The organism is Sphingobium bisphenolivorans (genome assembly GCF_000412635.1).
In the GTDB taxonomy this organism is placed as follows: domain Bacteria; phylum Pseudomonadota; class Alphaproteobacteria; order Sphingomonadales; family Sphingomonadaceae; genus Sphingobium; species Sphingobium bisphenolivorans.
The window spans coordinates 1-56,312 of the sequence record NZ_ASTG01000010.1 but is presented as its reverse complement, the minus strand read 5'-3'; the positions used below and the strand labels follow the sequence as shown (position 1 = coordinate 56,312).

Annotated in this window: 55 protein-coding genes, 1 tRNA gene and 1 riboswitch (1 of these 57 running past the window's edge); of the genes, 45 read left to right on the top strand and 11 right to left on the bottom strand. The window is 63.9% G+C overall.

Annotated features, from left to right (window positions below; translation table 11 throughout):
* A protein-coding gene (locus L858_RS0109060) for an efflux transporter outer membrane subunit (RefSeq protein ID WP_022682831.1) crosses the window boundary here: on the bottom strand, window positions 1–823 show its 5' portion. The gene continues 620 nt to the left of window position 1, outside the view; the window shows 823 of its 1,443 coding nt (coding positions 1–823); it begins with the start codon at window positions 821–823; the stop codon falls past the left edge of the window.
* Window positions 824–995: 172 nt separating this feature from the next.
* Between L858_RS0109060 and fabD the strand changes: the two genes are divergently transcribed.
* The 6 genes from fabD to L858_RS0109030 all read left to right on the top strand — a co-directional run bounded on the left by fabD (window position 996) and on the right by L858_RS0109030 (window position 7,077).
* Entirely contained in the window at window positions 996–1,931 is a 936-nt protein-coding gene (gene fabD, locus L858_RS0109055; RefSeq protein ID WP_028055969.1) for an ACP S-malonyltransferase, read from the top strand.
* Window positions 1,932–1,950: 19 nt separating this feature from the next.
* The gene (fabG, locus tag L858_RS0109050; RefSeq protein WP_022682829.1) at window positions 1,951–2,691 is read left to right on the top strand and encodes a 3-oxoacyl-[acyl-carrier-protein] reductase; all 741 of its coding nucleotides are present in this window, start codon (window positions 1,951–1,953) and stop codon (window positions 2,689–2,691) included.
* 217 nt (window positions 2,692–2,908) lie between these two features.
* Window positions 2,909–3,142 (top strand): acyl carrier protein, encoded by a 234-nt coding sequence (locus tag L858_RS0109045; protein WP_007689016.1) that lies wholly within the window; start codon window positions 2,909–2,911, stop codon window positions 3,140–3,142.
* A 173-nt stretch (window positions 3,143–3,315) separates the two neighbouring features.
* Entirely contained in the window at window positions 3,316–4,575 is a 1,260-nt protein-coding gene (fabF, locus tag L858_RS0109040) for a beta-ketoacyl-ACP synthase II (RefSeq protein ID WP_022682828.1), read from the top strand.
* 10 nt (window positions 4,576–4,585) lie between these two features.
* Window positions 4,586–5,557 (top strand): endolytic transglycosylase MltG, encoded by a 972-nt coding sequence (gene mltG / locus L858_RS0109035; RefSeq protein ID WP_022682827.1) that lies wholly within the window; start codon window positions 4,586–4,588, stop codon window positions 5,555–5,557.
* A 440-nt stretch (window positions 5,558–5,997) separates the two neighbouring features.
* A riboswitch (SAM-I-IV-variant riboswitch) is annotated at window positions 5,998–6,104 on the top strand.
* Between the two features lie 43 nt (window positions 6,105–6,147).
* Window positions 6,148–7,077, top strand: a complete 930-nt coding sequence (locus L858_RS0109030) for a homoserine O-succinyltransferase (RefSeq protein ID WP_022682826.1) — start codon at window positions 6,148–6,150, stop codon at window positions 7,075–7,077.
* 9 nt (window positions 7,078–7,086) lie between these two features.
* On the opposite strand, the gene L858_RS0109025 is transcribed toward L858_RS0109030, so the two are convergent.
* Window positions 7,087–7,506, bottom strand: coding sequence for a hypothetical protein (locus L858_RS0109025; RefSeq protein WP_022682825.1), 420 nt, complete (start codon window positions 7,504–7,506; stop codon window positions 7,087–7,089).
* A gap of 131 nt (window positions 7,507–7,637) precedes the next feature.
* Here L858_RS0109025 and L858_RS0109020 point away from each other — a divergent pair, with 131 nt between their 5' ends.
* Window positions 7,638–8,111 (top strand): 2'-5' RNA ligase family protein, encoded by a 474-nt coding sequence (locus tag L858_RS0109020; protein ID WP_037504549.1) that lies wholly within the window; start codon window positions 7,638–7,640, stop codon window positions 8,109–8,111.
* 9 nt (window positions 8,112–8,120) lie between these two features.
* Here the strand turns inward: L858_RS0109020 and L858_RS0109015 are convergent, their stop codons facing one another.
* Window positions 8,121–9,347 carry an NAD(P)/FAD-dependent oxidoreductase gene (locus tag L858_RS0109015; RefSeq protein WP_022682823.1) on the bottom strand — a complete coding sequence of 409 codons (1,227 nt, stop codon included), beginning with the start codon at window positions 9,345–9,347 and terminating at the stop codon, window positions 8,121–8,123.
* A gap of 149 nt (window positions 9,348–9,496) precedes the next feature.
* Between L858_RS0109015 and L858_RS0109010 the strand changes: the two genes are divergently transcribed.
* Window positions 9,497–9,946 carry a type 2 periplasmic-binding domain-containing protein gene (locus L858_RS0109010; protein ID WP_022682822.1) on the top strand — a complete coding sequence of 150 codons (450 nt, stop codon included), beginning with the start codon at window positions 9,497–9,499 and terminating at the stop codon, window positions 9,944–9,946.
* Window positions 9,943–10,914 (top strand): cation efflux transmembrane domain-containing protein, encoded by a 972-nt coding sequence (locus tag L858_RS19900; RefSeq protein WP_022682821.1) that lies wholly within the window; start codon window positions 9,943–9,945, stop codon window positions 10,912–10,914. Before L858_RS0109010 ends, L858_RS19900 begins: the two co-directional genes overlap by 4 nt.
* 20 nt (window positions 10,915–10,934) lie before the next feature.
* On the opposite strand, the gene htpG is transcribed toward L858_RS19900, so the two are convergent.
* The 4 genes from htpG to L858_RS0108985 all read right to left on the bottom strand — a co-directional run bounded on the left by htpG (window position 10,935) and on the right by L858_RS0108985 (window position 15,665).
* The gene (gene htpG, locus L858_RS0109000; RefSeq protein WP_037504545.1) at window positions 10,935–12,815 is read right to left on the bottom strand and encodes a molecular chaperone HtpG; all 1,881 of its coding nucleotides are present in this window, start codon (window positions 12,813–12,815) and stop codon (window positions 10,935–10,937) included.
* 123 nt (window positions 12,816–12,938) lie between these two features.
* Window positions 12,939–13,013: transfer RNA gene (locus L858_RS0108995), tRNA-Glu, on the bottom strand.
* 290 nt (window positions 13,014–13,303) lie between these two features.
* Window positions 13,304–14,092 (bottom strand): SapC family protein, encoded by a 789-nt coding sequence (locus L858_RS0108990; protein ID WP_022682819.1) that lies wholly within the window; start codon window positions 14,090–14,092, stop codon window positions 13,304–13,306.
* A gap of 133 nt (window positions 14,093–14,225) precedes the next feature.
* Window positions 14,226–15,665, bottom strand: coding sequence for an FAD-binding oxidoreductase (locus L858_RS0108985; protein WP_022682818.1), 1,440 nt, complete (start codon window positions 15,663–15,665; stop codon window positions 14,226–14,228).
* A 78-nt stretch (window positions 15,666–15,743) separates the two neighbouring features.
* On the opposite strand from L858_RS0108985, the gene L858_RS0108980 reads away from it, so the two are divergent.
* Complete coding sequence (locus tag L858_RS0108980; RefSeq protein ID WP_022682817.1) at window positions 15,744–16,190, top strand: hypothetical protein; 447 nt, start codon at window positions 15,744–15,746, stop codon at window positions 16,188–16,190.
* A 117-nt stretch (window positions 16,191–16,307) separates the two neighbouring features.
* Window positions 16,308–17,642 carry a DEAD/DEAH box helicase gene (locus L858_RS0108975; RefSeq protein WP_022682816.1) on the top strand — a complete coding sequence of 445 codons (1,335 nt, stop codon included), beginning with the start codon at window positions 16,308–16,310 and terminating at the stop codon, window positions 17,640–17,642.
* Window positions 17,643–17,685: 43 nt separating this feature from the next.
* On the opposite strand, the gene radC is transcribed toward L858_RS0108975, so the two are convergent.
* A complete protein-coding gene (gene radC / locus L858_RS0108970) occupies window positions 17,686–18,381 on the bottom strand; it encodes a RadC family protein (RefSeq protein WP_022682815.1) in 696 nt (231 codons plus the stop codon).
* Window positions 18,382–18,518: 137 nt separating this feature from the next.
* On the opposite strand from radC, the gene L858_RS0108965 reads away from it, so the two are divergent.
* The 8 genes from L858_RS0108965 to L858_RS0108930 all read left to right on the top strand — a co-directional run bounded on the left by L858_RS0108965 (window position 18,519) and on the right by L858_RS0108930 (window position 25,139).
* Complete coding sequence (locus L858_RS0108965; protein ID WP_022682814.1) at window positions 18,519–21,755, top strand: intermembrane phospholipid transport protein YdbH family protein; 3,237 nt, start codon at window positions 18,519–18,521, stop codon at window positions 21,753–21,755.
* Window positions 21,752–21,940, top strand: coding sequence for a YnbE family lipoprotein (locus L858_RS0108960; protein WP_022682813.1), 189 nt, complete (start codon window positions 21,752–21,754; stop codon window positions 21,938–21,940). Before L858_RS0108965 ends, L858_RS0108960 begins: the two co-directional genes overlap by 4 nt.
* Window positions 21,937–22,338: a YdbL family probable chaperone protein gene (locus tag L858_RS0108955; protein ID WP_022682812.1), complete on the top strand. Its 402-nt coding sequence runs from the start codon at window positions 21,937–21,939 to the stop codon at window positions 22,336–22,338. The genes L858_RS0108960 and L858_RS0108955 overlap by 4 nt, the downstream gene beginning before the upstream one ends.
* A gap of 174 nt (window positions 22,339–22,512) precedes the next feature.
* Complete coding sequence (locus L858_RS0108950; protein WP_022682811.1) at window positions 22,513–22,839, top strand: AtpZ/AtpI family protein; 327 nt, start codon at window positions 22,513–22,515, stop codon at window positions 22,837–22,839.
* 48 nt (window positions 22,840–22,887) lie between these two features.
* Window positions 22,888–23,673 (top strand): F0F1 ATP synthase subunit A, encoded by a 786-nt coding sequence (locus tag L858_RS0108945; protein WP_022682810.1) that lies wholly within the window; start codon window positions 22,888–22,890, stop codon window positions 23,671–23,673.
* Window positions 23,674–23,725: 52 nt separating this feature from the next.
* Window positions 23,726–23,953 (top strand): F0F1 ATP synthase subunit C, encoded by a 228-nt coding sequence (locus tag L858_RS0108940; protein WP_021240110.1) that lies wholly within the window; start codon window positions 23,726–23,728, stop codon window positions 23,951–23,953.
* An 84-nt stretch (window positions 23,954–24,037) separates the two neighbouring features.
* Window positions 24,038–24,532 (top strand): F0F1 ATP synthase subunit B family protein, encoded by a 495-nt coding sequence (locus L858_RS0108935; protein WP_022682809.1) that lies wholly within the window; start codon window positions 24,038–24,040, stop codon window positions 24,530–24,532.
* A complete protein-coding gene (locus L858_RS0108930; protein ID WP_022682808.1) occupies window positions 24,525–25,139 on the top strand; it encodes a F0F1 ATP synthase subunit B family protein in 615 nt (204 codons plus the stop codon). Before L858_RS0108935 ends, L858_RS0108930 begins: the two co-directional genes overlap by 8 nt.
* 107 nt (window positions 25,140–25,246) lie before the next feature.
* Here the strand turns inward: L858_RS0108930 and L858_RS0108925 are convergent, their stop codons facing one another.
* Window positions 25,247–26,302, bottom strand: coding sequence for an NAD(P)-dependent alcohol dehydrogenase (locus L858_RS0108925; RefSeq protein ID WP_022682807.1), 1,056 nt, complete (start codon window positions 26,300–26,302; stop codon window positions 25,247–25,249).
* A gap of 175 nt (window positions 26,303–26,477) precedes the next feature.
* Between L858_RS0108925 and uvrC the strand changes: the two genes are divergently transcribed.
* The 18 genes from uvrC (at window position 26,478) to L858_RS0108835 (ending at window position 45,432) form a co-directional block, all read left to right on the top strand.
* The gene (uvrC, locus tag L858_RS0108920) at window positions 26,478–28,388 is read left to right on the top strand and encodes an excinuclease ABC subunit UvrC (protein WP_022682806.1); all 1,911 of its coding nucleotides are present in this window, start codon (window positions 26,478–26,480) and stop codon (window positions 28,386–28,388) included.
* A 105-nt stretch (window positions 28,389–28,493) separates the two neighbouring features.
* Entirely contained in the window at window positions 28,494–30,149 is a 1,656-nt protein-coding gene (locus L858_RS0108915) for a sensor histidine kinase (protein ID WP_022682805.1), read from the top strand.
* Window positions 30,150–30,533: 384 nt separating this feature from the next.
* Window positions 30,534–30,833 (top strand): GIY-YIG nuclease family protein, encoded by a 300-nt coding sequence (locus tag L858_RS0108910; RefSeq protein WP_022682804.1) that lies wholly within the window; start codon window positions 30,534–30,536, stop codon window positions 30,831–30,833.
* A gap of 212 nt (window positions 30,834–31,045) precedes the next feature.
* Window positions 31,046–31,828, top strand: coding sequence for a DUF2569 family protein (locus L858_RS0108905; protein WP_022682803.1), 783 nt, complete (start codon window positions 31,046–31,048; stop codon window positions 31,826–31,828).
* Window positions 31,829–32,846: 1,018 nt separating this feature from the next.
* Complete coding sequence (locus tag L858_RS0108900) at window positions 32,847–33,029, top strand: Flp family type IVb pilin (RefSeq protein ID WP_022682802.1); 183 nt, start codon at window positions 32,847–32,849, stop codon at window positions 33,027–33,029.
* A gap of 26 nt (window positions 33,030–33,055) precedes the next feature.
* The gene (gene cpaB, locus L858_RS0108895; protein ID WP_081643331.1) at window positions 33,056–34,027 is read left to right on the top strand and encodes a Flp pilus assembly protein CpaB; all 972 of its coding nucleotides are present in this window, start codon (window positions 33,056–33,058) and stop codon (window positions 34,025–34,027) included.
* Window positions 34,014–35,534 (top strand): type II and III secretion system protein family protein, encoded by a 1,521-nt coding sequence (locus tag L858_RS0108890; RefSeq protein ID WP_022682800.1) that lies wholly within the window; start codon window positions 34,014–34,016, stop codon window positions 35,532–35,534. Before cpaB ends, L858_RS0108890 begins: the two co-directional genes overlap by 14 nt.
* Before the next feature lie 14 nt (window positions 35,535–35,548).
* Window positions 35,549–35,827 carry a hypothetical protein gene (locus L858_RS0108885; protein ID WP_022682799.1) on the top strand — a complete coding sequence of 93 codons (279 nt, stop codon included), beginning with the start codon at window positions 35,549–35,551 and terminating at the stop codon, window positions 35,825–35,827.
* A 21-nt stretch (window positions 35,828–35,848) separates the two neighbouring features.
* Window positions 35,849–37,459, top strand: coding sequence for a pilus assembly protein TadG-related protein (locus L858_RS19895; protein ID WP_022682798.1), 1,611 nt, complete (start codon window positions 35,849–35,851; stop codon window positions 37,457–37,459).
* Window positions 37,460–37,465: 6 nt separating this feature from the next.
* A complete protein-coding gene (locus tag L858_RS21260) occupies window positions 37,466–37,987 on the top strand; it encodes a TadE/TadG family type IV pilus assembly protein (RefSeq protein ID WP_338010738.1) in 522 nt (173 codons plus the stop codon).
* Window positions 37,984–38,619, top strand: coding sequence for a TadE/TadG family type IV pilus assembly protein (locus L858_RS0108870; RefSeq protein WP_022682797.1), 636 nt, complete (start codon window positions 37,984–37,986; stop codon window positions 38,617–38,619). The genes L858_RS21260 and L858_RS0108870 overlap by 4 nt, the downstream gene beginning before the upstream one ends.
* Before the next feature lie 20 nt (window positions 38,620–38,639).
* The gene (locus L858_RS0108865; protein WP_238564948.1) at window positions 38,640–39,851 is read left to right on the top strand and encodes a CpaE/TadZ family protein; all 1,212 of its coding nucleotides are present in this window, start codon (window positions 38,640–38,642) and stop codon (window positions 39,849–39,851) included.
* Window positions 39,851–41,212, top strand: a complete 1,362-nt coding sequence (locus tag L858_RS0108860; protein ID WP_022682795.1) for a TadA family conjugal transfer-associated ATPase — start codon at window positions 39,851–39,853, stop codon at window positions 41,210–41,212. The genes L858_RS0108865 and L858_RS0108860 overlap by 1 nt, the downstream gene beginning before the upstream one ends.
* Window positions 41,212–42,213 carry a type II secretion system F family protein gene (locus L858_RS0108855; protein ID WP_022682794.1) on the top strand — a complete coding sequence of 334 codons (1,002 nt, stop codon included), beginning with the start codon at window positions 41,212–41,214 and terminating at the stop codon, window positions 42,211–42,213. The genes L858_RS0108860 and L858_RS0108855 overlap by 1 nt, the downstream gene beginning before the upstream one ends.
* A gap of 4 nt (window positions 42,214–42,217) precedes the next feature.
* The gene (locus L858_RS0108850; protein ID WP_022682793.1) at window positions 42,218–43,189 is read left to right on the top strand and encodes a type II secretion system F family protein; all 972 of its coding nucleotides are present in this window, start codon (window positions 42,218–42,220) and stop codon (window positions 43,187–43,189) included.
* A 31-nt stretch (window positions 43,190–43,220) separates the two neighbouring features.
* Complete coding sequence (locus tag L858_RS21665) at window positions 43,221–44,084, top strand: tetratricopeptide repeat protein (protein ID WP_051132621.1); 864 nt, start codon at window positions 43,221–43,223, stop codon at window positions 44,082–44,084.
* Window positions 44,081–44,914, top strand: a complete 834-nt coding sequence (locus tag L858_RS0108840) for a tetratricopeptide repeat protein (RefSeq protein WP_022682791.1) — start codon at window positions 44,081–44,083, stop codon at window positions 44,912–44,914. Before L858_RS21665 ends, L858_RS0108840 begins: the two co-directional genes overlap by 4 nt.
* Complete coding sequence (locus L858_RS0108835) at window positions 44,911–45,432, top strand: A24 family peptidase (RefSeq protein WP_022682790.1); 522 nt, start codon at window positions 44,911–44,913, stop codon at window positions 45,430–45,432. Before L858_RS0108840 ends, L858_RS0108835 begins: the two co-directional genes overlap by 4 nt.
* Before the next feature lie 115 nt (window positions 45,433–45,547).
* On the opposite strand, the gene L858_RS0108830 is transcribed toward L858_RS0108835, so the two are convergent.
* Window positions 45,548–46,207 (bottom strand): response regulator, encoded by a 660-nt coding sequence (locus tag L858_RS0108830; RefSeq protein WP_022682789.1) that lies wholly within the window; start codon window positions 46,205–46,207, stop codon window positions 45,548–45,550.
* Window positions 46,204–47,913, bottom strand: a complete 1,710-nt coding sequence (locus L858_RS0108825) for a sensor histidine kinase (protein WP_022682788.1) — start codon at window positions 47,911–47,913, stop codon at window positions 46,204–46,206. Before L858_RS0108825 ends, L858_RS0108830 begins: the two co-directional genes overlap by 4 nt.
* Before the next feature lie 168 nt (window positions 47,914–48,081).
* On the opposite strand from L858_RS0108825, the gene recO reads away from it, so the two are divergent.
* The 8 genes from recO to L858_RS19880 form a co-directional block, all read left to right on the top strand.
* A complete protein-coding gene (recO, locus tag L858_RS0108820; RefSeq protein ID WP_022682787.1) occupies window positions 48,082–48,816 on the top strand; it encodes a DNA repair protein RecO in 735 nt (244 codons plus the stop codon).
* Between the two features lie 61 nt (window positions 48,817–48,877).
* Window positions 48,878–49,924, top strand: a complete 1,047-nt coding sequence (gene leuB / locus L858_RS0108815; RefSeq protein WP_022682786.1) for a 3-isopropylmalate dehydrogenase — start codon at window positions 48,878–48,880, stop codon at window positions 49,922–49,924.
* Between the two features lie 10 nt (window positions 49,925–49,934).
* Window positions 49,935–51,143: a trans-sulfuration enzyme family protein gene (locus tag L858_RS0108810; RefSeq protein ID WP_022682785.1), complete on the top strand. Its 1,209-nt coding sequence runs from the start codon at window positions 49,935–49,937 to the stop codon at window positions 51,141–51,143.
* Between the two features lie 33 nt (window positions 51,144–51,176).
* Complete coding sequence (apaG, locus tag L858_RS0108805) at window positions 51,177–51,575, top strand: Co2+/Mg2+ efflux protein ApaG (RefSeq protein WP_022682784.1); 399 nt, start codon at window positions 51,177–51,179, stop codon at window positions 51,573–51,575.
* Entirely contained in the window at window positions 51,572–52,363 is a 792-nt protein-coding gene (locus tag L858_RS0108800; RefSeq protein WP_022682783.1) for a LysR family transcriptional regulator, read from the top strand. Before apaG ends, L858_RS0108800 begins: the two co-directional genes overlap by 4 nt.
* A gap of 54 nt (window positions 52,364–52,417) precedes the next feature.
* Complete coding sequence (locus L858_RS19885) at window positions 52,418–53,062, top strand: tetratricopeptide repeat protein (protein WP_022682782.1); 645 nt, start codon at window positions 52,418–52,420, stop codon at window positions 53,060–53,062.
* A 371-nt stretch (window positions 53,063–53,433) separates the two neighbouring features.
* Complete coding sequence (locus L858_RS22415) at window positions 53,434–53,562, top strand: hypothetical protein (RefSeq protein ID WP_022682781.1); 129 nt, start codon at window positions 53,434–53,436, stop codon at window positions 53,560–53,562.
* Window positions 53,563–53,914: 352 nt separating this feature from the next.
* Window positions 53,915–56,312, top strand: a 2,398-nt coding sequence (locus L858_RS19880) for an Ig-like domain-containing protein (RefSeq protein WP_193742858.1), incomplete at its 3' end; no start/stop codon positions are given.

Genomic DNA, 56,312 nt, shown 5'->3' with positions numbered 1-56,312 from the left:
CGGGCGTTTCGAGCATAAGGGTGGCCTCACCGGGCGCCTGTCCGGTCAGGACGGCGATGCGGTTCAGGCTGCCGCGCAGGCTCGCCTCCAGCTGCGGGATGGCGGCATTGGTCTGAGCCAATTGCGCCTTCGCCTGCTGCTCGTCCAGGGAGGAGACGAGGCCGGCCTGTAGCCGCCAGTTGGCGATATTGTAATTGTCCCGCTGAACCGCCTGGGTTTCGCGGGCAACGCGCAATTGTTCCTGCGCCAGGCGCGCCTGAACATAGTTGGTGACAAGTTCGGAAATGATCGTCGCGCGGACATTGGCGAGATCATAGCCCGATGCCGCAAGATCGGCGCGGGCGGCCTCGGCCGATCGGGAAAGTTCGCCGAACAGGTCCAGCTGCCAGCTGGCGTTGGCGGCGAGGGAATAGCTGTTGGACCAGTTGCTGCCGCCGGTGGGAACCACAACGCCATTCTCGACGCGGCTGCCGCCGGCCTGGCTGCGATAATTTTTGCCGGCGTTCGCCGAGCCGCTGAGTTGCGGCAGGAACGCCGCATTGGCCTGGCGCAGAGACTCCCGTGCCTGCCGCAGCCGCGCCTGCGCCTGGACGATGTCGAGATTGTTGGCGACCGCTCGCTCGACAAGGCCGCTGAGCGTCGGGTCGTTAAGGCGCGTCCACCAGCTGGCAAGCTCGGCTTCGCTGATCGGTGCGCCGCTGCCCTGGCTGTAGGCGGCAGGGACGCCGAGAGCCGCCGATGCTGGAGGACGATAATCCGGGCCGGCCGCGCAGGCGGACAGGGCCAGCGTCGTTCCCGTGATCCATGCCAGACGATATCGCACCTTTTCCTTGCACTCCGTCGTCGTTAAAGGAGCCGCCACTGTTCAGGCGGGCTGGTCCAGTGGGGGAGAACTGCCGGAACAGCCCGGATGCCTCAACGGCATTTGTGTCTCAAAGTGTAACGGCTTTGATAAATTGCGCTTTCCTGAGCGCGCATGGGTCAGAAGGTGGATGATGAGGGCATTTCTTTTTCCGGGTCAGGGCAGCCAGTCGGTCGGCATGGGGAAGGCGCTGGCCGAGGCGAGCCCCGCAGCGAAGGAACTGTTTCAGGAGGTCGATGACGCTCTGTCGCAGCATTTGTTCCGCATCATGGTGGAAGGCCCCGAGAGCGACCTTACCCTGACGGAGAATGCCCAACCCGCGATCATGGCGAATGCGCTCGCGACGCTGCGCGTGATGCAGAGGGAGGGCGGCTTCTCGCTCGCGGAAAAGGGCGATTTCGTCGCCGGGCACAGCCTTGGCGAATATAGCGCGCTTTGTGCGGCGGAGGCGTTCGACATCGGCACCACCGCGCGGCTGCTGAAGCTGCGCGGCCAGGCGATGCAGGCGGCGGTCCCGGTGGGCGAGGGCGCGATGGCGGCTTTGCTGGGCGCGGACATCGAGAAGGCGCAGGCGCTGGCCGATGCGGCGGCGCAGGGTGAAGTCTGCACCGTGGCCAACGACAATGATCCGACCCAGGTGGTGATTTCGGGCCATCGCGGCGCGATCGAACGGGCGGTGGCGCTGGTGAAGGAGCATGGCATCAAGCGCGGCGTGCTGCTGCCGGTGTCGGCGCCCTTCCATTGCCCCCTGATGCAGCCCGCGGCGGAGGCGATGGAAGAAGCGCTGGGCAAGGCGGCGATCAACACGCCGCTGCTGCCGGTCTATGCCAATGTACTGGCGAGCGCGATCGCTGATCCGGAAGAGATCAAGCAGCGTCTGGTCGAGCAGGTGACGGGCCGTGTCCGCTGGCGCGAATCCGTCTCCGCCATGTGGGATGCCGGCGTGACGGAATTTGTCGAATTGGGCGGCAAGGTGCTGGGCCCGATGGTCAGGCGCATCGCACCCGATGCGACCGTGCGCAGCATCGTGACGATGGACGATATCGAGGCGGCTCTGGCGGCTTTTTGATCAAATAAGGATAAGAGACATGTTCGATCTGACAGGCATGACGGCACTGGTCACGGGCGCCTCGGGGGGTATCGGCTCAGCTATTGCGAAGGGGCTGGCCGCGCAGGGGGCGACGCTTGCCCTTTCGGGGAGCAATGAGGAGAAGCTGAAGGCCTTTGCGGCCGAACTGGGCGGCGGTCACAAGACACTGGTCTGCAACCTCAGCGATCCGGTCGCTGTCGATGCGCTGGTGCCGCAGGCGGTGGAAGCGCTTGGCGGCAAGCTCGACATTCTGGTCAACAATGCCGGCATCACCCGCGACAATCTGATCCTGCGGATGAAGGATGATGAGTGGGCCGATGTCATCTCCGTCAATCTGGAGGCGGCGTTCCGGCTGGCTCGCGCTGCGGCCAAGCCGATGATGAAGGCGCGGTTCGGCCGCATCATCTCCATCACATCCGTGGTGGGCGTGACCGGCAATCCGGGTCAGGCCAATTACGCCGCGTCCAAGGCGGGCATCATCGGCATGTCGAAGTCGCTGGGCCAGGAACTGGCGAGCCGCGGTATCACCGTCAATTGCGTGGCGCCCGGCTTCATCCGCTCGGCCATGACCGATGCCCTCAACGATGCGCAGAAGGGGGCGATCCTGACCAAGATTCCGGCTGGCGACCTGGGCGCTGGCGAGGATATCGGGGCGGCCGTCGTCTATCTGGCGAGCAAGGAGGCGGGCTATGTCACCGGCCAGACGCTGCACGTCAATGGCGGCATGGCGATGATCTGATCCCGGTGGGCGCGCGGGCGTAATCCTACGCGCCCGCGCATTTTGGGCATTTGCAAAGCCGTTGCCTTGTGCCATCGAGGCGCGGCAGGCGAATGCGGGCGCCGGGAATGTGTTTCCCGAATGTCTCTTGCCTCTTGCCTCGCTGAAAGCTTGCCACTAGGGCATGCCTTAACAAATATTCAGACCTATCAACGATACCCAGTAAAAAGGACCACTCATGAGTGAGACCGCGGATCGCGTAAAGAAAATCGTCGTCGAGCATCTGGGCGTCGAAGCCGAAAAGGTGACCGAGGATGCGAGCTTCATCGACGATCTGGGCGCTGACAGCCTGGACATCGTTGAGCTGGTGATGGCGTTCGAGGAAGAATTCGGCGTTGAAATCCCCGACGACGCGGCTGAGAAGATCGCGACCGTCAAGGATGCCATCGATTATATCGACAGCAAGCAGTAAGAGCGTTTGACGGCCTTCCTTGTGACGAGGGCCGAAGCGTTTGAATGAAATGGCTCCTCCTGTCCGGGCAGACCGGGTCTTGGGGAGCCTTTTCGTATCTGGCGACCGTTCACAAGCGCTTTTGAAGCGGTTAAGGGACGGCACAAGCCAAAGAAGTTTTTCGGAGCAGATATATGCGTCGCGTCGTCGTAACCGGCCTCGGCATGGTGAGCCCTCTGGGCGGAGATGTCGAAACCACGTGGAAGAATATCCTCGCGTCCAAGTCCGGCGCGGCGACGATCGCGCGCTTCGACGCCAGCGAATATAAGTGCCGCATCGCTTGCGAGGTGAAGCCGGCTGACCATGAATATGGCTATGATCCGGGGCTGGACGTCGATCACAAGATCCAGCGGCAGGTCGATCCGTTTATCGTCTATGGCATTTCCGCCGCCAGCCAGGCGCTGCGTGACGCGGGCCTCGACAATATGAGCGAGGAGGAGCGGCTGCGCGCCGGCTGCTCGATCGGTTCGGGCATTGGCGGCCTGCCAGGCATCGAAAGCGAATCGCTGGTGCTGGCGAACAAGGGACCGGGTCGCGTCTCGCCCCACTTCGTCCACGGCCGGCTCATCAACCTGATCTCGGGTCAGGTTTCGATCAAATATGGCCTGATGGGACCCAATCATGCGGTGGTGACCGCCTGCTCGACCGGTGCCCACTCGATCGGCGACGCTGCGCGCATGATCGCGATGGATGATGCCGACGTGATGCTGGCGGGCGGCGCGGAAAGTGCGATCTGCCCGATCGGTATCGCCGGCTTCGCTCAGGCGCGCGCGCTGTCCACCGCCTTCAACGATCAGCCGGAAAAGGCGTCGCGGCCTTATGACGTCAACCGTGACGGCTTCGTCATGGGCGAGGGCGCAGGCGTGGTGGTGCTGGAAGAATATGAGCATGCCAGGAAGCGCGGCGCGCATATCTATGCCGAGGTGATCGGCTACGGCCTGTCGGGTGACGCCTATCATGTCACCGCGCCCCATCCGGAGGGCAATGGCGGCTATCGCTCGATGGAAATGGCGCTGAGGAAGTCGGGCCTGTCGCTGGCGGACATCGACTATGTGAACGCACACGGCACCTCGACGCCGCTGGGCGATGAACTGGAACTGGGCGCCGTCAAGCGGCTGTTCGGCGACAATATTTCCACCATGTCGATGAGCAGCACCAAGTCGGCCATCGGCCATCTGCTGGGTGGCGCGGGCGCGGTGGAGAGCATTTTCTGCATCCTTGCGCTGCGCGACCAGATCGTGCCGCCGACGCTCAATCTGGACGAGCCGAGCGAAAGCTGCGCGGGCGTCGACCTGGTCCCTCATGTCGCCAAGGAGCGCAAGGTGCGCGCGGTGCTGAACAACAGCTTCGGCTTCGGCGGCACCAACGCCTCGCTGATCATGAAGGCGATCTGAGATACGAGATATGCGGCGGCTTGGCTGTAGCCTATTGCTGATCGGCCTGGCCGTCGCGGCCTTCGTCGCTTTCCGATTTGTCTATGGATGGACCGAGACGGGACCGGCGACGAAAGACGTGACCATCGTCGTCCCGGATGGGGCGACCGTTGCTGATGCTGCGGTGCTGCTCAAGCAGAAGGGCGCGGTGCGCTCGGCCGACGCCTTCCTGTCGCGAGCGAAAATCTTCGGCCGCGGCAAGTCGATCAAGGCAGGTGAGTTTCTGATTCCGAAAGGCGCGAGCAATTCGGATATTTTCTCGATCCTGCAAGGCGGCAAAACGCTGACCCGGCTCGTCACCATACCAGAGGGGATGCCCTCTATCCTCGTCTATGAACGGCTGATGGCTAATCCTGAATTGACCGGGGAAATCCCGGTACCGGAGGAGGGTAGCGTGCTGCCGGACAGCTACGCCTTCGACAAGGGAGAGAGTCGAGCGGCCGTCCTGAAGCGCATGCAGGAAGCGATGAGCCGCGCCCTGACGAAGCTGTGGGCGGAGCGCGATCCGAAGAGCGTGCCCAAATCGCCGCGTGAGGCGATCATTCTTGCCAGCATCGTTGAAAAGGAAACCGGCGTGCCTGCAGAGCGGCCGACGGTGGCGGGCGTCTATGGCAACCGCCTGAAGGCGGGGATGATGTTACAAGCTGATCCGACCATCATCTATCCGATCACCAAGGGCAAGCCACTGGGGCGACGGATCAAGAAGTCTGAGATTGCGGCGGTCAACGACTATAATACCTATGCGATGACAGGGTTGCCCAAGGCGCCGATCGCCAATCCGGGCCGGCTTTCCATCTTGGCGGTGTTGCACCCGGCGGAGACGAAGGCGCTCTATTTCGTGGCCGACGGCAAGGGCGGCCATATCTTCGCCGACACCCTGCAAGAGCATAATGAGAATGTGCGGAAATGGTTCGAGATCCGCCGGGCGAGGGGCGAGCTCTAAGCTTGCGTCGGGACTGGCGTGGGCGGTGAGCCGACAATCGAGCTTTCGCTCTCCCTGGAGGGAGAGGGTTCGGCAGGCTTGGCAGCTTGCTGCCTGGCTTGGCTGGGTGAGGGAATGCAGGAGGAAGGCTGGCGCGTAGTCGCTCCCCTCATCCAACTTCCCCCAGCTTCAATCCGCTCAGCAGGGCCCCGTACCCCTCCAAGAGAGAAGGAATGTCATACCAGGGTGGTTTCCCGCCATTCCGACACTCGTCACCCCGGCCCTGAGCCGGGGTCCCGCTGTTCTCTGAACACAGCTGCGGCGGTGAAGAAGCGGGACCTCGGATCAAGTGCGGGGTGACGGTTGGTTAGGTCTGCGACTGGTCGCACCCGGCCGCCCAAAGCCTTCCTTTCCTCTTCAAAAGCAGCGGTTGCAATATCTGCTCGGCGCTCCTAAATGACCGGCAGCATCAAGAGTTGGGACGACGCCCGACGCCAACCTGCCGATCCGGGCAAGGTGGCACTCCATCAAGGAGGATGTGGCCGATCCGGCAATCCAACGGACCTCAGCCACATTGTTGATCGTCGCTCCCCAGCAAGGAATGACGTGACGTGCCGATCAAGATAGCCGACGACCTGCCCGCCCGCCGTACGCTGGAGGCCGAAGGGGTCGTTGTCATGGGGCAGGCGGATGCGGTCCGGCAGGACATCCGTCCCCTCCGCATCGCGCTGCTCAACCTCATGCCCAACAAGATCAGCACCGAAACGCAGCTGGCGCGGCTGCTGGGCGCGACGCCTTTGCAGGTCGAACTGACGCTGGTCCGGATCAGCGACCATGTCTCGCGCAATACATCCGCCGACCATATGGCATCCTTCTACCGGCCCTGGAGTGATGTCAGGGACGAGCGGTTCGACGGTTTCATCATCACCGGCGCGCCGGTCGAGCATCTACCGTTCGAGGCGGTGAGCTATTGGGACGAGTTACGCTCGATTTTCGACTGGACGCAGACGCATGTGCATCGCTCGCTCAGCATTTGCTGGGCCGCGCAAGCTGCGCTGAAGCATTTTCATGGGGTGGAGAAGCGTTCGCTCGACCGCAAGGCGTTCGGAGTGTTCAGGCATCGCAGCCATGTGCCTTCATCTCCCTATCTGCGCGGCTTTTCCGACGATTTCTGCGTTCCCGTGTCGCGCTGGTCAGAGGTGCGCCGGGATGATCTGCCGGCGGATCGCGGGCTCAAATTGCTGGCCGACAGCGAGGAGTCCGGCCTGTGCCTGATCGATGATCCGGCACGCGGCTTCCTGCACATGTTCAACCATCTGGAATATGACACGCTGACCTTGGCGGCGGAGTTTGCCCGCGATGGGGCTGGACAAATGCCGGCGCATTACTTCCCCGGCGATGACCCCTCACAGGCGCCGATCAACAGTTGGCGAGGCCATGCGCATCTGTTGTTCGGCAACTGGATCAACGAAATTTATCAGACCGCGCCTTTCGTTCTTGAGGAGAGCGATGGAAGCGGGGGCTGGCGTTCTGCGGCTTGATAGCTGCCCTTATTGCAAGACGCCTCGGGCTGTCAGATGGCGGGCATAACGCCATTGGGCAATGGCGACAATCAGGATCACGGCTGGAAAGATCGCCGCCGTGAAGCCTTTTACCGCAATCAGGTCCGTGCCGAGGAAGCTATAGCCGAACTGGACGATCACCGCGCTGATCGAAAGCAGGAAGAGCGGTACGGCAGCGGCCTTGCGAAACAGCAGCAGGATCGCACCGAGCGTGCCCGCGCCCACCGCGACCCCATAGGCCAGCCAGGCCCAGGCCGGCATCGTGGCGAAAATCCGCGCCGTATAGGGATCGCTCTTCGCCAGATTTTGGAGATCGGTGCCATATTGCATGACGAAGGCGCCAACGCCCATCAGGTTCCAGAGCAGAAGAATGATGCCTGCCAACTGCGTGGATCGTGAAATGATCATGATCGTTTCCCCTTCCGCTGCCCCCCGTCGGCGCGCGGTATGATAGGGCCTGTCGTACAATTGGGAAAGCCGGCAGAGGGAAGCGTGCATTGAGCGACAGGCCGGGATTGCCGATCATAGTGACGGCGCTGATGGGCGCAGCCGATTTCGCATGGGCGGAGGGGATGCGGCGCGCGCATTTTCCGCCCGAGCGGAATCAGGTTCCCGCGCACGTCACCTTGTTCCATCACCTGCCGCCCTCTTTACTGGAGGAATTGAGGCATCGGCTGAAGCGTCTCTGTGCAGGCCCTGCACCCGCCGCGATGATTTCCGACGTGATGCTGCTGGGGCGGGGCGTCGCCTATCGGGTGGAAAGCGCTGAACTCATGGCAATCCGCGACGAGCTTGCCGAGGCGTTCACCGGCTTGCTGGTGCCGCAGGATCAGGGGCGCCCGCGCTTTCACATCACTGTGCAGAACAAGGTCGAGCCCGGCGAAGCGAGGGCGCTCTACCAGATTTTACGGCAGGATTTCCGTCCAAAGCCGCTCGCGATCGCCGGGCTTGCTGCCTGGCATTATCGCGAGGGCCCATGGGAGCTGGCCCTGAAAGCCAGCTTCCGCGGTTGATCGTTCGCTTCAGGCGAGGCCGACTTCCTTGAGCGGGATGCCGGCGTCCGCAAGCTGTGCCTGATCGAGCAGGGCGCCGGATACCACATGGGCGCGGCCCTGCACATAATCCTTGATCGCATTGACGCAGTCGAGCGCGATGAGCTTGCCGGCCTTGAGGTAGAGGACGGAGAAGCTGCGGCTCGCCGGATCGCCGCGCAGGATCGTCTGGTCATGGCCGGTCGAAAGGCCGACGGTCTGCAGCTTCAGATCATATTGGTTGGACCAGAACCAGGGCACCGCGTCATAGGGCTGCGCCTTGCCCAGTATGTGATCCACGGCGGTCTTCGCCTGGTCATTGGCGTTCTGCACCGACTCCAGTCGGATCTGCGCGCCGCGTGCGAAGCGGTTGGCATGGGCCGCGCAGTCGCCGACCGCATAGATGTCGGGCAGGCTGGTGCGGCAATATTCGTCGACATCCACGCCGTTGCCGCCAGCTGCGCCTGCCGCGATCAGCGGGCCGGTTTCCGGGATGATGCCGATGCCCACGATCACCATGTCGGTTTCGATGCGCTCACCATCGGCCATCAGCACGGCGGTTGCTTTGCCGTCGGTAACCTCGATGCAGTCCATCCGCGCGCCGGTGCGAAGATCCACGCCATGAGCACGATGCTCCGCCTCGTAGAAGCGTGACAGATCCTCGCCCGCGACTCGGGCCAGCACGCGGTCGAGCGCCTCGAGCAGCACTACCTTCTTGCCGAACTTGGACAATACCGCGGCCGCCTCCAGCCCGATATAGCCGCCGCCGATCACCGTCACGTGGTTGATCTGGTCAAGCTTCGCCATCATCGCATCGACATCGTCGCGGCGGCGCACGGCATGAACATTTTCAGCGTCAGCACCGTTGCAGGTCAGCATGCGCGGGCTACCGCCGGTGCACCAGATCAGCTTGCCATAGCCGATTTCCCGATCGCCCACGGTGACGAACTTGGCCGCAGGGTCCACCGCCTTGACGCGGTGGCCGAGCAGCATGTCCACCTTGCGCTCTTCCCAAAAGCTGGCCGGGCGGATCAGGATGCGGTCGAAGCTCTTGTCGCCGGCGAAATATTCCTTCGACAGCGGCGGGCGTTCGTAGGGCGGGTCCTTCTCATCGCCGATCATGGCAACGGAGCCTTCGAAGCCGTGCTGGCGCAAGGCAATGGCTGCCTGAGCGCCGGCATGGCCAGCGCCTACGATCACGACGTCATAATAGCTCATCTATGAACAATCCCCTCACTCTGCATTTTGCCGCTGATGGCGTGGTTCGCTCAAGGGAGCAAGCAGAATCCCGCCAACTGCTCGACGAGGGGCGGCCGGACCCTGACGGGAAGGGAACCTGATGCTGGTGAAGATGTTTTACAGGCGTAATGAAGCAGCTTGCTCTAATTGGCCTTCTTCTTCTTCTTGCTGGGTGCGACGCCTTACCGCGCGACCCGGCCGACACGTCGAAACGGATCGAGTCGAGCCGCCGCTTTTCAGTAGGGCTGGTCGATCCCGATCTGCGCACTGACGCACGTTTGTCGGCACTGATCCGCAACATCGAGCAGCGAACAGGCGCGCGTGCCGAGTGGCGGCCCGGTTCGGGCGAGGCGCTGCTCACGCAGCTCAAGGCTGGAGAGCTTGATCTTGCTCTTGGCCGCCTTAGTCGGGAAAGCCCCTGGACGAGCGAGGTGGCGCTAGGGCCGCCGCTCGAAACATCCGGCAGCCGCGAAGAACCCATCGAGCTCAAGGCGGCGATGCGCAATGGCGAGAACCGCTGGATCATGACGGTGGAACGCGCCAGCCGCGCCATCTCCGCAGAGGCGAGGGCGCAATGAGAGACAATGGCCTTCCCCCGGAATTGAACGAGAGCCTGAACAAGGCCGTCCGCCTGGAATATTGGAACATCTTCTGGACGCTGACGATCATCGTCACCATGGGCCTGGTACTTGGTCAAAGCGAGACGATGAAGACCGCCTGGGTCGAGGATACGCTGGGCCTGGTGCCGCCGATCATGTTCCTGATCGCCGCGCATATGGAGCGGCGCGGGACGCCGTCGGAGCGCTTTCCCTATGGCTTCGACCGTGTGAACGGGCTCGGCTTCTTCGTCGCTGCCGTCGCGCTGACCGCGGTGGGCGCGTTGCTCCTCTATAATGCGGCGATTGCCCTGGCGCGCGCCGAACATGCGACGGTCGGATCGATCGTCATCCTCGGGCAGGATATCTGGCTCGGCTGGCTGATGATCGCGGCGCAGCTTTATGCGCTGGTGCCGCCGCTCATCATCGGACGCAAGGAGCTCCCGCTTGCCGAGCAGCTGAACGACAAGCTGCTGCATACCGATGCGCTGATGAACAAGGCGAACTGGCTGACGGGCGCCGCCGGTCTGGCGGGTGTGATCGGGCTGGGGCTGGGCTGGTGGTGGGCGGACTCGCTCGCCGCTGCGCTTATCTCGCTGGACGTGCTGAATGACGGGATCAAGGCGCTACGCTCTTCCACTGCCGAACTGGTCGATGGGACGCCGCGTGCGCTGTCGAGCGCGAGCTTGTCAGAGGATGCCCTGCGGCTGCGCGACCGGTTGCGGCAGGAGTTTCCCGATGCGACGGTGCGCCTTCGCGAGACGGGGCGGCTGATCCGGGCGGAGGTGCACGACACCCTGCCGCCGGCGGAGGTGCGCCACCCGCGGCATTATTGGCCGGGTGACAAAAAGCGTGCCTGGCGCGTCGCGCAGGTGAGCTTCATTCCGCCCACCGAGGCCGAGCAGTCGCGACTCATTCCCAAAGCTACCAAGCAAGCGGCCAAGCGCTAGCCCGGCCGCCGGCATGGCCTTCAGCCCGCGGCTTGTCCGATCACGCGGGCAAGGCGGGCGGAAAAGGCACGCGGATCGGACGGCAGCTCGCCATCGGCGATGCGCGCCTCGTCCAGCAGCAGCCGCGCGGCGTCTTCGCGCAGGGCGCTGTCTTCCGCCAAGGCGCTCAACCTGCCGATCAGTTCGTGCCGAGGATTGATCTCCAGCACAGGCTTGGCCGCAGCATCGAGGCGTCCCGCCCCCGCGAGCAGCTTTTCCAGCTGGCGGTCCATCGCATTGTCGGGAGCGACCAGGCAGACCGCGCTCTCGGTCAGCCTCTCAGACACGCGGACGTCCGCCACTTCATCGCCCAGCATAGCCTTCACATAGGCGATGAAGCCGCCGACTTCCTCCGACGCCGGCGCGGCCGCGCCGTGGCCGTCGGCTAGCGGGATCAGGCTGAGGTCGGCCAGTCCCTGCGTCACGGACTTGAACGGCTTGCCCTGGTAATCGATGCCGGCCGTCACCCAGAAACTGTCGACCTGATCGGTGAGCAGCAGCACCTCTATCCCTCGCGCACGGAACCCCTCCAGCTGGGGCGAGGAGGCGAGGCGGTCGAGGTCGGAGCCGGTCGCATAGTAAATGGCGGTCTGATTGTCCTTGATCGCACCCACATAGTCGGCGAGCGAGCGCCAGCCCTCACCCGACGCGGTCGACCTGAATCGCGCGAGGCCGAGCAGGGCTTCCCGACGAGCGAAGTCCTCATACAGGCCCTCCTTGAGGACAGCACCGAAATTCTCCCAGAAGGCGCGGTAGGCGTCGACATCCTTGCTCGCGAGCTTTTCCAGCTCGGCAAGGACGCGGCTGGTGACGCCTTTCTGAATAGCGCTCAGTACAGGGCTTTCCTGGATCATCTCGCGGGAGACGTTGAGCGGCAGATCGTTGCTGTCCACCAGCCCGCGCATGAAGCGCAGGTAGCGCGGCAGGATTTCGGCTTCGTCGGTGATGAAAACGCGGCGAACATAAAGCTTCATGCGGCCGCTGCGATCCGGATCGAACAGGTCGAACGGACGCATCTGCGGAAGAAAGGCGAGCACTGAATATTCGTGCAGCCCTTCGGCGCGATAATGGAGCGTCAGCGCCGGCTCATCGAACTGACCGGCCGCGCTGCGATAGAAGTCGGTATATTCCTCCGCCGTGATCTCCGATTTGGGCCGGGTCCAGAGCGCGACGCCATCGGCGATCTGCCTGGCTTCCGCATCCGGCTTGTCCTTGAGGAAGATCGGTACGGCGACATGACCCGACTGCGCGGTGATGATGCGCTGCGTCGCATGAGGTTCGGTGTAGCTCGCTGCATCCTCCTTGAGATGAAGGATGATGCGAGTGCCGCGCGCGGGAGCCGCGCTGGGTTCCACCAGCTGGACGCTGTAGGTGCCAAGGCCGTCCGAAGACCAATGCGCGGCAGCACCGGAGCCTGCGCGGCGCGAGAATACGTCGACCCGATCGGCGACCATGAAGGCGGAGTAGAAGCCGACGCCAAACTGACCGATCAACTGCGCTCCTTCGCCCTCCTTGGCGGCGGCCACCCGGTCCATGAAGGCCTTTGTGCCGGATCGGGCGATGGTGCCGAGCGCTTCGACGAGGTCGACCTCGCTCATGCCGATGCCGTTATCCTCGACGGTGAGCTGACGCGCGTCGGCATCGAGCGTCACGGTGATGCGCGGCTGGCCGGCGTCCTCGCCCGTGAGCGACGGATCGCTCAGCAATTCGTAGCGCAGCTTTTCGCAGGCGTCGGCGGCGTTGGAGATCAGTTCGCGAAGAAAGACATCCTTATCCGAATAGACCGCGTGCACCATCAGGTGCAGCAGCCTGGCTACGTCGGCCTCGAATGAACGGGTTTCAGGCGCAGCGTCGGTCGTCATCATGATGTTTACAGCGTCCTCCCAGTAAAATCCGCCGATCAAATGGTCGGCAAAGCGGCGCCTTTCAAGCCCCGACCGAGAGTCGCGGCTGCATAGCGCTATGCACGTTCGATATGGGAGATATGGTGACCCCTACGGGAATCGAACCCGTGTTTCAGCCGTGAGAGGGCCGCGTCCTGACCGCTAGACGAAGGGGCCACTGGCCGCATGAGCGGCCGGCAGGCGGACGCCTTTAGGTGGGCGTCGGCCCGCCGTCAAGCAAAACCGCATCGACCTGCGGCCTATAAAAAACCACCCCACGCGGTTCGCATGGGGTGGCCAAGGTTCAGGGAGGAGACGCCTCCAAAGGGGGAGGCGCCCATACGACACACCCGAAAGGGGGGCAGGTGCGCCGTATGTTCGATAGATAAAGCAGGTCGGACGCCCTTTCAAGTGGCAGGGTGCAACCTTTTTTATCAAGTCTCAGTTCCGTAACGAAAAATTCCCTGTCAGGCGTTCGCCGCCTGCGGTGCAGCCGGGATCGGGATGGGACCCTTACCCTGCGCAACCTGCGACTCGAACACTTCCCGAATCAGCTGGAGCGAGAAAAGATGCGCATAGATCAGCGGCAGCATGCCGTTCTGGTTGATCTTGCGCAGCTGGTCGCCGCGCATGTCACGCAGCTTCTCTTCATTGATCATCCGGAAGCCGCGATAGACGAAGGGCTGTTCATTGCCCGGCACCTGAATGGCGACTTCGCCGTCCATCAGCAGGTCGAGATCGTTCAGATCCTTCATAAACTGGCCAGTACGCGCGGCAGCCTGCTCGAAATCCTCGCAGAATTTGAGGACGCCCTGAGTCAGTTCGCTGGGCTTGCCGTCTTCGAAGAGCGGCTGACCGTCCTCGAACTCCCCGACCGCGTCGCTGGTGGGGTCGAAGCAGAGCGACAGTTCGTCGCTGTCGGGGCGCAGCTTCGCCAGCATCCAAGGATAGCGGCGGACATAGGCGGGAACATAGGCCGGGCCGCGCAGCTTGCCTTCATCATCCAGGAAAGTGTTGACGCCTTCATTGAGGCCCATCAACGCGAGCGGAACGGCCTCCTCGCCGACGGAAAAGATGATCGGCACGAACCGCTGGGCAGCGACGAACTCGTCCACGGTCAGCGGAATGGCGTGCTGCGTCGTCAGGAAGGGCGCGGAATCGACCGAGCGGCTCTTGTAATTGGCATGATCGACGCTGCTCAGCGGGATAAGGTCGTTATAGAAAACCGGAAGGCCGTTGGCGGGCGCGCTTGCCATGATCTAGTCCATTTCTCTCAAAAAGCGACGCATGGCTGCGCGCCGCAGGGCCTGATTACTGGGCGGAGGGGATTAAAGGCCTTGGGAGCGGGAGGCAATCGCTTTGTCGAAGCGATGGGGGCGCCGGAGCGGTTCAGCCTTCCTCCGGATTGGGGATGAGCTTGCCCGGGTTCATGATCCCGTGCGGATCGAAAGCGGCCTTGATCGCGCGCAGGGCATGAAGGCGGGCAGGGCTGGCGAGGCGACCAAGTTCGGCGCGCTTCATCTGACCAATGCCGTGCTCGGCCGAGATCGATCCGCCGGCTGCGACTACAGCGTCATGGACGAAGGCATTGATCGCTTGTCCTTCAGCGGCGATCCAGGCCGGTCCGTCGCTCGTCCCCTTGGGCGCGCGCACATGAAAGTGGACGTTGCCGTCGCCCAGATGACCAAAGGACGAGGCGGTGGTGCCGGGGAAAGCCTGCTCTGCCGCTGCGGCTGCCTCGACCATGAAGGCGGGCATGCGCGCGACAGGCACGCTGATATCATATTGCAGGGCGGGCCCCTGCGCACGCTCCGATTCCGAAAGCGATTCGCGGATGCGCCAGAAGGCCTCGGCCTGCGCATCGTTGGCGGCGATGGCGGCGTCTTCCGCCAGGCCCTGCTTCAGGGCTTGCGCCAGCACGACTTCAAGTCGTTCGGCGGGACCGGGCTCGCGCATGTCGCTGTGGTCGATCTCGATCAGGACATGCCAAGGGGTGCGTTTCTCGATCGGGCAACGGGTGCCCGGAATGTGCGACAGGACGTGGCCGAGGCCGTCGTCGGCGATCACTTCGAAGCCCTCCACGCTGTCGCCCAGCTTGCTTTCCGCAAGGCGGAGAAGCGCGAGCGCCTCAGCCGGGGACTTCACGCCGACCCAGCCGACCGCGCGCGCGGCGATCGCGGGGACGAGGCGCAAGGACGCTGCCGTGACAATGCCCAGCGTTCCCTCCGCGCCGACCAACAACTGCTTGATGTCATAGCCGCGATTGTCCTTCTTGAGGGCGTCGAGGCTGTCGAAGATGCTGCCGTCGGGCAGCACGGCCTCGATCCCTTCAACCAGCGCGCGCATTGTGCCATGGCGCAGAACCTGCGTGCCGCCGGCATTGGTGGAGACGAGGCCGCCGATGGTTGCTGACCCTCTTGCGCCGAGGCTGAGGGGAAAGCGCCGGTCTGCCTGTGCGGCGGCTTCGTGCAGATGGGCGAGGATCACGCCCGCCTCGCAAACCGCCAGATTGTCGGCCGCCGAAAGGCTGCGAATCCGGTTCATGCGCCGTAGCGAGAGGATGAGGGCTGATCCGTCCGCAGGCGGTGTCGCGCCGCCCACCATGGAGGTGTTTCCGCCTTGCGGTACGATCGCCACGCCAAGTTCCGCCGCCAGCTTGACCGCCGCTGCGACCTGCTCGGTCGTTTCCGGCTGAAGCATTGCGGCGGCCGCGCCATGATATCGGCCGCGCCAGTCCGTCACCCAGGGGGCGATGTCGTCCGGATCGGTCATGACGCCTTTCGGCCCGAGGAGGCGTTGAAAGCGATCGATAATCTCTTGTCCTATCATGGGACTGTCCTATGCCTTGGAATTCATCGACGGTTCAACCATTGGTCCATAGCGTCAGCGTCCCAAAAGGGGTTCGATTTGCTTCATTCCGTTCTGCTGCTGCCGATGTCGTTGCTTGCCGCGCCCGCAGCCGAGCCGGTCCAATGGGCACAATTGACCATAGAACAGCGCGTGATCGTCCGCGTACCCATGGCGAAGAAGGGCCGTGCCCCGGCGCGTCCCGATCCTGAAGGTCGGGCGGCGTGGAAGGAGAAGAAGGGGCCGCGCTGCATCGCGCTACGCTCCATTCGCTCGGCCAGCATCATCATGGAAAACGCTATAGACCTTTTGCTGGCGGATAATCACCGTTATCGCGCGAGGCTGGAGCGGGGATGCCGGTCCATGGGATTCTACTCCGGTTTCTACGTTGAGCCGGATGAGGATGGCTCGCTCTGCTCGGGGCGCGACGAGTTGCAGGCGCGAAGCGGCGCCAGTTGCGCAATCGACAGCTTCCGCCGGCTGGAGGAGACGGAGCGCGACGATTAAGGGGAGCGTGAGGGGCTTGCGACGCGATTTCCTTGACAAGAAGCCGATATTTCCGCAATGCGCGCGCGATTTCTCCGGTCTTCCGATCCGGGGATTGCCTCCTGTCCGGACAACTGAATGACATTCGCCGACCTCGGCCTATCCGATGAATTGTTGAAGGCCGTTAATGAGGCCGGATATGACACGCCCACGCCGATCCAGGCGCAGGCGATCCCGCCCGTGCTGATGATGAAGGACATCATTGGCATCGCGCAGACCGGGACTGGCAAGACGGCCAGCTTCGTGCTGCCGATGATCGACATTCTTGCTCACGGCCGTGCGCGTGCGCTGATGCCGCGATCGCTGATCCTGGAGCCGACGCGTGAGTTGGCCGCCCAAGTGGCCGAGAATTTTGAGAAATACGGCAAATATCACAAGCTCTCCATGGCGCTGCTGATCGGCGGCGTGCAGATGGGCGATCAGGTGAAGGCGCTGGAGAAGGGCGTCGACGTGCTGATCGCCACGCCGGGGCGGTTGATGGACCTGTTCCAGCGGGGCAAGATCCTGCTCAACGGTTGCAGCATGCTGGTGATCGACGAAGCCGACCGCATGCTGGACATGGGGTTCATCCCGGACATCGAGGAAATCTGCACGAAGCTGCCGGCACAGCGGCAGACGCTGCTATTCTCGGCAACGATGCCCGCGCCGATCAAGAAGCTGGCGGATCGCTTCCTGTCCAATCCCAAGTCGATTGAAGTGGCGCGTCCTGCGACGGCGTCGACCAACATCACGCAGCGGCTGGTGAAGGTCGATTCGCGCAAGAAGCGCGAGGCGCTTCGGGCGATGCTGGAGGGGGAGGAGGTGCAGAGCGCTGTCATCTTCTGCAACCGCAAGACTACGGTGCGGGAGCTGAACAAGAGCCTGCAGCGGCACGGCTTCAAGTCTGGCGAGATCCACGGCGACATCGATCAGGCGTCCCGTATCGCGGAACTTGAGCGGTTCCGCGCCGGCACCGTGAATATTCTGGTGGCGTCGGACGTCGCGGCGCGCGGGCTGGACATCAAGGGCGTGAGCCATGTGTTCAACTTCGACGCGCCCTGGCATCCTGACGATTATGTCCACCGTATCGGCCGAACGGGCCGCGCGGGCGCGAAGGGCGTGGCCTATACCTTCGTCACCAGCGAAGATGCCGAGGCGATCGACAATATCCAGAAACTGATCGGGCAGAAGATCGAGTCGATCGCTCCGCCCGCTGCCGCACCGGCAGAGAAGGCGGCGGAGGAGCCGCGCAGGGGCGAGAGGGACCGGCGCAAGGATCAGCGCAGGGATGATCGCCGCCGGGAGGAGCCGCGTGCGGCACGTCCGGACGTCAATGGCGGGCGGCCGCGTCGGGTGGAAGCCGTCGATGACGGTCCGGATGAGGGCTGGAACGGACCCGTGCCGGAATTTCTCTCGGTGGGCTTCGCCGCCTGACCGACTGGGGGGGGGGCGGCTGCCGTCCTGCTGTTTCCGTGCGCTATAGGAGCCCCTTGGCCCGCAGGCTGGTATGGCCTTGCGACCCGATGATGATGTGATCGTGCACGGCGATGTTCAGGCGCTTGCCTGCTTCCGCGATGTGGCGCGTGATCTCGATGTCCTGACGGCTGGGTTCGGGCGAGCCGCTGGGATGATTATGGACCAGGATCAGCGCGGCTGAGCCGAGATCAATGGCCCGCCGGATCACCTCGCGCGTGTAGATCGCGGCCTGGTCGACCGAGCCGTCGCCCATATGTTCATCGCGGATCAGCATGTTGCGGCTGTTGAGATGCAGGACGCGAACGCGCTCGACGGACAAATAGGCCATGTCGGCGCGGAGGTAGTCGAGCAGCGCCTGCCAACTGGCAAGCACCGGCCGCTCGGCGACCTCGTTGCGCAGCATGCGGAGCAGGGTGGCCTGGACGATCTTGATCGCGGCTATGCTGGTGTCACCCATGCCGGGCACGCGGCCGATCGCCTCCCACTCCGCCGTCATGAGCCCGCCGATGCCGCCAAATTCCCGCAGCAGCGCCTTGGCGAGCGGCTTGGTGTCGCGGCGGGGAATGGCGAGAGCGAGCAGATATTCGATCAGTTCATGGTCGTGCAGCGCATCGCCGCCGCTCCCCGCGAGCTTCTGCCGCAGGCGCGCCCGGTGCCCGGCACCGTCATGCTCGCCCTTCTCACCCTTTTGCGTCAATGCTTACCAGTCCCCGTTCGCGGGGACGGACGCTATTCGTTGCGGATTTTGGCGGCAAGGATATTTAGGAGTGCTGAGACGTTATGAAGGCGTTACGGACTAAAACAGCGCGTTGAAAGCCGGGGTTGGCCATAGGCATGGATGAAGATGACGGCGAAAAGGAGCTTCGCCGGGGATGGCTGCGCTGGCTTGGCGTCGGAACGGGGTCGCTGGCGCTGGTCCTGGTAGCGCTTTGGACGCAGCGGGCGCCGCTCGCCGAGAATTTTATCGGCCGGGAACTGAACCGGCGCGGTGTTCAGGCGCAATATGATCTTACCGAAATCGGCCTCCGCACCCAGCGCATCGAAAATATCGTGCTTGGCGATCCGGCGCGCCCGGATCTGACCGCCCGTTGGGTGGAAGTGGATATCGCCTTTGCCGGCGTGACGCCCCATGTCGCGGCAGTCCGCGCCGGCGGCGTGCGATTGCGCGGTTCACTGCATGGTGGCGCCTTGAAGCTGGGCGAGCTCGACAAATTTCGCGATCCTTCCTCGGACGCGCCGTTCAGCCTTCCCGATATCGCGCTTGCCCTGAGTGATACGACCCTGCGGCTGGAGACAGATGCGGGACCGGTTGGCATGCGGCTCAGCGGGAGTGGTAATCTCCGCTCCGCCTTCCGTGGCAAGGTAGCCGCGGTGATGCCCAATGCGGGTTTTGCTGGATGCGGGCTGGCCGGGATGAAGGCTGATCTGGCTGTCGCGATCCGCAATGAGCAGCCTCATTTGTCGGGACCTGTTCAAGCCGAGGCCCTGTCCTGCCGTAGCATCGCGACGGCGATCGCCAAGCCGGTGGCCGATGTCGATCTACGGCTTGGCAAGGCGCTGGATCGCTGGTCCGGCCGGGTCGACCTGACCGGCGTGGGGCTCAAGTCGAACGGGGTCGTGCTGGGGCGGCCGTCTGGCCGCATCGATTTCGACGGCAGCGCTGCCAGCACCAGCGGCCGAGCAAGGATCACTGCGGCGGCCCTGTCGGCCATGGGCGTGCAGGCTGGGCAGACGGAGCTCAACGGCGCTTGGCATGTGGGCAAGAAGGACGCGCGGATGCAGGGGCGGCTGTCCGCGCATCAGCTGCGTGTGGCCGGCCGCGATCCGCTGACGGGGCTGCGCGCATCTACCGCTGGGACGCCAGTCGGTCCGCTGGCGGCCAAGCTGGCGCAAGCCGTGCAGCAGGCCGGCGAAGATAATGTGCTGCAGACCGAACTTGCCCTGGCGCAGCGGAATGGAGGCGGTAGCCTCGTCCTCACCGGCACGCGCTTTGCCGCGCGCAGTGGCGCCCGAGCGTCGATCCCGGGCGACGGCCGAGTGACGATCGCCTGGCCCGGTAAGGAGGGGGCAGCGATCGACTGGGCACTGGATGGCTCGATCACGATGGAAGGGGGCGGGCTGCCTCGTGCCGCGCTGCGCCTCGCGCGTCGCGCCGGCGGCGGCTTTGGCGGGCAATTGTTCCTCGACCCCTATTCTGCCGGCGACGCCCGGCTGTCTATCGAGCCTGTGCGCTTCGTCGCCGGACCCACCGGGGAAACGCGTTTTTCCACGCAATTGCAGCTGGACGGCCCTCTGCCCGGCGGGCGCGTGCGCGGACTGGCGATACCGGTTGAAGGGCGGGTCAATGCGGGCGGAACATTTGTCCTCAATGGACGCTGCGTGCCGGTCGCGGTGGCGGAAGCGCGCTATGGCAGTTTCTCCATCGGCAAAACCCGGCAGACGCTGTGCCCGATCAATGGCGGGCCGCTGCTGGCTGCAGGTGCTAACGGCATAAGTGGTGGCGCCGAGATACGCGGCCTTTCGCTCGCCGGCCGGAGCGGGGACAGCCCGATGCGGCTGAAGGCGAGCAGATTGCGAGTGGCGATGGGGCAGGCCGGATTCACGCTGACCGACGCTGATCTGATGATCGGGGCGGAAGCATCGCCGGTCAGGCTGACCGCGGCCGCGCTGAGTGGCAGGATAGAGGACAAGGGGATCGGCGGGACGCTGACGGGCGCTGGCGGAGAGATCGGCGCGGTGCCGCTGATCGTCGAGGAAGGCAGCGGCAACTGGCGCTTTACGGATGGCGTGTTGAGGCTCTCAGCGCGACTGAGCGTGCGCGACGCGATGTCGCCAGGGCGGTTCGAGCCGCTGAACGTGCCCGACTTCGCCTTGACGATGAAGGGCGGGCGTATCGCGGCCACGGGCACATTGCGGGCACGGCGCAATGACGGCGTGGTCGCCCACGCCGATATCGCGCATGATCTGGGCAGCGGACGGGGCAGGGCCGACCTGAACGTGCCGGGTCTGGTTTTCGGACCGACGTTGCAGCCGGAGGACGTGACCCGCCTCGCTCTGGGCGTCGTCGCCAATGTGAACGGCACCGTGCGTGGCGAAGGACATATCCGCTGGAACGGTTCCGTCGTGTCGAGCGACGGCGTTTTCCGCACCGACGATGCGAACCTTGCAGCGGCGTTCGGACCGGTGGAGGGATTGTCCGGCGAGTTGCGGTTCACCGATCTGCTGGGCCTGGAGAGCGCGCCGGGGCAGCAGGTGCGAATCAGGTCGATCAATCCCGGCGTCGAGGTCCGGGATGGGCTTGTCCGATACCGGCTGGAGCGCGGGCAGAAGGTGCATATAGAAGGCGGCGGCTGGCCCTTTTCCGGCGGGCAGCTGCTGCTGTTGCCGACCACGATGGACTTCAGCGCCGATGTCGATCGCTATCTGACCTTCCGGGTGCTGGGACTCGATGCGGGGGCGTTCATCCAGGCGATGGACCTCAAGAATATCTCGGCCACAGGCACTTTCGACGGCATCATGCCTTTGATCTTCAACGCGCAGGGTGGGCGTGTGGCTGGCGGCGTGCTGGTCGCCCGCCAACAGGGCATGCCGCCCCTGGTGATGCCGGAGGGCGTGTTGCCGACCATTCCCTGCGACCCCAGGCGTCAGTCGGGCACGTTATCCTATGTGGGGCCGGTGTCGAACGAGCAATTGGGCGTGATGGGCCGGCTGGCGTTCGATGCGCTCAAGAATCTGCAATATAAATGCCTCACCATTCTGATGGACGGCGCGCTGGACGGCGAGATGGTGACGAACGTCGTCTTCAACGGCGTAAATCGTGGTCAGATCGGCGGGGCGCCTGCCGGCTTGGCGAAGAACTTCACCGGGCTGCCCTTCCTTTTCAACGTGCGGATCGCGGCGCCATTTCGGGGGCTGCTGGGAACCGCCAAATCCTTCATCGATCCATCAACGCTCATACAAAATAGCATCGGCGATCAGATGCAGGAGAAGATGCGGGCTAAAATGATCCAGGACGGGCTTGCAGTTCAGCCTGCCGAAAGCGACATAATGCGAAATGGGGAGCAGAAATGACGAAGCGAACAATCATGGCGGCGGGTTTCGCCGGTTTGGCCCTGGGGGGCTGTATTCAGGTGAAGGCGCCTGAGAAGCCGATCGAAATCAACCTCAACGTCAAGGTGCAGCAGGAAGTGGTGGTTCGCCTGCAGCGCGACGCCAAGGACCTGATCCAGAATAACCCGGAGTTGTTCCCGCAATGACACGCAAGTTTTTGATGATCGCCGCCGCAGCAGCGGTCGCCCTCGCGGCCGGGCTGACCATGGTGTCACCGGCTCAGGCGCAGTCCGGCGCCGTGGCTGCCGCAATGGCCGACGGCAAGGTTGGCGAGCAGGCCGATGGCTATCTGGGCATAGCGGGCGCGGTGAGCGACGCGGTGAGATCCGAGGTCGAATCGATCAACATCAAGCGTCGCGCCGCTTACACCGACCTTGCCAGCAAGCGCGGCGTCACGGTGCAGGATGTCGCCGCCGCCACGGGCTGCCAGACGCTGACGAGCCGTGTGAAGCAGGGGCAGGTCTATCGCGTTGGCGCCGGAAGCTGGCAAACCAAGGGCGCCGCGCCAATCGCCTTGCCGTCCTATTGCGCCACCGCCGGGTAATTTCCCCGCGCTGGCGGAGTTTGGCCGCGGCTTCGTTGAGACGGAAAATCTCCTGCCCAACGACGGTTGACACTCCGGGATGCCCTTTCTAAACGGGCCGCGCCTTGACGGGTGCAGCCGCAAGCGCCATGCCGCCTGACGTTGGGTTTCAAGCCCGTACGGAAAGGATGGCTGATGGCAGGCGATGCACCCGGGCAGGACGACCCGGCGGGGGAGGACGCGCGGATCACTTCTTTGGAGGAGCGGATCGCGCAAGCCGAACAAGCCGAAAAGGTCAGACAGGGGACACAGGTGCAGCAGGCGGACGATGGGTCGCGCCTGGGCAACAGGGTACTCGCGGAACTGATCGGTGGTCTTGCTGGCGGTGCCGTAGTGGGTGGTACTCTGGACTACTTTCTGCGGACATCCCCATGGCTCCTGCTTGCCTTCCTCGGTCTTGGGATCGTGGTTGCTTTCAGGAACATCATCAGATTGACGACGACGAAGCGTCCCGACCAATAGGGGCGCTTTTGTCATAGTCCGAAGGTTTAGACGTTACAGGGGTCCAACGTGGCAGAATCCGGCAAAATCGATCCGATGCATCAGTTTGCGATCGAACCGCTGTTCGGTACGGATCATCTGTCGATCGGCGGCTACAATATCGCCTTCACCAACAGCGCGCTCTATATGGTGGCCGCCGCTGTGGTGCTTTGGGTCTTCGTCGTCGGCGGCATGAAGCGTCAGCTGGTTCCCGGCCGCTGGCAGATGGCGGTCGAATATATGACCGGCTTCATCAAGAGCCTGTTGATCGCCAATGTGGGTGAGGGCGGCAAGAAGTATATTCCCTATGTGTTCTCGCTGTTCATGTTCATCCTGCTGGCGAACCTGCTCGGTCTCCTGCCGCTCGGCCTGATCGGCCTGCACCCCTTCACTTTCACCAGCCATTTCACCGCGACCGGCGTGCTCGCCATCCTGAGCTTCTCGATCGTGCTGATCGTGGGCTTCTCCAAGCACGGCCTGCACTTCTTCTCGCTGTTCGTTCCGCACGGCACGCCGCTGCCGATGATCCCCGTGATCTTCCCGATCGAACTGGTGTCGTTCATGGTTCGGCCGTTCAGCCTTGGCCTGCGACTGTTCGTGGCGATGACCGCCGGACACGTGCTGCTGAAGGTGCTGGCCGGCTTCGTTATCAATAGCTCCAATGCAGGGGTCGGCTATGGCCTGACGGTCGGTTCTGCGAGCTTCATCCTGATGATCGGCATCAGCGCCCTGGAAGTGCTGGTGGCGGTGATCCAGGCCTATGTTTTCGCTTTGCTGACCTCGGTCTACATCAACGACGCCGAGAACCTGCACTGAGTTTCCGTTATTTCTTCAACGTTACCTGAATTTAGAAAAGGGAGTTTACGACATGGACGCAGAAGCCGCAAAGCTGCTCGGTGCTGGCCTGGCTGCCATCGGTGCGGGCCTCGCCTCGCTCGGTGTGGGCAACGTCTTCGCCTCGTTCCTCGAAGGCGCGCTGCGCAATCCGGGTGCTGCTGACGGTCAGCAGGGCCGTCTGTTCATCGGTTTCGCCGCTGCGGAACTTCTGGGTCTGCTGGCGTTCGTTATCGCCATGATCCTGGTGTTCGTGGCCTAAAAGCCGCTTTGGGACGGGCGGGTCGGCCAAGCGGCCTTCCATGCCCGTCCTATGACTGACGCGCCTGATCGGACGGACCGAAAAATGCCTCAAATCGCGCAAATTGCCGAAACCTATTCATCGCAGATCTTCTGGCTGCTGTTGACCTTCGGTTTCGTTTTCTTCGTCATCGGCCTTGGCATGGTGCCAAAGGTCCAGGCGACGGCCGATGCGCGCGACGCGAAGATCACCGGCGATCTGGATGCCGCCAAGGCGGCCTTCGCCCGCGCCGATGAAGCCGAAGCAGATTATCGCACCCGCGACGCTGAAAACCGCACCGCTGCCCAAGCCACTCTGGCAAAGGCGAAAGCGGAAGCGGCCAAGGCTTCGGAGGCGAAGCTGGCTGCCGCCGACGCGGAAATCGCTGGCCGGATCAGCGCGGCCGAAGCACGTATCAAGGCTGCAAGCACGGCAGCCATGGCAGAGATTGAAACCGTCGCCGCTGATGCAGCGCGTGACATGGTGGCTCGCATCTCCGGCGTCAGCGCGTCGGATGAAGCAGCCCGCAACGCAGTAAAGGCGGCACTGGCCCATGGCTGAGGCAGCAGCACAGCATAGCGAGGCGGGAGCCCCGCATCTGAACGAAGCGGTCCATTCCGAAGGACTAGAGCCGGTTGGCACGGTCGCCCATGAAGGCGTCGTACCGCACACCGATCCAAAGGCGGTCGGGATGGACGCGACAGCTTGGGTCAGCCTGGCAATGGCCGTCTTCATCCTCATCCTTCTTCTCAAGAAGGTTCCGGGGCTGATCGGCGGAGCGCTGGACGGCCGGATCGCACAGATCAGGACGCAACTCGATGAAGCCTCCAAGCTGCGGGCGGAAGCCGAAGCGCTGAAGGCGGAATATGAGGCAAAACTCGCGGCAGCTGCGAACGAAGCCGAGGCCATGCGCAAGTCGGCCGAACATGAAGCCGTCACGCTGCTGGAGGACGCGAAGACCAACGCCGCTGCGCTGGTGGTGCGTCGTCAGAAGATGGCCGAAGACAAGATCGGCGCGGCTGAACGGGCGGCGATCGCCGATATTCGCACCAAGGCTGTGACGGCTGCGACGAGCGCGGCGGCGACGCTGATTGCACAAGGCCACGATGCCAATGCCGACAAGGCGTTGGTCAACAGCGCGATCAACGGACTGGGCGCTAGCGCCTGACGGGCCTGTCGGATTACGAAAAAAGGCCGGTGCGACGTTCGCGCCGGCCTTTTTTTGTTGGCTCACTCATCTCGTCCGGCGCCCCAGAAGGGGCGCTGGCTCAATGCTCAGCTGTTCGCGAGCGTCGCGTTGTCGATGACGAAGCGATATTTGACATCGCTCTTCTGCATCCGGTCATAGGCGGATTCGATATCCTGCATCGGGATCATCTCGACCTCCGCCGTGATCCCCTTTTCTGCGCAGAAATCGAGCATCTCCTGCGTCTCGGCAATACCGCCGATCAGCGATCCCGCGATGGATTTGCGGCCGAAGATCAGCACGCCGACATTGGGCGACGGGTGCGGATGTTCCGGCACGCCGACGAGGCACATCGTGCCATCGCGCTTCAGCAGGCTGGTGAACGCGTCGAGGTTGTGGCTGGCGGCCACTGTGTTCAGGATGAAGTCGAAGCTGTTTGCGTGCGCCGCCATCTGCGCGGAGTCGCGCGAAATGATGACCTCATCGGCGCCGAGGTCCAGCGCGTCCTGCCGCTTGCTTTCTGACGTGGTGAAAGCGACGACATGGGCACCCATTGCGCTCGCCAGCTTGACGCCCATATGGCCGAGCCCGCCGATGCCGACGATGCCTACCTTCTTGCCGGGGCCAGCGTTCCAGTGACGCAAAGGTGAATAGGTGGTGATGCCGGCGCAGAGCAGGGGTGCGACCGCCGCGAGTTGCTCCGCGGGATGACTGATCTTCAGGACGAACTTGTCCCTGACGACGATGCTTTGCGCATAGCCGCCGAGAGTATGGCCGGGAGCGTGCTGGGTCGGGCCGTTGTAGGTGGCGACGAAGCCGTTTGCACAATATTGCTCAAGCCCTTCGTCGCACGGGGAGCAATGTTGGCAACTATCGACCATACAGCCGACGCCGACCGTATCGCCGACCTTGAAGCGGCTGACTTCGCTGCCGATGGCGGTCACATGGCCGACGATCTCATGGCCGGGCACGCAGGGGTAGCGAGTCCCTCCCCACTCGGAGCGGACCTGATGAAGGTCCGAATGACAGACGCCGCAATAAGCGATCGCAATCTGCACATCCTGAGCGCCGACGGCGCGGCGTTCGATATCGATCGGTTCGAGCGGCTTGTCGGCTGCATAAGCGCCATAGGCTTTCACGACCATGGTGGGCCCTTTCATTGAGAAGCGGCCTCCCTGAAGGGAGCGCGAGGGAAGGAATGATTGCCGCAGCAAAGAAGGCGGCGGATGACAGATAGGAAGCGGCGGTTCACGATCAACAGGGCCGCAGAATTTAGGTCCCTCCCATTGCGCTCCGTTCCCGTGCCGCTATCTCTGCCGCATGTCGCGCCCCCAATCGCCAGACCGGTTTCACGAAGACAAGGCCACCTTCACCGTCACGGGGAGCCAGCCCGACATAGAGGCAGGCGTGGAGGCGATCAGGACGACGCTGAAGACACTGCCGACGCGGCCGGGCGTTTATCGCATGCAGGATGCGCGCGGCGACGTGCTCTACGTCGGCAAGGCGCGGGCGCTGCGAAATCGCGTGACCAACTATACGCAGGTCGACCGGCTACCAAAGCGATTGCAGCGGATGGTCGCGCAGACGCGGTCGATGACCATCGTCACGACCAATAGCGAGGCGGAGGCGCTGCTGCTGGAGGCGCAGCTGATCAAGCGGTTCCGGCCGCCCTATAATGTGCTGCTGCGCGATGACAAAAGCTTCCCCTTCATCCTGCTGCGCGAGGATCATGATTATCCCCGGGTGCAGAAGCATCGCGGCGCGCGCAAATATAAGGGCCGCTATTACGGCCCCTTCGCCAGTGCAGGGTCGGTCACGCGAACGATCAACGCGCTGCAGAAGCTGTTCCTGCTGAGAAGCTGCACCGACAGTTTTTTCGCGAACCGGTCGCGCCCTTGTTTGCTGTTCCAGATCCGTCGCTGTTCGGCTCCGTGCGTCGGGCGGATCGACGGGTCGAGCTATGCGGAACTGGTCAAGGATGCGCAGGACTTCCTCGGCGGCAAGTCGACTGCCGTACAGAAGAAGCTGGGCGAGGCGATGCAGGCGGCGTCTGACGCGATGGACTTCGAGCAGGCGGCGGTGCTGCGCGATCGCTTGAAGGCGCTGACGTTCATCCAGGGCAGCCAGGCGATCAATGCCGAGGGCCTGGGGGATGCCGATGTCTTTGCGCTTGCGACCAAGGGCGGGTCGATGTGTATCCAGGCCTTTTTCATCCGGGGCGGCCAAAATTGGGGGCATCGCAGCTTTTTCCCGGTCCATACTGCGGAGGTTGCCGAGGATGAGGTGCTGGCGAGCTTCATGGCGCAATTTTACGAGGAAGTGCCGCCGCCCAAGCTGATCCTGTCGGATCGCGCGCCCGCCGAATGCGAACTGATGGCGCAGGCCCTGGGCGAGCGCATCGGGTCGAAGGTGCGGATTGAGGTGCCGCAACGCGGCGACCGCACCCGCCTCATTAAGCAGGCGCAGCGCAATGCGGTCGAAGCGCTGGACCGTCGGCTGGCCGAGACGACGACGCAGGCCAAGGTTCTGGAGGAGATGGTAGAGGCGTTCGGGCTGGACGGTGTACCGGACCGCATAGAGATTTACGACAACAGCCATATTCAGGGAAGTCATGCACTCGGGGCGATGGTCGTCGCCGGGCCGGAGGGTTTCCGGAAAAGCGCCTACCGCAAGTTCAACATGAAAAATCCCGAAACGTCGAACGACGACTTCGCGATGATGCGGGAGATGTTCGAACGGCGCTTTGGCCGGGCCGCTCGCGAGGATCCGGATCGCGACAGCGGTGAGTGGCCGGACCTGGTGCTGATCGACGGGGGCAAGGGGCAATTGTCGTCGGCGCGGGCCATATTGGAAGATATGGGCATCGAGGATGTCTGCATGATCGGCATCGCCAAGGGGCCGCATCATGGTCGGGAAGGGCGTGAGGTGTTTCATATGCCCGATGGGCGGGAGATCACCTTCCCGCTCAATCATCCGGTGCTGTTCTACCTTCAGCGGTTGCGGGATGAGGCGCACCGCTTTGCGATTGGGGCGCATCGGCAGAAGCGGAGCAAGGCGATCACCGTCAGTTCCCTGGACGAGGTGCCGGGGATCGGGCCTTCCCGGAAGAAGGCGCTTCTGATGCATTTCGGAACGGCGAAGGCGGTGAAAAGTGCTGCGCTGGAGGATTTGCTGAAGGCGCCGGGTGTTTCGAAGGCGGTGGCTCAGCAGGTTTATGACTATTTCCATTAAGGAAGTTGCGAGAAGAAGTCGGATTTGACGCGGGAGTGAATTCCTTCCCATAAGGGATTCCATAAAAGAGTTGGAACGCGCGCATCTTGGGAGTGTGATCACGCGATGCAGGGGCGCGGCGAGAAGACGGGCTGGGTGAAGAGGTGGAACAGCCGCCTTGCCCTGTCGCCGCTCCGCCCATGGCAGGCGGTCGACTTCACCCGGCTGCTGCTGGCGGCGATCTACACGACTGGCTCCTTCGCCTTTTCGAGCGACCGGTCCTGGGCCGACAACGCGGAGCATATCCTCGTCCTGCTGATGCTGGCGCTGGCGGTGACGGCGGCGGTGGAATCGTCGCGGTCCTGGGTCGTCGCCATGCGCATCCGCAAGCCCGTCATCATCATCGACGCGCTGCTCTTTTCCGCGCTGCTGATCGTGACCGATCCGCCCAACAGCCCCTATTTTCCCGGAATCTTCTTCATCGTGATCGAGGTCGCGCTGATCATCGGGCGGCGGTTTCACCTGCTGCTGGCGCTGGGCGCGGTGGCGGCGGCGCTGGCGTTCAACTGGGTGGATGAGGTCGCGGCGCTGCCGCCCGAGCCGGATGGCGAGCGGACGGCGCTGCGCATCTGCTTCCTGCTGGTGACGATCCTGACCACGGGCATGCTGCTCGGCCCCCGGCGCGAGACGCTGCTGGAGCGGGAGCGGATGCGGCGGCTGGTGGAGGGCGACCTGCCCGCGAGCGCCAGCGAACCGGGCGAGTTCCTGTTGCAGGCGCTGGAGGCCGCGACGGGGGCCGAGCCCCGGGCCGTGCTGTTCCGCACCGCGGCGCAGGAGCCGCTGCGCTTTGCGGGAGGCGGCGGTGGAGCGGGCCCGGCTGCCCATAAGGCGCTCGCGGCGGCGGGTACTGGCTGGCACGACCGGCGGCGTGATGCTTCGATCACCCTTTCCCCGCAGGGCGTGTTCATGCTGGGCAGGCTTTCGCCGGCGGGAGAGGCCTGGGCGGACATGCTGGGCGCCGACAGCGTGCTGACGATCGGGGTGCGCCGGGGCGGGTTCGAGGCCGTGGGCGGCGCGCATCTCGACGATCCCTGCCAAGAGGACAGAGCCGCCATCGCGCAGCGCGTGTTCGAAAGCGCGTGCGAGGAACTGATGATGCGGCACAGCCTGGACCTGGCGCATGTGATCGCCGGCGCGCGCGAGCGCGAGCGGCTGCAACGCGAACTGCATGACAGCGTGCTGCAGGCGCTGGCGAGCATCCGTTATCAGCTGGCGCCGGTGCTGGGGCACCGCGACATGCCGCACCGCGCCGCCATCGAGGGCGTGGACCGCATCGCCAAGGACCAGATTGCGACGTTGCGCTACATCATCCATCCCGAAAATGACGAGGAGGACTTCGCCTATCTGCCCGAGACGCTGGCGATGGTGGTGCGATCGCTGGGCGAGCAATGGGGCGTGCGCTGCGAGTTGGAGGTGCGCGACGGCAATTGCGCGACGAGCGCGATCATCGGCCGCGAACTGAGCTTCGCCGTGCGGGAGATCGTCTCCAACGCCGTCCGCCACGCCCGCGCCAGCGCGATCGACTTCGTGCTGGAGCCGGACGGCAACCGCATCGCCCTTCAGGTGAGCGACAATGGCGTGCCGAACATGGCGCGGCTGGGGTCGAGCGAGGCGGTGCCGTCGCGCTCGCTGATGCGGCGGATACAGATGCTGGGCGGCGAACTGTTCCTGCGCAGCATCGGCGGGGTGACGACGATCCGGATCACGATACCGCGCAAGTGACGGGGATGGGGTTGAAGGCGGGGCGCGCAGGAGCGTTGCTGTGGACGGAGCTTGGCGGGGTGAGGGCGGCGCTTGGCCGAAGGAAGCGGGACCCCGGATCAAGTCCGGGGTGACGGGAGTGTTGGGGGAGGTCGCTTTGATGCTGGTTGGCGTGGGGGGATTGGCTGCTGATATTTCAGGGTAGTGGGACTTCTGATCGAGTCCGGGGTGACGCGGGTGTTGGGGCGGGTTGCGTGATGCTCGCTGGGGTGGGGAGTTGACTGCTGTTGTTGACAGGTAGCGGGACCCCGGGTCGAGCCCGGGGTGACGAGATTAACAACAAACCTTTCCTGCTCCGTCACCCCGGGCTTGACCCGGGGTCCCGCTTACCCTGAAATGAGAGCGATGGAACGGGAACGGCAGGGCGGCTGGGTTTATATCATGGCCGATCGGTATCGCGGCACCATGTATGTGGGCGTGACGGCCGATCTTGCCGCGCGCGTTCATCAGCATCGATCCGGTGCGGGGTCTGACTTCTGTGCGCGCTATGGGCTGGCGCGTCTGGTGTGGGCCGAGCGCGGCGATGACATGATGAGCTGCATCGAGCAGGAGAAGCGGTTGAAGCGCTGGCGGCGTGACTGGAAGTTCGAGCTGATCGAACGTGGCAACCCGGACTGGCAGGATATGTTCGAGCTGCTGGTTTGAGGGTTTAGCGGGAACCCGGATCAAGTCCGGGGTGACGCGTATCAGGAACACACCTCTCCTACCCGTCGCGCCGGGCTTGAGCCGGGGTCCCGCCTATTTGCGATCGCGTCGCCAAGCCCTGAACCTTTCGCCGCGCTGGACATTTACGACACGTTTACCAACATATCCCATAGTCCGTCCCGGAGAACATTCGGCAGGGAGGTCCGGTTTCCATGGTGCGAGCGGTGCAGGATCGGCTCTATCGCAAGAGCGTCGCGCTGGTGCTGTCGATGCAGGTCAACCTGCCGCGCATCCTGGTGGCGTGGGTGGTGCTGGCCGCCTTTGCCTGCGGCTTGCGGCTGGCCTTTCCCGCGACCCCCTATGCCGCGACGCCGTTCACGAGCGGGGCGGGGCTGCTGCCCTATCTGCTGGTGGTGGGCGCGCCGGTGGGCAGCCTGCTGCTGGGGCTGAAGTTGTTTCCGGCCGGACAGGTCCATGCGCAGCCGAGCATAAGGCTGGCGCAGGTCGGGCGCTGGCGCAAGATCGATTGCCTGAAGGCGCGGGAGATGTCGCAGTTCGGTGTCTATGGGCTGATGGCGTCGCTGCTGGTCGGGATCGCGCTCAACGTGCCGGTCCGCACGATGGAGTTCCTGACCGCCATTCCCGCGCTGGGCAGCTTCGCGCCCGGCTGGTTCGTCAGCCTCTATGCGGTGATGCTGGCCGATGTGGTGATCCTCTCGAGCCTCTATATGTTCGCCTTCGCCATGGCGCTGCGCATGGTGCCGCTGTTCCCGCGCTTCATGGTGATGGTGTGGGGCGTCGACCTTGTGTCGCAGCTGGGCATTGCGCGGCTGGTGGCCGGGGTGGGCGATACGCCACATGCGGTGGAGATGGCGATGGCCGACATGCTGACCGGCAATGTGAAGAAGGTGCTGATCAGCGCGGCGATCTGGCTGCCCTATCTGCTGCTGTCGGAGCGGGTGAATGTGACCTTCCGCTGCCGCGCGAGTGCGTGAAAGGGTAGCGGGACCTTCGATTAGGTCCGGGGTTCCAGCGTGGTCGAAGTCACCATCATTACCTCCTCTTTTTCGTCACCCCGGGCCTGACCCGGGGTCCCGCTTTTCAGAGCTGGGCGCGCGCTGGTGGGGGTGGGCTGTCGGCGTTCGGCTTATCGTAGGGCTGTGGGACCGAAGGTAGCGGGACCCCGGATCAAGTCCGGGGTGACGGTGGGGTGCTCTTTTCGTTCTTGTACGCCGGTCATGCGCCGGTCCCGCCTTTTTGGATTGGCGTTGGGTACCATCAGTCGTCCCCGCCCCGGCGAGGGTGAGGGCAGGCGGTCGGGGCGCGCTGCGATTAACCATTTGAGCAGAACATATTATTGCCTCAACCGGCCCTCAGCAGCGCTTGGCCGAACCGATTTCATGCCGATCGCGGCGCGGCGAGTCGCTCCTGATTCGCGGTGAGTCGACGCTTTCCGCTCAGGCGCGCACCCAAAGTCGAGCGTCGGGCGGGTGGTGAAAAAGCCCTTCCGGCATCTTCTCTTCTGCTCAAAATTGGTGGGGCGGAGGACGAGTATTCCGTCCGGATTTATAACGAAAGTTCGATATATTACTTTCTTTCTAAAGAAGTAATGCGGCAATATGGAATTTGGTGAATCGAAAATTAAGTTCGATTTACTAGTCGGGAACAAAAGAATTATTGAAGTAAAGCCGAGATAAAGCGGGTAAATCTATTGGATATATAACCAAGGATATATCAAATTTCGGCTTTGTTTACTTATGGAAATGAAGCTGGTTTCCAGAAATGGTTAACAACAAATGACCATAAGATGCTGAGAAGTTTAGACTTTTTTTACCTTGTTGACTTGCTCCGGCTTTAAGTCAATTTGGCTTCAAGTTCTTCGGGAACAAGCCAACTACCTGGCGAGGGAGAGTGAAAATCTCCGCTGGGGTCGCGAGGTGGCTAGGCCCCAACCGCAGAGCTTTGCAAGAGCAGGGCCGGGAAATGGTTTCCGGCGCAATAGGGGTAAAAGCTATGACCTTCTTCAAGAATCTGTGGAATGACCAGAGCGGTGCTTCGGCGGCGGAATATGCGCTGATCCTGGCGATTGTCGGTACGGGTATTGCGGCCGCTGCCTTTACGCTGGGCGGCGCGATCACAGGTGCCATGGGCACTGCCACGAACTGCATCAATAATTCTCAGACGGGTAACTGCTAGTTGTGAGATGTTGGAGGCTGGAAGCGATGCCAGCCTCCAACACCTCTAAAATTGGGGGGGGTGTCGTGGGGCGACGTAGATCTCTTATAATTCTTAGTCTTGCGGTTATTCTTGGTTTGGCGGCGGTGTTCGTTGCTAACGCTTATTTGAGCCGCGCTGAGAACGAACGTGCTGCTGTGCCCGGAGGCACCGCTAAAATCGTTGTGGCATCCATGCCGCTCGCCTATGGTACGCAAGTCACGGCTGAGAAGTTAAAGGTGGTGGACTGGCCCGCCGCATCGGTGCCGCCCGGCGCTTTCCGCGATCCTATTCAGCTGACCTCCCTGGGCAAGCAGCGCGTCGTGCTGCGCCAGATCGAGGCGGGTGAGCCCATTCTTACCTCCAAATTGTCGGCCGAAGGCGGGCGGGCCACCATGTCCGGTGTGCTGCGCCCCGATATGCGTGCCGTGGCCGTCCGGGTCAGCGATGTCGCGGCCGCGGGCGGTTTCGTGCTGCCGGGCGATACCGTCGATGTCTTCGTGACGCGCCAGATGCCCGCGATGCAAGGAGAGCAGCCACAGCAGGTCACCGACGTGCTGCTGCAGGCGACGCGCGTCATCGCCATCGACCAGAATGCCAATGACGCGTCGAAGGACCCGGCGGTCGGCAAGACCGCCACGCTGGAGGTCAACCAGGTCGACGCGCAGAAGCTGGTCCTGGGCCAGCAGGTGGGGCAGCTGACGCTGGTGCTGCGCAATGTGACCGACAAGCCCAATCCGGCGGTGCAGACGGTGGGCATGGAGGATCTGCGCGACGGCGCCTATGTGGGCGGCTTTGCCGGCCCGCGCGCCCGTGTCGCCGACCTGGCCTATCTGCCCGCGCGTCCTGCTCCGGTGATGCCGGTGGCGCGCCGCGTGGTTCCCAAGAATATGCCCGCCCTGTCCGCGACCTCCTCGATCGAGATCGTGCGCGGAACGACCGGCACCAGCTATGAGGTGAAGCGCTATGGTTCCCGCTAAGTCCGTGCGCCTGATGGCGCTGGTGGCGGCGCTCGCCGCCGGGGTGGCGATGCCGGTCGCGCCCGCTCTTGCCGAAACGGCCTCCATCAGCACGAGCAACGCCGCCCATGCCGGGCAGCTGGACGTGCCGCTGAACAAGAGCCAGGTGCTGACGGTCGATCGCCCCTTTGCCAAGGCGCTGGTGGGCAATCAGGAAATCGCCGACATCCTGCCGATGACCAACCGCTCGCTCTATGTGCTGGGCAAGAAGGTCGGGACGACCAGCCTGACGCTGTATGACGGGCGCAACATGCTGATCGCGGTGGTGGACGTGGCGGTCGGGCCGGACGTGGTGACGCTGAAGCGGCAATTGTCCGAACTGATCCCCGGCGAGCAGATCGGCGCGCGCATGTCCAATGACGCGGTCGTGCTGACCGGCACGGTGTCGAACGCCGCGGCGATCGACCGGGCGGTGCAGGTCGCGCGGACCTATGCGGGCGGCGAGGACAAGGTCGTCAACATGATGTCGGTCGGCGCTTCGCAGCAGGTGATGCTGGAGGTGCGCTTCTCCGAAGTGAACCGGCAGGCGGCGAAGCAGATCGGCCTCAACCACAGCTTCACCGGCAACAAGACGGCGGGCAGCATCGGCAATCTGGCGGCGGACTCGATCATTCCGACCAATAATGGCCGGAACCCGACCATCATGCTTGATGGGCTGACTGACACCTTCGGCGTGGGCACATGGGCCTATAAGCTGGGGAGCCTGAACGTCTTTTCGGCGCTGGACGCGCTGGAGCGCAAGGGGCTGGTCAAGACGCTGGCCGAGCCGACGCTGGTGGCGCTGTCGGGTGAGACGGCCTCCTTCCTGGCGGGCGGGGAGTTCCCGATCCCGGTGGTGCAGGGCAATGGCGGCGGCGGTGGCGGCGGCACGGGCAATGGTGGCGGCAACGGCATCACCATCGAGTTCAAGCCGTTCGGTGTCAGCCTGGGCTTCACGCCGACGGTGCTGAGCGACGGGATCATCAGCCTGTCGGTCGAACCGGAAGTGAGCTCGATCGATCCGTCCGCTTCGGTGACGATCAACGGCCTCGTCATTCCCGGCCTGCTGACGCGGCGGGCGAAGACGGTGGTGGAACTGCGCGACGGGCAGAGCTTTGCGATTGCGGGGCTGCTGCGCAACGACTTCCAGGACACGGTGCGGCAGTTGCCGATCCTGGGATCGCTGCCGATCATCGGCACGCTGTTCCGCTCGACCGGCTTCCAGAAGCAGGACACCGAGCTGGTGATCGTGGTGACGCCGCGGCTGGTGAAGCCGATGCGGGCCGAGGATGTGCGGCTGCCGACCGATCGGGTGGGCAATCCCAATGAGCTCGACCTGTTCCTGATGGGACGGACCGACAAGGCGGTGGGCATCAACCCGCTTAATCCGAACGCGATGCCGCCCGAAGCGCCCAAGGCTGCGCCGGCGCCGGCCGCGCCTTCGCCGGCGGCTCCGGCCGGGGCGAACCAGAGCGGGTATGAGCTATGAGCAGGAGTGTGAGCATGCGGGGAATAGCCCTTGGCGCGATGCTGCTGATGCCGGTGCTGGCGGGCTGCACGCCCAACGATCCGACGATGGGCGGCGCGGTGCGCAGCAACTATGCGCTGCAGGTCGTGAACCCGGACCCGCATCATGAGGGCGTTCTGGTCGAGGGCGGCGAAGGCACGCACAGCGCCGCCGCCGTCGAGCGCTACCGCAAGGGCCAGGTGAAGGAGCCGCGCTCCATCCGCACGACGCAGGGCGGCAGCGGCGGCGGTTCGGGCTCAGGCGGCGGTAAGTAACGGAACTGGGAGAAGGCAGCCATGTTCGCCCGTCGGAAAAGCCTGCTACGGTCAACCAGCGGTGCAGTGGCGCCGACGGTGGCCCTTTCGCTGTTTGGACTGATCGCGGCGGGTGGGATCGCGTTCGATTACTCTCGCCTCGCGAGCATGGACAGTGAACTTCAAAGCGCTGCGGACCAGGCTGCCCTGGCGGCGGCGACGCAGCTGGACGGTAGCGCCACGTCAATCACCCGCGCGACGAGCGCCGCCCAGGCATTGATCGCAAACAGAACCCTCTTCGCCAATGACGGAAACAGTGCCGGAAGGTCCGTGACCATCCCGAACCTGATATTCTATTCTTCCTATAATCAGGATACGGATGTGGGCACGACGACAACTAGCCCAGCCGCGGCGAAGTTTGTGCAAGTTTCGGTCGGCCCCCGCGAAGCATTCTACACTCTGACACCTGTCGTGCAGATGTTCCGGTCGGGTCAGATCAATGCTTCGGCAGTAGCAGGGCTTGGGGAAGCAATCTGCAAGGTTCCCCCCGTGATGATTTGCAATCCCCAGGAAACGGGCAGCAATTCGACATTCGATATATCGACCCTTGTGGGCAGGGGATTGAAGCTTGTGTCCGTAGGCAGTGGAAATGGCGGCTGGGCGCCAGGGAATTTCGGCTACTTGAACACTGGTGGAGGCAGTAACGGTGCGCCCGGGCTGCGTGAGGCATTGGGATGGACAGCACCCCCTGGAGATTGCGTAGAAGCAACGGGAGTTGACACCAAGCCGGGGGCTACGGTCAGTGTGACCGATGCATTGAACACCCGGTTCGACATCTACGATAGCAATGTGTCGTGTCCGACGGGGGGGAACTGCCCGGCTTCAATCAACTCGATCAAGGATGTGGTTCGTCCCGCCAACGCAAGCGGCAACAACGCCTGCGCGATCCATAATCAGGGCTGGCAGGAAGTGGCTTCGTCCGGCCGGTATCTGCCTAGCTCAGCGACGTCGCCTCTGTCGTCCACGATGACGCCCTTAGCCATGGGGCACCCGCGGGACATGTGCCATGCAGTGGATTCTTCCACCACGGGCTACTGCTCTGGTCCGATCGGAAATGGAGCGTGGGACCGCGACGCGTATTTCAGAGCAAATTATGGCTGGAGTTCCACGGATTGGCCGACCAATACCGGCTTGTCGGCAGCAGTTTTGCCGACAGCATCCAACTACGCTAGCCGTTACCATGTCTATGCCTGGGAAATTGCGCACCGTGGACAAAATATCGGCGGCAGAACGATTTTGGGCTCGCGCGTGGCCTCGGGCAGCGGAGCCAATGCGCTGACGGATTATGATGCACCTGTATGCAGTTCGTCTGAAGGCTATGGCGCCGGCATCATACCTGGCGGAACGGCGGTGGATCGGCGCAGGATATCGGTCGCTGTCGTCAATTGCACGGCGAACAATGTTCACGGCAATTCCACGAACGTACCTGTCCAGGAATGGATGGACGTGTTTCTCGTTGAGCCATCTCTAAGTCGAAGCCGCACAAGTGCGGGCGATGTCTACGTCGAGCCGATCGAGTTGACGTCTGCAGGTGCCAATGGTCAGACGCAGGCGCAGGTCATTCAGCGCGCAGTGCCCTATTTGCTGAGGTAAGCGATCGTGCAACCCGTGAACGCCTTGAAATCGGAGAGTGGAGCTGCCGCCGCGGAGATGGCGCTTGTCTTGCCGTTCTTAGTCGCGCTCATGTTCGGATCGTTCGAACTGGGAAATTATTTCCTCAACGAGCATGTGATCGTGAAGGCGGTGCGCGATGGCGCACGTTACGCATCAAGACAGAGCTTCAGCTATTATCCGTGTTCATCAGCGGGAACAGGGCTCGCTCCAGGCGGCACGGTGACTGCGGATACGCAGGCTCTTACACGCACCGGCCAAGTAACTTCTGGCGGCAGTCCGCGCCTGCCGTCTTGGCAGAGCAATACGGGCATCACTGTCACCTATGATTGCGTGACGACGAATGGCAATGCGGACTATGCTGGGGTCTATGCAAGTCAGGCTTTCGTTCCCCGGGTCAGAGTGTCAGTATCCAATCTCGCCTATAGTTCCTTGTTTCAGAGTATGGGGATACTGGGTTCAAACCTCACCTTGAATGCAGAATCACAGGCTGCGGTGGCTGGGCTATGAGCGATTTCCTGTATCGCCTCGGCCGAAATCGCGTCGGTAGTTCTGCCGCGGAATTCGCGCTGGTCCTCCCGCTACTCCTTATCTTCCTGATCGGCATACTAGATGTCGGTCGGCTCATGTGGACCTGGAACAGGGCGGAGAAGGCAACGCAGATGGGAGCGCGCTTCGCGGTCGTCACCGATCCGGTGCCGAGCGGCTTGTCCACCTTCAGCTTCGTGGGGACGGGCGGCCTGACACAGGGCGATGCTATCCCATCGACGGCCTACGGTACGATGACGTGCACGAGTTCAGGCACTAGCGTGGCTGTGTCGTGCAGTTGCACATCTGGTAGTTGCCCCTGGGGGGCAACAGCCGCTTCCGGCACCACCAGCCCGTTCGCTCGCATTGCTGACCGCATGCATCTTTTCTTTCCCGAGCTAACGGCAAACAACATCCGCATTGCGTATAAGCCGTCCGGCTTGGGATATGCAGGTGATCCGAACGGAGCCGACATAGCACCGATCGTGACGGTGGAAGTCAGAAACCTCACCTTCACGCCTACTTTATTACAACTTTTTGGGGGTCAGCTAACGTTGCCGAGCTTTAGTTCAGCGCTGACGCTCGAAGATAGCCGTGGCTTAAGCTCAAATTGAGGAACAAGATCTTGGGCATCGTGACGAACGCAGCGGAACCCGCGGAGAGTTGGACCCTCAATGTCGGGGATGAGGGGATCCACCTCATTCTCTCCGAGCGCGAGGTGCAGGCTTCCGATATCCTGGGGGATCGGTTGAGCGGGCAGGCCCTGGCGCTTTCCATGCTGCCGGCCGATGCGGCTTTGCCGGCGCCGATCGTGGCGGAGGCGAAGGCGATCATCCTGGAGGTGGAGCCGGACAGCGATGCTTCGATGAAGCGGCTGATCGCGCTGCGGACGGGGCATCCGAAGCTCAAGCTGGTGGCGGCGGTGCGGGATGCGCAGGTGCCGGTCGTGCGGGCGCTGCTGCGGAGCGGGATCGATGACGTCGTGTCGCTGCCGTTGCAGGCGAGCGAGCTGACGGCGATCCTGGACGATCTGCGCGCGGCGATTGCGGCCGACAACGGCGCGGCGGTGAAGACCGGGCAGCTGGTGTCGATCATCAAGAGCGTCGGCGGTGTCGGCGCGACGACCATCGCGACGCAGGCGGCGAGCCTTCATGCGCAGGCGGTCAAGAAGGAGGGCGGCGAAGTCTGCCTGTTCGACTTCGACATACAGTTCGGCAATGCGGGCACCTTCATGGGCATCACTTCGCCGCTGACGCTGGCGGATTTGCTGACGAGCGGGAGCCGGGTCGATCGCGAATTGCTGCGCACGGTGACGGTGGAGGCAAGCACGGGCCTGCGCGTCGTGACGGCGCCGGCCGAGATCATGCCGATCGAGGCGGTGAACCCCGATCAGGTGTTCCGCGTGATCGAACTGGCGCAGCGCAGCTTCGACACCGTCTATCTGGACCTGCCTGGCAACTGGACCAACTGGTCGATGTCGCTGGTGGCGCGCTCGCAAGTGATCTTCCTGGTGGTCGAGCTGACCATCGCCAGCCTGCGGCAGGCGCGGCGGCAGATCGCGCTGCTGAAGAGCCAGGATATCGACCCGTCGCGCATCCATGTGATCGCCAATCGCGTGGAGAAGAAATTCTTCCGCGCGATCGGGCTGGAGGATGCGGCGGCGGCGCTGGATCATCCGGTGTCGCTCAGCATCGCGAACGACTTTCCGCTGGTGAGCTCGGCGCTGGATCAGGGCGTGCTGATCCAGGAGCTGAAGGCGCGCAGCAAGGTGTGCAAGGATTTGCAGGATATCGTCGATTGCTGCGTTGAGGCCGCTGCGGCCTCGACCCAGGCGGAGAAAAGCTGATGTGGCAGATCCGGAAGGAAAAGGGCAGCGAGGGGCGGGAAGACGCGCGCGAGGACGCCTTTGGTGAGGTGACGTCCCCCTGGGAGGATGACCGCAACACCGAATTGAAGGTCGCGCTGCACCAGAAGCTGATCGACATCATCAACCTGTCGGCGCTCGAAAATATGTCGCGTGCGCAGGTCGAGGCCGAGGTCGGCGAGATCGTGCATGAGCAGCTGGCGTTGCAGAAGCATGCGCTGAACCTTGAAGAACGGCGGCGGCTGGTGTCCGATATTTTGGACGAGCTGCTGGGGCTGGGGCCGCTCGAGCCGCTGCTGAAGGATCATAGCGTCACCGACATATTGGTGAACGGCCACAAGCTGGTCTTCGTCGAGCGCAACGGGCGGCTGGTGGAAACGGCGACGCGCTTCAAGGATGAGAAGCATCTGCTGCGCATCATCCAGAAGATCGTCGCGGCGGTCGGACGGCGCGTGGACGAGGCTTCGCCCTTTGTCGATGCGCGGCTTGCCGACGGGTCGCGCGTCAATGCGATCGTACCGCCGCTGGCTGTAGATGGGTCGCTGCTCTCGATTCGTAAGTTCGCCAAGGTGCCGATCAGCATGGCGCGGCTGACGGAGTTCGGCAGCGTGCCCGCGCCGATGGCGCAGGTGCTGGCGGCGGTGGTGGCGGCTCGGCGCAATGTGCTGATTTCGGGCGGCACGGGCTCCGGCAAGACGACGCTGCTCAACGCCATGTCGGCGGCGATCGACGAGCATGAGCGGATCGTGACGATCGAGGATTCGGCGGAACTTCAGCTGCAGCAGCGCCATGTCGCGCGGCTGGAGACGCGGCCGGCCAATATCGAGGGACGCGGCGAGGTGACTCAGCGCGATCTGGTCAAGAACGCGCTGCGCATGCGGCCCGATCGCATCATCGTGGGCGAAGTGCGCGCCGGGGAGGCGTTCGACATGCTGCAGGCGATGAACACCGGCCATGACGGGTCGATGACGACGGTTCACGCCAACACGCCGCGCGATGCGCTCTCGCGTGTCGAGCAGATGATCGGCATGAGCGGGATCGATATCTCGCCCCGGTCGGCGCGGGCGCAGATCGCTTCGGCGTTGAACGTCATCGTGCAGGTGGGGCGCCTGTCGGACGGCCGCCGCCGCCTGATGAGCATATCCGAGATTACGGGCATGGAGGGCGAGGTGATCACCATGCAGGAAATCTTCCGCTTCAAGATGACGGGGCGCGAGGAGAACGGCATGGTGAGGGGCCATTTCGAGGCGACCGGCATCCGGCCCAAATTCATGAGCGAACTGGCCGACCGCGGCATCAGCCTGCCGCCCGACCTGTTCCGTCCCGACGCGGTGGTGCAGTGATGAACCCGCTTTATATCCGTATTTTCGTGCTGGTGCTGCTGTTCGCGGCGGTGATCCTGCTGATCGAGGGCATATCGGGCTGGATGCGCGCGCGGGCGGGCACGGACCATGTCGTCAACAAGCGGCTGAAGATGATCGCCGCCGGTTATGAGCGCAGCACAGTCCTGTCGAAGCTGCGGCGCAATTCGGAAGAACTGAGCTTCAATTCCGCCACGATATGGGGGCGGATGGGGCTTGGCGTGCTGCGGACGCTGCATGGTGCGGGGCTGACGATCGCGGCGCGCGCGGTGCTGACGCTGATGGGGATCGCGACCGGCGTGCTGTTCCTGATCGTGATGATCGGGGGCATGACGGCGGGCTATGGCGTGACGTCGGGCATGCTGATCATGGCGCTGGCCTTTGCGAGCGCGCTGGGCATCGCGCTGCCGATGATGGTGCTCTCGCGGCTCAGCCAGCGGCGGCGCAAGAAAATGGAGGAGCAGTTTCCGGTCGCGCTCGATACGTTCGTGCGCGGCTTGCGGGCGGGGCATCCGATCGCGGCGGCGCTGGAACTGCTGACCAAGGAAATGCGCGACCCGATCGGCAGCGAGTTCGGCATCGTGGTCGATGAGGTGACGTACGGCTCCGACCTGCGCGATGCGTTGCAGCGCATGGCCGAGCGGTGGGACATGAACGAGATGCATATGTTCGTGATCTCGCTGTCGGTGCAGAGCGAGACGGGCGGCAATCTGGCGGAAATCCTGGAGAACCTCTCCGGCGTCATTCGCGAGCGGGCGAGCCTGTTCATGAAGGTTCGGGCGCTGAGTTCCGAAGGGCGGATGACCGCGATCATGCTGACCGCGCTTCCGATCCTCGCGTTCGTCGCCTTGTTCCTGCTGAACCCGGCCTTCTACCTGGATGTGGCGCAGGACAAGATGTTCATCTTCGGCTTTTCCGGGCTCATCATGCTCTACATGATCGGGTTCGTCACCATTCGCCGCATGGTCGATCTGAAGGTTTGATCTGATGTTGAACTTCGCCCTTACTGCCCAGTTGCGCCCGGTGCTGCTGATCCTGCTGTTCATCGGCATCGTCGCGCTGGTCTATGGCATATCGGAGATGATCGCGCGCAATGCCAAGGTGCGCAGCCGGCTCGACGTGGTGAGCGACGGCACGCGCGCGGCGCAGGGGAGCGGGCACAGCCTGCGGGGCGAGCGCAACAATAGCGAATGGAAGAAGCTGGTCGACGGCATCGAGAAGATGGGCATCTCGCTGGTCGACACGAAGAATGACAGCCTGCGCAAGAAGCTGATCGCGGCGGGCTATGGCTCGCCCGAAGCGCCGAAGATATTCACCTTCATCCGGCTGGTGCTGACCTTTGTGCTGCCGGCTCTCTTCGTGACGCTGGCGCTGAGCAAGCCCGAGCCGCCGAGCCCGATGAAGCTCTACTTCTTCGCGGTATCGATCGCGGTGCTGGGGCTGTACCTGCCCAACCTGTTCATTTCGGCCAAGGCGGCGCGGCGGCAGGAGGCGATCGTCCACGGCTTTCCTGACGCGCTGGACCTGATGCTGGTGTGCGTCGAGGCGGGGCTGGGGCTGGAGGCGGCGATGGACCGTGTGGGCCGCGAACTGGCGCTTGCGCATCCGCTGGTGTCGGCGACGCTGGGCAAGGTGGTGCTGGAACTGCGCGCGGGGCGCAGCCGGGCCGATGCGCTGCGGCGGATGGCGGATGAGGTGGACGTGGACGAGATCCGATCCTTCGCGACGCTGCTGATCCAGTCGGACCAGCTGGGGTCGAGCGTGGGGCAGACGCTGCGTGTCTATGCCGCCGAAATGCGGGAAAAGCGGCGGATGCGGGCGGAGGAGAAGGCACACCGACTGCCGGTGCTGCTGTCAGTGCCGCTGGTCGCGTGCATGCTGCCGGTGATGATCGGCGTGCTGATGCTGCCGGCGGTGGTGCGGGTGGTGCGGGAAATCCTGCCTGTCATGACGAGATAGCGAGGGGGACGGGGGCGTGAGGAAATGGACTTTGGCAGTCGCGCTGATCGCGGCGACAGCGGCTTGCAGCGCGCCCCGGACCGGTGTGCTGTCGGTCAAGGCGGTCAATGATCAGCCGTCAGGTGCGGGTGACGCGCTGGCGCGCGGGGATGTGCTGTTTTCGCGCGGGGAGTATGCGCTGGCGCTGGACGCCTTCCGCAAGGCGGTGCGGCAGGACGCGAATGATGCGCATGGGCTGAACGGTGTCGCGATCAGCTATGCCGCGATGGGCCGCCATGATCTGGCCCGCGAATATTTCGAGCTGGCGCTGGCCCGTGCGCCGCAGGACGGCCGCATCAGCCGCAATTTCGCGCGAAGCCTGGAAGCGCAGGGACTGCGTAGCGAGGCGCAGGCGCTGTTGGCCGCCGGGGGATCGGCAGCCGGCGTGCCCAAGGCAACGCGGCCGACGCTGGCGCAGCTGGCGATGGAGGGCGTGCGGCAAGCGGCTGTCCGCGTGGCCGGACTGGCGCAACCGGAACTGGAGCGCATGTCGCTCAGCGAAGTGCGGCTGCGGACGGGGGCGCCGCAACTGACCGCGCGGATCGTCGTTGCTGATAGTGCTGGCGGGCAGGCCAGGCTAGCCGCGTCGGGGCTGACGACAGCCATCCAGACGGTTGCCACGTCGCAGGTCGCGCGGGCGCGCAAGAGCGAGAAGCTGCCGTCGGTGGCGCTGGACAGGCTGCTCGCCTGCCAAGGCGCTGCTGGCGCTGATTCCTCGCGGGTGCGGCTGCCAGCTACGGGCCTTTCGATCGATCTGACAAGCGACAAGATGCGTACCAGCGCGGCGTCGTGCGCGGCGCTGGCCGGGGGGGATGCGCGCGGTGCTGCCCGCATGCGGAAAGACGCGCGGGGATGATCTGGCCGCTCCTGCTGGCAGCGGCCGTCCCTGCAGCGGCTGACGGACCGGCGCCTGCGCCCGCATCAGCGCCGGCGATCGACTATGCCGCCCTTGTCAACGATGCCATCGATGGGGGGCGGATCATCCAGGCGCAGGCGATGCTGGCGCAATGGCGCAGCGGCCCTCGACCGGCAGAGCAGCCGGCAATCGAGGTGGTCACGGCCCGGCTCGCGCTGGAGCGACATAAGGATGAGGAAGCCGCCGCTCGTTTCGCGGCACTAAGCGCGGCCGGAACGAGCGACTGTCGTGCCGATGAGGGGTGGGGCGTGGCGTTGCTGCGGCTCGGCCGGGCGCAGGAGGCGGTGGAGCCGCTCAGCCGCGCCGTTGCCGCCTGCGCGAACCGCTGGCGGGCGTGGAATGCGCTGGGCGTCGCCTATGACACCCAACAGGCATGGGCCCGGAGTTCCGCAGCCTATGAGCGCGCCTTTCAGCTGACCGACAAGCCGGCGCAGGTGCTGAACAATTATGGCCAGTCGCTGCTGAAGCAGGATCAGCCGGCGAAGGCCGCGGCGATCTTCGAAAAGGCGCGGGAACTGGCGCCGGGCGACACGCGCATTATCGCCAATCTGGATGCCGCCTATGTGCGGTCGGGGCAGGAAATCGCGCGCCGCCCGGGCGACAGCGCCGATGAGTGGGCGCAGCGCCTCAGCCATGCGGGTCAGGTCGCGCTGGAAATGGGCGAAGCGGCGAAGGCGCAGGCTTATTTCAGCCGCGCGGTGACGGAGGCCGACAGTTTCGCGCCGAAGGCGGCGGCGGCGCTCGCCAAAATGGGAAATCAGAAGCCATGACCAAGGAACTGATGCTGCTGGCCGTTTCGCTCGTTCTTGCCGCAGCGGCAGTCGAGGACATGGCACGCCTGCGGATATCGAACATCTTTCCGCTGCTGGTGCTCGGCCTCTTCGCAGTCTGGGTCGGCGTGGTCGGATGGGAAAGCGACATATGGCGCAACGGCACGGTGTTCGTCGCCGTCTTCGCGCTCGGCTGTGGATTGTTCGCGATGCGCTGGATGGGCGGGGGCGACGTCAAGCTGCTGGCGGCCTGTTCGGTCTGGTTCGACTGGGCGGGCGTGCTGCCTTGGTTCGTCTATGTGACGATGGGCGGCGGCCTGCTGGCGCTGCTGATCATGGCGGGGCGGCGCATGGTGCCGCAATCGGTGCGCAGCAGCAGTTCGCTGGCGATCTTCGCGCCCAAGGGGCCGATCCCCTATGGTGTCGCGATCGCGGCGGGAACGATCATGGCGCTGTATCTGGCGGGACCAAACCCGAGCGGTGCGGCGCGGCTGCCGGATTTTGTGCAGGGATTATAACGGTCTGCGAGTTTTGGCGCTGCTTGTGGATGTGTCACCCCGGATCAAGTCCGGGGTGACGTTGTAGATTTTCGTTAGTCTCGCCTCTCCTTCACAGGAGAGGCTTTAGTCTTGTTCAGCGCCCCATGCCGACCGCGGGCATGTCGCTGTCCATCGACATCATCATGATGATGAGTTCGGAACGCGACTTGATGTTCAGCTTCTGGAAGATGCTGTGCAGGTGAACCTTGACCGTGCCTTCGGTGAGGCCGCAGCGGGCGGCGATTTCCCGGTTGCGCAGGCCGGAGCGGATCAGGCCGGCGATCTCCAGTTCGCGCTCGGTCAGCGCATCCAGCACGTTTGACTCGTTGGCGGGCGAGGAGATGCTGTGGACCAGCGCCTGCTCCATGACGAAGGGTGCGATGCTCTTGTTGCCCCTCATCACCTGATCGATGCAGGTGAGCAGTTCATTGGGATCGCTGTCCTTCAGGACGACGCCATCGACGCCGAGCTTGATCGCCTCCAGCGTTTGTTCGGGACGGATATGCACCGTCATGAAGATGACCGGGACGGTGCTGCCGCTGTTGCGCAGGGCCGTCAGGATCGCGAGGCCGCCGCCGCTCTTCATGCTGACGTCGAGGATCAGCAGGTCCGGTTCGCCCGTCTGCATCCGTTCCAGCGCTTCCTCCACCGAACGGGCGCAGAACAGCACGTCGTGCCCCTGCGAACTCAGGAACTGGGCCATGCCGTCCAGGAAGATGGGGTGGTCGTCGACTATCGCAATCTGGGCCATCATATTGGGGACCTTGGCAAGGAGGAGGGTAGTCTGATGGAAATCAGTGAATTCATGCTTAAATTGTGAAAATAGGCCGTGCCACCAATTTTGGTGAGACGCTTTGTAAGCGATTGAGACTGAAGCTCAAAATCACCGGTATAGCTTTCCCGCGCAGGCGCCCTGGGGCCGGGATTATCCTTTAGCGCGATCAAAATCTCTTCATCTACCTTCGCGATCGAGACGGTGATGTGCCGCGCGCCGGCATGTTTGACGGCGTTGGCCGCGACCTCCCGGATCAGATATTCGACCTCCGCCGCGGTTTCGGCGGACACGATCATCGAGCGTTCGGTGAGGTTGAGGCGGCAGTCGATCGCCCATTGGAGCGCGATGAAGCGGCAGCAGCGCTCCACTTCGCGGACCAGATCGACGCTGCTTTCCGACGATGTCTTATGCTCGCTGAGCAGCCGGCGCAGGTGTGCCTGTTCCGCCGTCACCAGCTCTTCCATCGACTTGAGTTCCGCCAGCTGTTCTGGCGCATCGGCGGCGGTGGAAAGGCCGTGAATGGTGGTGACCAGCCGGACGCGCAGCGCGGCCAATGTCTGCAGCACGCTATCGTGCAGATCGCGGCTGAGCGCCTGACGCGCCTCGACAAAAGTGCGTTCACGCCAGGCGAGGAAGAAGAAGTGCCGCTCCAGGAACAGGTCGATCCCCTCCTGTATGCGCAGGGATCGCAGCAGCAGGGCGGGCGACCAGCCATGGCTGGTGCCGACGAACAGGCGCCCGCGCAACTCGCCGGCCTGCACGTAGAAGCTGGAGCCCTGACCGGCGCCGAACACGTCGAGCACGGCATCGGCGAGGTCGGCGGAGCGTTCATGCCGCAGGATGCCCAGCCGGTTCCGCAGCAGCAGGCGCGAACTGTGGGTGGCGTAGAGGAAGGGCGCCTCCCGCGGGGTGACGCCGAGCAGGCTGTCGACCTGCTTTTGCGGCAGGGTGAGGTGGCGCACGCCGTCGGCATCGCCGAGCACGCAATGGACGGCATCCTCGTCCGCATCCTCCCACAGGAAGGCGCAGTAACGGGCGGCCATCAGCTGCGACACCTGTTCGATGATGAACTGTTCGAGCGACTTCTGGAAGGAGAGGCCCACGCCCTGCAAACGTTCCGTCCAGCTGATGAGACGCTGTTCGAGGATGGACATGCTGAGTATCGACGCGGCGATGACGCAGCCGATCAGGACGGTGAGGCTGTCCACCGCCCGATCCGTGCCGGCGAGATGTCGGGCCGAGCTCCACCCCTCATAATAGCCTCGAGCCATGAAGGTGAACATCAGGCAGGCGACGATCACGACGATGGCGCCCCGGCCGAAACGGTCTGACGCGGACCATGCGACGAAGAACAGGCATCCGAGCGCGGCGATCTGCAGGGGTTCGCAGAGCGCGATCACCGTCAGGAAGATGATGAGATCGAGGATCAGGAACAGCGGGCGCAGCAGCAGGCCGAAGGGGGGCGTCAGCGAATGCTGCGCGATGCTGATCGCCGCCCAGATCCAGATGCCGCTTTTCAGCAGCAGCGAGACTTCCGCGAAATCGGCTTCGTTGCCGAGGATCGCGCCGACCTGCCATGTGGCGGCAGCGCAAAAGGCGACGCGAGAGATGGCAAATCCCAGCGTCGGCGAACGTCCCAGCCATAGCACCAGGCGATCCATCATGGATGTGGTCGCCAAGGGCATTCCAGTCATGGTGAAATTTGTCCCCCGACAGCTCCCACGTCAAAAAAGTTTGCGCATGGACAGGGGCGAAAAGCAACCAATATTGGTGTCATGACGCGGCTGTTCCGCCCGATTTCAGGACAGATGGGATGATGGCGCCTTCTGTTTTCGGGCGATAAGGGTGGCCTCATGGCGACGCTCATCACCCCGGCCATTGTCTGTGCGTTGCGGGCGCATGGCGAGCATGGTGCGATCGCGCGCCTGCTGACGCCCGACCATGGGCTGACGGCGGGCTATGTGCGCGGGGGGCGGTCGCGGGCGCTGCGCCCCGTGCTGCTGCCGGGCAATGCCGTGAAGGCGGAGTTTCGCGCGCGTACCGAGGAGCAGCTTGCCGGGCTGACGGTCGAGCTGGAGCATAGCCGCGCCCCGTTGCTGGCCGAGCCGCTGCCCGCCGCTGCGATCGATTGGGCCTGTGCGCTGACGGCGGCGGCGCTGCCGGAAGGGACTCCCTATCCGGCGCTGTACCAGGCGCTGGACGGCGTGCTGGGCGCGGTGGAGGCGGCTCCGGCGGCGCGGGGCTGGGCGGTGGCGCTGATCCGATATGAGTTGCTGATGCTGGCGGAGCTTGGCTTTGGCCTTGACCTTGGGCGCTGCGCGGCGACGGGAAGGCAGGGCGATCTGGCCTATGTCAGCCCGCGCAGCGCGGCGGCGGTCAGTCGCGAGGGGGCGGCCGGCTATGAGGATCGGCTACTGCCGCTGCCCGCTTTCCTGCTGGAGGGCGGCGGCGGGGATTGGCCCGCGATACTCGACGGATTGCGGCTCACCGGCTTCTTTCTGGAGCGGTCTGTGCTGACCGACTGGCGCGCCGATGTGCTGGCGGCGCGGGAACGGCTGGTCGATCGGCTCAAGAGAGCGGTTGCCTAAACCCTTGCGCGCGCGGCGGGGGCTTCATAAGGGGCGGGCACGAGATGGAAGGAGTTGCCCCATGTTGATCGCCCTGTTCCCCGGAGATGGTATCGGCCCGGAGATCGTCGCGCAGGCAAAGCGCGTGCTGGACGCGCTGGCGATCCCCGGCCTCACCTATGAGGAGGGGCTGGTCGGCGGCGCGGCCTATAAGGCGGTGGGCCATCCGCTGCCGCCCCAGACGCTGGAACTGGCAAAGCGCGCCGATGCGATCCTGTTCGGGGCGGTGGGCGATCCGAGCTGCGACTCACTGGAGCGGCATCTGCGGCCTGAACAGGCTATCCTTGGCTTGCGTAAGGAACTGGGGCTGTTTTCGAACCTGCGTCCGGCCAAGGTCTTTCCCGAACTGGCGGACGCCTCTGCGCTCAAGAAGGAGGTGGCGAGCGCCATCGACCTCCTGATCGTGCGCGAGACGAATGGCGACGTCTATTTCGGCGAGAAGGGCATGCGCAAGACGCCGGAAGGGCTGCGCGAGGGCTATGACATCATGTCCTATAATGAGGAGCAGGTGCGCAAGATCGCGCATCAGGGCTTCCAGGCGGCGGGCGCGCGCCGGGGCAAGCTCTGCTCGGTCGACAAGGCCAATGTGCTGGAGACGAGCCAGTTGTGGCGCGACGTGGTGATCGAGGTGTCGGAAGACTATCCGGATATCGCACTCAGCCACATGTATGTCGACAATGCGGCGATGCAGCTGGTGCGCGATCCGGGCCAGTTCGACGTGATCGTCACTGGCAACATGTTCGGCGATATCCTGTCGGATCAGGCGAGCATGTGCGTGGGGTCGATCGGCATGCTCGCATCGGCGACGCTCAACGACAGCAATCAGGGTCTGTATGAACCGATCCACGGCTCCGCGCCGGATATTGCCGGGCAGGGCAAGGCCAATCCGCTGGCAACGGTTCTGTCGGCGGGCATGATGCTCCGCTACTCGCTGGGCATGCCGGAGCAGGCTGACCGGATCGAGGCGGCTGTCGCCAAGGCGCTTGCCAACGGCGCGCGCAGCTTTGACCTGGGCGGCACGATGAGCACGGTTGAAATGGGCGACGCCGTGCTGGCGGCGCTCGCGTAAGGAACAGGCGATGAAGCGCAAGAGCGGGCAGGACCCGGAGATCACGAAGAACTGGCGTCCGGCCACTCTGGCGGTGCGCGGCGGCAGCGCGCGCAGCGAATATGGCGAGACGTCCGAAGCGCTGTTCCTGACCAGCGGCTACAGCTATGACCGGGCCGAGGACGCCGCCGCCCGCTTCGCTGGCGAGCAGCAGGGCATGACCTATTCGCGGCTCCAGAACCCGACGGTGGAGATGCTGGAGAAGCGTATCGCGCTGCTGGAAGGGGCGGAGGCGTGCCGCTCGACCGCGAGCGGGATGGCGGCGATGACGGCGGCTCTGCTCTGCCAGCTGTCCGCGGGCGACCATGTCGTGGCGGGCAAGGCGCTGTTCGGCTCCTGCCGCTGGCTGACCGACACGCTGCTGCCCAAGTTCGGGATCGAGACGACCACCGTCGATGCGACCGACAACGCGGCCTGGGAAGCGGCGATCCGGCCCAACACCAAGGTCTTCTTCTTCGAGACGCCGGCCAATCCGACCATGGACGTGGCGGACATGGCGGCGATCTGCGGCATCGCCAAGGCGCATGGCATCGTCAGCGTGGTCGATAATGCCTTTGCGACGCCCGCGCTCCAGCGGCCGATGGAGTTCGGCGCGGATGTCGTCGCCTATAGCGCGACCAAGATGATGGACGGGCAGGGCCGTGTCCTTGCCGGCGCGATCTGTGGCACCGAAGAATTCATCATCAACACGCTGCTGCCCTTCCACCGCAACACCGGGCCGACGCTTGCCGCGTTCAACGCGTGGGTGGTGCTGAAGGGGCTGGAGACGCTGGACCTGCGTATCCGCCGCCAGAGCGAGAATGCGCTGAAGGTCGCGAAATTCCTGGAGGGCCGAGTGGCGAAAGTGCTCTATCCGGGACTGGAGAGCCATCCGCAGCACGCGCTGGCAATGAAGCAGATGGAGATGGCTGGCCCTATCTTCTCGCTCTATGTCGGCGGCGGACGGGCGGAGGCGCATGGCCTGCTCAACGGCCTAGAACTGGTCGACATCAGCAACAATATCGGCGACTCACGATCGCTGATGACGCATCCTGCCTCCACCACCCATTTCGGCATGGCGGAAGCGGCGCGGCTGGAGGTGGGCATCACCGAGGACATGCTGCGCCTCAACGTGGGCCTTGAAGACCCGGACGATGTGATCGAGGATCTGGATCGTGCGCTGAAGTCGATAGGGCGTTGACGAATTAGGGGGAGAAAGCGCATTTCTGACGTCGTGAACGCACTTTTCCCCTTCCATGCGACCACGCGCGATATCAACGTGCATGTCGCCGTCACCTTCCTGCCTGAACAGTCGGAGCCGGACCGGGGCCGATGGTTCTGGGCCTATCATATCCGCATAGAGAATGACGGGGATCAGCCGGTCCAGCTGCTGACCCGTCACTGGGTCATTACCGATGGGCGCGGCACGCAGCATCGGGTCGATGGAGACGGGGTCGTGGGGGAACAGCCAGTGGTGCAGCCGGGCAAAAGCTATGACTATGTGTCGGGCTGCCCGCTCAACACGCCGACCGGCTCGATGAAGGGCCATTATCACATGATCGGCGCCAGCGGCGAGACGTTCGACATCGCCATTCCGCATTTCGCGCTGATCGCGCCGGCGGTGGCCGAATGAAGCGTACCCATTTGCCGCTGAACGGCCTGCGCGTGCTGGATGCGGCGGCACGGCACCTGTCCTTCACGCGCGCGGCGGACGAACTGGCGGTGACGCCGGCCGCCGTTGGGCAACAGATACGTGCGCTGGAGGACCTACTGGGCGTCGTTCTGTTCCGCCGCACGCCAAAGGGGCTGGAACTGACGGCGGAAACCGAAGCGGGCCTCGCCGCCCTGCGTGCGGGCTTCCTGGAGTTCGAGGAGGCGGTGCGCGCCATGCAGGCGGGCCAGTCCAGCTCCTCGCTCACCATCGCCGCGCCGCGCGACATCACCGCGAAATGGCTTCAGCCCCGCCTCGCCGGCTATGCGGCCAGCCAGCCGGACCTCAAATTCGCGTTGGTGGCGGCGGACGAGACGCTGGACTTTACCGAGGCCAATCTCGACATAGCGTTGCGCCTGGCCGACGGAGCGGGCGAGCATGAGGGCATCAAGCTGGGCGAAGCCGCATTCGTGACGGTGGAGGCAGCGGCCGGCGGGCCTGAGCATCGGATCGACTGGCCAGGGTGCCCAGATTCCGACGGCGCGGCGACGATCCGGGTGGCGGACGCGGGCCTTGCCATCGAGGCGGCGGCAAACGGCTTTGGGCGCGCTTGCGTGCCGATGCTGCTGGCGGAGGCCGACATTGCTGGCGGACGTGTGCGGCAGATCGGGGATGCGCTGCCATCGCCGCTCGCTTATTGGCTGATCGCGCCTCTGCCCCAATGGCGCCAGAAGAAGGTCAAGGCCCTGGTCGACGCTCTGACCAGCTGAACGCCCTTGATCGGCGGATGAGCGTCCGGGATCGGATGATGCGGAGGAGGGGAAATGATCTTTCGCGGCAGGAAGGGAGCGGCGCTGGGCCTTGGGCTGTTCCTCGGGCTCGCTTCGCCTTTGCAGGCGCAGGCCCCCTACATCCCCGACGTAACCGAGGCGCGGGAGAAGCAATGGCGCCAGTTCGTGGCCGAGGCGCAGGCGGCCTATGCTGCTGGCGACGCAAGCGGCGTGAACAGCTCGCGCATGGCGCTGGCGATTGCCGAGAATCTGTTCGGCCCTGACGACCCGCGCACGCTGGTTTCCGCCAATGATCTTGCCCTGCAGCTGGAAGCAACGGGCCGTGTTCGGGAGTCTGAAGGCCTGCTGCGAAGGGTATTTGAGAGCGCGCGTCGGACGCGGGGAGAGGATGATCCCACGACCCAGCTGGCGCTGGAAAATCTGATCGACTTCTATATCGCGCGCAAACGCTATGACATGGCGGCGCCGCTCGCCGACTATGCGCTGAGCAGTTTTCGTCGGACGACCGGTAAGGAGAGCCAGCGCAGCCAGCGGATGGCAAAGCTGATCGCGTCGCTGCCCAAGGCGGAAAGTGGACGGGTGGAGGCTTCCGAAGAAAAGAAAGTGGGACAGTCCTTGCCCAATACCGTGGAAAACACGGTGGAAAAGACGACGACCAAGAATTCGGCCCAACAGTAAAGACCCGTGAAACGGCGCTTTTTTTCCCAGAGGGGGCATTATTAACCAAAGTTATAATTCATCTGTGCAATTGTGAGCCGCAAGTTAATCGTTATTGCTGCGCCCATCGGAGGGGGACTGAAGTTTCCATAGCTTATCGCTGGTCGATCGACCTGTCGAAGCCTGGAAGTGAGAGACGGCTCCGAACGATAAGCCTATGGGTCGCAAAGGGCGGGCGGCCGGTGTCATGCCGGTCGCCCGTTTCGTCATCGGCAGGCTCGATCGTCACCGGCCTTGAGCAGCGGGACCCCGGATCAAGTCCGGGGTGACGAAGCGGGACATGTCTTATGAGACTGCTGAGCTTGCCCCGTAGGGAATGACATGCCGGCTGATTGGACATCATTGCAACCATCGAAACGGGCGAACTCGCCATCGGAAACGCCGCCCACGAAACCGCCGAGTCGATCGAGTCGGGCCTGTCGTTCACCATCAAGCTTAACTGGATTAAGTTCGCGGCATAGGCGGCTCGATATAGACCGGCGCTTCCAACTATAACGTTCGTAATAGAGCCAAAGTTATTTTTTCGCGTCTACAGCATTAAAATGGTTAACAAAAGTTGAAACTTCGTGACTCATTTAGGGACCGAAGAATAAAACCGGGCATCGGGTCAGTAGATAAAAATCTTGATGATTAACCGGGGTGGTGTCGGACGCTGAATACGTCCGGCAGCGGCAGATTGCTGACAACGGGCACTAGCTGATCCGCTAATGCCATGATGTCTGGGAAGGCAAGGTTCGTGCGCGGAAATGGCGTTTCGGACATGCTTCCTTGCGCGCGTCTTCCTGCCCCATGGCGACAAGTTGGGGATGGACAATGGATTTCGAGCGCGATTGGAATGCCGAGGGCGACGCCGACCGCCAGCAGGCGCTGCATCCGGAAGCGGCTGCGGCTCCGAAGGCCAAGCACATCCACCATGCGAGCGCCCAACATGCGGGCACGATGCGTACCGTGGCGCCGGATGCCTCGGGCGTGGTCGTGCTGCCCGCCGGCACCGACATCAACCAGATCGAAGTGGCTGGCCGCAACTTGATCGTCCATCTGCCCGACGGCACGGAGCTCGTCATCCTGGATGGCGCGGTCTTCACGCCGCGCCTGGTGGTGGGCGATGTTGAAATTCCGGCGGTGAACCTGGCCGCGTTGCTGATCGGGGAAGAGCCGCAGCCCGCCGCAGGTCCGGCGCGCAGTTCCGGCGGGAATTTCATCGGGCCCGATGGAGATGTGGGCGACCCGCATGGGCTGGGCGACCTGCTGCCCCCAACCGAGCTGGTCTTCAGCGAGCCCGAACAGCGCGAGATCCTGCCCTTCGCACCCGGCAGCGAGCCGGAAGTGGTCATCGTCACGCCTAACCAGCCAGCCGGCGCGATCGACGCGACGGCAGGTGTCAGCGAAGCAGGATTGCCCGCGCGTAACGGCGAGCCCGCCGGTACGGCTGCCGCAACCGATAGCGAACGCACCAGCGGCACGATCCAGATCACGGCGCAGGACGGCCTTGCCGGCATGACCATCAATGGCGTGGCGATCACGACCGTCGGCCAGACGATCACGACGCCGCTGGGCGTGCTCACCATCACCTCCATCACGCCAGCCGCGATCGGCTATGATTATGTGCTCAGCGACAATGTCGTTGGTGCGCCGCCGGCCGAGGTCTTTACGGTCGTAGTGACGGATGATGATGGCGACAGCGCCACCGCCACGCTCAGCATCGCGATCGCTGACGATGCGCCGCAGGCGCGGAGCGATACGGATCTGGTGGCGGCGGGCACCTATGGCCCCGAAATCGGCAATGTCGTGACGGGCGCGGGCACGACCTCGGGCGCTGTGGGCGCCGATGTGAGCGGCGCGGACGGCTTTGCCGCGGCGGGGGCGGTGGTCGGCGTGGCGGCGGGCTCCGGCGGGGCGGCGATCGACAGCGCCACTACGGTGGGCCGCGCCATTCAGGGCCAATATGGCGTGCTGACGCTGAACAGCGACGGCAGCTACAACTATGTCCGGTCAGCCGGCACGCCCGGCGGTGTCAGCGACAGCTTCACCTATACGGTTCGCGATGGCGACGGCGACCTGTCGCCCGCGACGTTGACGATCAACATCGGTGACAGCGGCTCGATGATCACCTCCGTCCCGACCTCTGGCGCGGGCACGCTGGTGGATGAATCGGGGCTGGGCACCGACAATCGGCCGGGCGAGTCCCCCGGCTCCAACGCGCCCGCGCTGATCGAGACGACCAGCGGCACCATCACCTATGTTGCGCCCGACATGCCGGCGACGGTGGCGATCAACGGCGTGACCGTGACCGCCGTGGGCCAGCAGATCAGCGGCACGAGCGGCACGCTGACGATCACGGGCATCGCGCCGGGATCGATCACCTACAGCTATACGGTAACCGACAACACGGCGGGCGATAACGTCACCGACAGCTTCACCGTCGTGGTGACCGACGTCGATGGCGACAAGTCTGCCCCGGCCGATCTGGTTATCACCATCAAGGACGACGTGCCGACGGCGCAGGACGACGTGGTCCAGCAGCAGGCCGAAAACGCGCCGGTCGTCATCAATGTCTTCGCCAACGACGTGTTCGGCGCGGACGGCGTTGACACGCACAATGCGGCGAAGGTCACGATCGTCAGCGGCCCTGCCGCAGGCGGCGTCAGCTATGATGCATCGACCGGGCTCTTCACCTTCACGCCTGCGCCTGGCCAGGAAGGCACGGCAAGCTTCGTCTATCAGATCGAGGATGGCGATGGCGATAAGTCGCAGGCCACCGTCACCATCACGCTCCAGCCGGACTCGACCCCGACCGTGCAGGTCGGCGCGGAGGCCGATACGCAAGTCGATGAGGCGGCGCTGAACCCGAACGGCTCAAACGCTGCCTCCAATGCGGAAACGGCGACCGGCGCGCTGGTGGTGACGACCGGCAACGACAGCGTCGGATCGCTGGTGGTGGGCGGTGTCGACGTCACCAACGGCGGCGTGGTGAAGGGCGCTTACGGCACGTTGGCGGTGACCGGTTCGCCGGCGGCCGGCTATGGGTATAGCTACACGCTGGAAACGAGCACGTCGGGCGACAACAGGCATGACGACTTCGCCGTGACCGTGACCGACAGCGATGGCGATCCGGCCTCGACGACGCTCAGCATCGCCATCGTAGACGACAGGCCGCAGGCACTCCCCGACACCGATGCGGTGGCTGCGGGCAGCTTCGGGCCTGAAGCGG

What these genes read in the sequence shown, in the direction of transcription:
- fabD (WP_028055969.1), top strand. Translation starts at nt 996, where the DNA reads ATGAGGGCATTTCTTTTTCCGGGTCAGGGCAGCCAGTCGGTCGGCATG.
- fabG (WP_022682829.1), top strand. Translation starts at nt 1,951, where the DNA reads ATGTTCGATCTGACAGGCATGACGGCACTGGTCACGGGCGCCTCGGGG.
- L858_RS0109045 (WP_007689016.1), top strand. Translation starts at nt 2,909, where the DNA reads ATGAGTGAGACCGCGGATCGCGTAAAGAAAATCGTCGTCGAGCATCTG.
- fabF (WP_022682828.1), top strand. Translation starts at nt 3,316, where the DNA reads ATGCGTCGCGTCGTCGTAACCGGCCTCGGCATGGTGAGCCCTCTGGGC.
- mltG (WP_022682827.1), top strand. Translation starts at nt 4,586, where the DNA reads ATGCGGCGGCTTGGCTGTAGCCTATTGCTGATCGGCCTGGCCGTCGCG.
- L858_RS0109025 (WP_022682825.1), bottom strand. Translation starts at nt 7,506, where the DNA reads ATGATCATTTCACGATCCACGCAGTTGGCAGGCATCATTCTTCTGCTC.
- L858_RS0109020 (WP_037504549.1), top strand. Translation starts at nt 7,638, where the DNA reads ATGGGCGCAGCCGATTTCGCATGGGCGGAGGGGATGCGGCGCGCGCAT.
- L858_RS0109015 (WP_022682823.1), bottom strand. Translation starts at nt 9,347, where the DNA reads ATGAGCTATTATGACGTCGTGATCGTAGGCGCTGGCCATGCCGGCGCT.
- L858_RS0109010 (WP_022682822.1), top strand. Translation starts at nt 9,497, where the DNA reads ATGAAGCAGCTTGCTCTAATTGGCCTTCTTCTTCTTCTTGCTGGGTGC.
- L858_RS19900 (WP_022682821.1), top strand. Translation starts at nt 9,943, where the DNA reads ATGAGAGACAATGGCCTTCCCCCGGAATTGAACGAGAGCCTGAACAAG.
- htpG (WP_037504545.1), bottom strand. Translation starts at nt 12,815, where the DNA reads ATGACGACCGACGCTGCGCCTGAAACCCGTTCATTCGAGGCCGACGTA.
- L858_RS0108990 (WP_022682819.1), bottom strand. Translation starts at nt 14,092, where the DNA reads ATGGCAAGCGCGCCCGCCAACGGCCTTCCGGTTTTCTATAACGACCTT.
- L858_RS0108985 (WP_022682818.1), bottom strand. Translation starts at nt 15,665, where the DNA reads ATGATAGGACAAGAGATTATCGATCGCTTTCAACGCCTCCTCGGGCCG.
- L858_RS0108975 (WP_022682816.1), top strand. Translation starts at nt 16,308, where the DNA reads ATGACATTCGCCGACCTCGGCCTATCCGATGAATTGTTGAAGGCCGTT.
- L858_RS0108965 (WP_022682814.1), top strand. Translation starts at nt 18,519, where the DNA reads ATGGATGAAGATGACGGCGAAAAGGAGCTTCGCCGGGGATGGCTGCGC.
- L858_RS0108960 (WP_022682813.1), top strand. Translation starts at nt 21,752, where the DNA reads ATGACGAAGCGAACAATCATGGCGGCGGGTTTCGCCGGTTTGGCCCTG.
- L858_RS0108955 (WP_022682812.1), top strand. Translation starts at nt 21,937, where the DNA reads ATGACACGCAAGTTTTTGATGATCGCCGCCGCAGCAGCGGTCGCCCTC.
- L858_RS0108950 (WP_022682811.1), top strand. Translation starts at nt 22,513, where the DNA reads ATGGCAGGCGATGCACCCGGGCAGGACGACCCGGCGGGGGAGGACGCG.
- L858_RS0108940 (WP_021240110.1), top strand. Translation starts at nt 23,726, where the DNA reads ATGGACGCAGAAGCCGCAAAGCTGCTCGGTGCTGGCCTGGCTGCCATC.
- L858_RS0108935 (WP_022682809.1), top strand. Translation starts at nt 24,038, where the DNA reads ATGCCTCAAATCGCGCAAATTGCCGAAACCTATTCATCGCAGATCTTC.
- L858_RS0108930 (WP_022682808.1), top strand. Translation starts at nt 24,525, where the DNA reads ATGGCTGAGGCAGCAGCACAGCATAGCGAGGCGGGAGCCCCGCATCTG.
- L858_RS0108925 (WP_022682807.1), bottom strand. Translation starts at nt 26,302, where the DNA reads ATGGTCGTGAAAGCCTATGGCGCTTATGCAGCCGACAAGCCGCTCGAA.
- uvrC (WP_022682806.1), top strand. Translation starts at nt 26,478, where the DNA reads ATGTCGCGCCCCCAATCGCCAGACCGGTTTCACGAAGACAAGGCCACC.
- L858_RS0108915 (WP_022682805.1), top strand. Translation starts at nt 28,494, where the DNA reads ATGCAGGGGCGCGGCGAGAAGACGGGCTGGGTGAAGAGGTGGAACAGC.
- L858_RS0108910 (WP_022682804.1), top strand. Translation starts at nt 30,534, where the DNA reads ATGGAACGGGAACGGCAGGGCGGCTGGGTTTATATCATGGCCGATCGG.
- L858_RS0108905 (WP_022682803.1), top strand. Translation starts at nt 31,046, where the DNA reads ATGGTGCGAGCGGTGCAGGATCGGCTCTATCGCAAGAGCGTCGCGCTG.
- L858_RS0108900 (WP_022682802.1), top strand. Translation starts at nt 32,847, where the DNA reads ATGACCTTCTTCAAGAATCTGTGGAATGACCAGAGCGGTGCTTCGGCG.
- cpaB (WP_081643331.1), top strand. Translation starts at nt 33,056, where the DNA reads ATGCCAGCCTCCAACACCTCTAAAATTGGGGGGGGTGTCGTGGGGCGA.
- L858_RS0108890 (WP_022682800.1), top strand. Translation starts at nt 34,014, where the DNA reads ATGGTTCCCGCTAAGTCCGTGCGCCTGATGGCGCTGGTGGCGGCGCTC.
- L858_RS0108885 (WP_022682799.1), top strand. Translation starts at nt 35,549, where the DNA reads ATGCGGGGAATAGCCCTTGGCGCGATGCTGCTGATGCCGGTGCTGGCG.
- L858_RS19895 (WP_022682798.1), top strand. Translation starts at nt 35,849, where the DNA reads ATGTTCGCCCGTCGGAAAAGCCTGCTACGGTCAACCAGCGGTGCAGTG.
- L858_RS0108870 (WP_022682797.1), top strand. Translation starts at nt 37,984, where the DNA reads ATGAGCGATTTCCTGTATCGCCTCGGCCGAAATCGCGTCGGTAGTTCT.
- L858_RS0108860 (WP_022682795.1), top strand. Translation starts at nt 39,851, where the DNA reads ATGTGGCAGATCCGGAAGGAAAAGGGCAGCGAGGGGCGGGAAGACGCG.
- L858_RS0108855 (WP_022682794.1), top strand. Translation starts at nt 41,212, where the DNA reads ATGAACCCGCTTTATATCCGTATTTTCGTGCTGGTGCTGCTGTTCGCG.
- L858_RS0108850 (WP_022682793.1), top strand. Translation starts at nt 42,218, where the DNA reads ATGTTGAACTTCGCCCTTACTGCCCAGTTGCGCCCGGTGCTGCTGATC.
- L858_RS0108840 (WP_022682791.1), top strand. Translation starts at nt 44,081, where the DNA reads ATGATCTGGCCGCTCCTGCTGGCAGCGGCCGTCCCTGCAGCGGCTGAC.
- L858_RS0108835 (WP_022682790.1), top strand. Translation starts at nt 44,911, where the DNA reads ATGACCAAGGAACTGATGCTGCTGGCCGTTTCGCTCGTTCTTGCCGCA.
- L858_RS0108830 (WP_022682789.1), bottom strand. Translation starts at nt 46,207, where the DNA reads ATGATGGCCCAGATTGCGATAGTCGACGACCACCCCATCTTCCTGGAC.
- L858_RS0108825 (WP_022682788.1), bottom strand. Translation starts at nt 47,913, where the DNA reads ATGCCCTTGGCGACCACATCCATGATGGATCGCCTGGTGCTATGGCTG.
- recO (WP_022682787.1), top strand. Translation starts at nt 48,082, where the DNA reads ATGGCGACGCTCATCACCCCGGCCATTGTCTGTGCGTTGCGGGCGCAT.
- leuB (WP_022682786.1), top strand. Translation starts at nt 48,878, where the DNA reads ATGTTGATCGCCCTGTTCCCCGGAGATGGTATCGGCCCGGAGATCGTC.
- L858_RS0108810 (WP_022682785.1), top strand. Translation starts at nt 49,935, where the DNA reads ATGAAGCGCAAGAGCGGGCAGGACCCGGAGATCACGAAGAACTGGCGT.
- L858_RS0108800 (WP_022682783.1), top strand. Translation starts at nt 51,572, where the DNA reads ATGAAGCGTACCCATTTGCCGCTGAACGGCCTGCGCGTGCTGGATGCG.
- L858_RS19885 (WP_022682782.1), top strand. Translation starts at nt 52,418, where the DNA reads ATGATCTTTCGCGGCAGGAAGGGAGCGGCGCTGGGCCTTGGGCTGTTC.